The 57671-nt window shown below is 63.0% G+C and carries 47 protein-coding genes and 2 tRNA genes (2 of these 49 running past the window's edge); 30 read left to right on the top strand and 19 right to left on the bottom strand.

Annotated elements, in window-relative coordinates:
* From MKD49_RS24375 to MKD49_RS24440, 14 genes are all read left to right on the top strand, one after another.
* Positions 1–253 carry the end of an amino acid synthesis family protein gene (locus MKD49_RS24375; RefSeq protein WP_121045803.1) on the top strand. 350 nt of this gene lie to the left of the window's left edge, so the window shows 253 of its 603 coding nt (coding positions 351–603); its start codon lies off the left edge, out of view; it ends in the stop codon at positions 251–253.
* Between the two features lie 32 nt (positions 254–285).
* Positions 286–1155, top strand: a complete 870-nt coding sequence (locus MKD49_RS24380; protein ID WP_134134417.1) for an alpha/beta fold hydrolase — start codon at positions 286–288, stop codon at positions 1153–1155.
* Positions 1152–1490: an NIPSNAP family protein gene (locus tag MKD49_RS24385; RefSeq protein ID WP_039784084.1), complete on the top strand. Its 339-nt coding sequence runs from the start codon at positions 1152–1154 to the stop codon at positions 1488–1490. The genes MKD49_RS24380 and MKD49_RS24385 overlap by 4 nt, the downstream gene beginning before the upstream one ends.
* The gene (locus MKD49_RS24390) at positions 1487–3097 is read left to right on the top strand and encodes a bifunctional 3-(3-hydroxy-phenyl)propionate/3-hydroxycinnamic acid hydroxylase (RefSeq protein WP_252697579.1); all 1611 of its coding nucleotides are present in this window, start codon (positions 1487–1489) and stop codon (positions 3095–3097) included. Before MKD49_RS24385 ends, MKD49_RS24390 begins: the two co-directional genes overlap by 4 nt.
* A 75-nt stretch (positions 3098–3172) precedes the next feature.
* Positions 3173–4615 (top strand): NAD-dependent succinate-semialdehyde dehydrogenase, encoded by a 1443-nt coding sequence (locus tag MKD49_RS24395; protein WP_252697580.1) that lies wholly within the window; start codon positions 3173–3175, stop codon positions 4613–4615.
* A gap of 26 nt (positions 4616–4641) precedes the next feature.
* Positions 4642–6249 (top strand): methyl-accepting chemotaxis protein, encoded by a 1608-nt coding sequence (locus MKD49_RS24400; protein ID WP_252697581.1) that lies wholly within the window; start codon positions 4642–4644, stop codon positions 6247–6249.
* The gene (locus MKD49_RS24405; protein ID WP_252697582.1) at positions 6249–6626 is read left to right on the top strand and encodes a hypothetical protein; all 378 of its coding nucleotides are present in this window, start codon (positions 6249–6251) and stop codon (positions 6624–6626) included. The genes MKD49_RS24400 and MKD49_RS24405 overlap by 1 nt, the downstream gene beginning before the upstream one ends.
* A 4-nt stretch (positions 6627–6630) precedes the next feature.
* Positions 6631–8001, top strand: a complete 1371-nt coding sequence (locus MKD49_RS24410) for an aspartate aminotransferase family protein (protein WP_252697583.1) — start codon at positions 6631–6633, stop codon at positions 7999–8001.
* A gap of 91 nt (positions 8002–8092) precedes the next feature.
* Positions 8093–9457 (top strand): DUF1329 domain-containing protein, encoded by a 1365-nt coding sequence (locus MKD49_RS24415; RefSeq protein ID WP_121045810.1) that lies wholly within the window; start codon positions 8093–8095, stop codon positions 9455–9457.
* Between the two features lie 44 nt (positions 9458–9501).
* Complete coding sequence (locus MKD49_RS24420; RefSeq protein WP_252697584.1) at positions 9502–11241, top strand: DUF1302 domain-containing protein; 1740 nt, start codon at positions 9502–9504, stop codon at positions 11239–11241.
* 76 nt (positions 11242–11317) lie between these two features.
* Entirely contained in the window at positions 11318–13687 is a 2370-nt protein-coding gene (locus MKD49_RS24425; protein ID WP_121045812.1) for an RND family transporter, read from the top strand.
* Positions 13688–13706: 19 nt separating this feature from the next.
* A complete protein-coding gene (locus tag MKD49_RS24430) occupies positions 13707–14723 on the top strand; it encodes a WD40/YVTN/BNR-like repeat-containing protein (protein WP_371925512.1) in 1017 nt (338 codons plus the stop codon).
* Between the two features lie 66 nt (positions 14724–14789).
* A complete protein-coding gene (locus MKD49_RS24435) occupies positions 14790–15401 on the top strand; it encodes an FMN-dependent NADH-azoreductase (RefSeq protein ID WP_252697608.1) in 612 nt (203 codons plus the stop codon).
* Positions 15402–15455: 54 nt separating this feature from the next.
* A complete protein-coding gene (locus MKD49_RS24440; protein ID WP_252697585.1) occupies positions 15456–16100 on the top strand; it encodes a cytochrome b in 645 nt (214 codons plus the stop codon).
* A gap of 1 nt (position 16101) precedes the next feature.
* On the opposite strand, the gene MKD49_RS24445 is transcribed toward MKD49_RS24440, so the two are convergent.
* The 4 genes from MKD49_RS24445 to MKD49_RS24460 all read right to left on the bottom strand — a co-directional run bounded on the left by MKD49_RS24445 (position 16102) and on the right by MKD49_RS24460 (position 19626).
* Positions 16102–16398 (bottom strand): hypothetical protein, encoded by a 297-nt coding sequence (locus MKD49_RS24445; RefSeq protein WP_252697586.1) that lies wholly within the window; start codon positions 16396–16398, stop codon positions 16102–16104.
* Positions 16399–16604: 206 nt separating this feature from the next.
* Positions 16605–16681 (bottom strand) — tRNA-Arg (locus MKD49_RS24450).
* Between the two features lie 83 nt (positions 16682–16764).
* Complete coding sequence (locus MKD49_RS24455) at positions 16765–18393, bottom strand: glucan biosynthesis protein (protein WP_252697587.1); 1629 nt, start codon at positions 18391–18393, stop codon at positions 16765–16767.
* A gap of 165 nt (positions 18394–18558) precedes the next feature.
* Positions 18559–19626 (bottom strand): type II asparaginase, encoded by a 1068-nt coding sequence (locus MKD49_RS24460; protein ID WP_034329596.1) that lies wholly within the window; start codon positions 19624–19626, stop codon positions 18559–18561.
* Positions 19627–20195: 569 nt separating this feature from the next.
* On the opposite strand from MKD49_RS24460, the gene MKD49_RS24465 reads away from it, so the two are divergent.
* A complete protein-coding gene (locus tag MKD49_RS24465) occupies positions 20196–21698 on the top strand; it encodes an AMP nucleosidase (protein WP_252697588.1) in 1503 nt (500 codons plus the stop codon).
* An 82-nt stretch (positions 21699–21780) separates the two neighbouring features.
* Here the strand turns inward: MKD49_RS24465 and MKD49_RS24470 are convergent, their stop codons facing one another.
* The gene (locus tag MKD49_RS24470; protein WP_252697589.1) at positions 21781–23001 is read right to left on the bottom strand and encodes an MFS transporter; all 1221 of its coding nucleotides are present in this window, start codon (positions 22999–23001) and stop codon (positions 21781–21783) included.
* Between the two features lie 117 nt (positions 23002–23118).
* On the opposite strand from MKD49_RS24470, the gene MKD49_RS24475 reads away from it, so the two are divergent.
* Entirely contained in the window at positions 23119–23982 is an 864-nt protein-coding gene (locus tag MKD49_RS24475) for a LysR substrate-binding domain-containing protein (protein ID WP_252697590.1), read from the top strand.
* A gap of 365 nt (positions 23983–24347) precedes the next feature.
* Here MKD49_RS24475 and nhaR read toward each other — a convergent pair whose 3' ends face one another.
* Positions 24348–25292, bottom strand: a complete 945-nt coding sequence (gene nhaR, locus MKD49_RS24480) for a transcriptional activator NhaR (RefSeq protein WP_121045820.1) — start codon at positions 25290–25292, stop codon at positions 24348–24350.
* Positions 25293–25468: 176 nt separating this feature from the next.
* Here nhaR and MKD49_RS24485 point away from each other — a divergent pair, with 176 nt between their 5' ends.
* The 6 genes from MKD49_RS24485 (at position 25469) to MKD49_RS24510 (ending at position 36198) form a co-directional block, all read left to right on the top strand.
* A complete protein-coding gene (locus MKD49_RS24485) occupies positions 25469–25786 on the top strand; it encodes a zf-TFIIB domain-containing protein (protein ID WP_121045821.1) in 318 nt (105 codons plus the stop codon).
* Positions 25787–25851: 65 nt separating this feature from the next.
* A complete protein-coding gene (locus tag MKD49_RS24490) occupies positions 25852–26829 on the top strand; it encodes a TerC family protein (protein WP_121045822.1) in 978 nt (325 codons plus the stop codon).
* A gap of 182 nt (positions 26830–27011) precedes the next feature.
* Positions 27012–27743 (top strand): transposase, encoded by a 732-nt coding sequence (locus tag MKD49_RS24495; RefSeq protein WP_121045823.1) that lies wholly within the window; start codon positions 27012–27014, stop codon positions 27741–27743.
* A 185-nt stretch (positions 27744–27928) separates the two neighbouring features.
* Positions 27929–32605, top strand: a complete 4677-nt coding sequence (locus MKD49_RS24500) for a glutamate synthase-related protein (RefSeq protein ID WP_252697591.1) — start codon at positions 27929–27931, stop codon at positions 32603–32605.
* Positions 32606–32713: 108 nt separating this feature from the next.
* Positions 32714–34177 (top strand): glutamate synthase subunit beta, encoded by a 1464-nt coding sequence (locus MKD49_RS24505; protein ID WP_252697592.1) that lies wholly within the window; start codon positions 32714–32716, stop codon positions 34175–34177.
* Positions 34178–34398: 221 nt separating this feature from the next.
* The gene (locus MKD49_RS24510) at positions 34399–36198 is read left to right on the top strand and encodes a M61 family metallopeptidase (RefSeq protein ID WP_252697593.1); all 1800 of its coding nucleotides are present in this window, start codon (positions 34399–34401) and stop codon (positions 36196–36198) included.
* A gap of 93 nt (positions 36199–36291) precedes the next feature.
* Here MKD49_RS24510 and MKD49_RS24515 read toward each other — a convergent pair whose 3' ends face one another.
* The 6 genes from MKD49_RS24515 to MKD49_RS24540 all read right to left on the bottom strand — a co-directional run bounded on the left by MKD49_RS24515 (position 36292) and on the right by MKD49_RS24540 (position 41627).
* Positions 36292–36897, bottom strand: coding sequence for a 50S ribosomal protein L25/general stress protein Ctc (locus tag MKD49_RS24515; protein ID WP_039784118.1), 606 nt, complete (start codon positions 36895–36897; stop codon positions 36292–36294).
* A gap of 137 nt (positions 36898–37034) precedes the next feature.
* Positions 37035–37985: a ribose-phosphate pyrophosphokinase gene (locus tag MKD49_RS24520; RefSeq protein ID WP_008332043.1), complete on the bottom strand. Its 951-nt coding sequence runs from the start codon at positions 37983–37985 to the stop codon at positions 37035–37037.
* Positions 37986–38115: 130 nt separating this feature from the next.
* Positions 38116–38192 (bottom strand) — tRNA-Gln (locus MKD49_RS24525).
* A 79-nt stretch (positions 38193–38271) separates the two neighbouring features.
* On the bottom strand, positions 38272–39141 hold the full coding sequence (ispE, locus tag MKD49_RS24530) for a 4-(cytidine 5'-diphospho)-2-C-methyl-D-erythritol kinase (RefSeq protein WP_121045827.1): 870 nt from the start codon (positions 39139–39141) through the stop codon (positions 38272–38274).
* A 63-nt stretch (positions 39142–39204) separates the two neighbouring features.
* Positions 39205–39828 (bottom strand): lipoprotein insertase outer membrane protein LolB, encoded by a 624-nt coding sequence (gene lolB, locus MKD49_RS24535; protein WP_209584683.1) that lies wholly within the window; start codon positions 39826–39828, stop codon positions 39205–39207.
* Complete coding sequence (locus tag MKD49_RS24540) at positions 39825–41627, bottom strand: tetratricopeptide repeat protein (protein WP_252697594.1); 1803 nt, start codon at positions 41625–41627, stop codon at positions 39825–39827. Before MKD49_RS24540 ends, lolB begins: the two co-directional genes overlap by 4 nt.
* 223 nt (positions 41628–41850) lie before the next feature.
* Here MKD49_RS24540 and mutM point away from each other — a divergent pair, with 223 nt between their 5' ends.
* Both mutM and mutY read left to right on the top strand, forming a co-directional pair.
* Entirely contained in the window at positions 41851–42672 is an 822-nt protein-coding gene (gene mutM / locus MKD49_RS24545; protein WP_209584681.1) for a bifunctional DNA-formamidopyrimidine glycosylase/DNA-(apurinic or apyrimidinic site) lyase, read from the top strand.
* Entirely contained in the window at positions 42669–43811 is a 1143-nt protein-coding gene (gene mutY, locus MKD49_RS24550; RefSeq protein WP_209584680.1) for an A/G-specific adenine glycosylase, read from the top strand. Before mutM ends, mutY begins: the two co-directional genes overlap by 4 nt.
* Positions 43812–43889: 78 nt before the next feature.
* Here mutY and rapZ read toward each other — a convergent pair whose 3' ends face one another.
* The 6 genes from rapZ to ilvA all read right to left on the bottom strand — a co-directional run bounded on the left by rapZ (position 43890) and on the right by ilvA (position 50103).
* Entirely contained in the window at positions 43890–44756 is an 867-nt protein-coding gene (gene rapZ, locus MKD49_RS24555) for an RNase adapter RapZ (RefSeq protein WP_252697595.1), read from the bottom strand.
* 107 nt (positions 44757–44863) lie between these two features.
* Positions 44864–45802, bottom strand: a complete 939-nt coding sequence (gene hprK, locus MKD49_RS24560; protein WP_034330851.1) for an HPr(Ser) kinase/phosphatase — start codon at positions 45800–45802, stop codon at positions 44864–44866.
* A gap of 72 nt (positions 45803–45874) precedes the next feature.
* Positions 45875–46348, bottom strand: a complete 474-nt coding sequence (locus MKD49_RS24565; RefSeq protein WP_034330862.1) for a PTS sugar transporter subunit IIA — start codon at positions 46346–46348, stop codon at positions 45875–45877.
* 325 nt (positions 46349–46673) lie between these two features.
* Complete coding sequence (locus MKD49_RS24570; RefSeq protein ID WP_252697596.1) at positions 46674–47288, bottom strand: hypothetical protein; 615 nt, start codon at positions 47286–47288, stop codon at positions 46674–46676.
* 319 nt (positions 47289–47607) lie between these two features.
* Positions 47608–48483 (bottom strand): NADPH-dependent 7-cyano-7-deazaguanine reductase QueF, encoded by an 876-nt coding sequence (gene queF, locus MKD49_RS24575; RefSeq protein WP_209569212.1) that lies wholly within the window; start codon positions 48481–48483, stop codon positions 47608–47610.
* Positions 48484–48567: 84 nt separating this feature from the next.
* Positions 48568–50103: a threonine ammonia-lyase, biosynthetic gene (gene ilvA, locus MKD49_RS24580; protein WP_256497818.1), complete on the bottom strand. Its 1536-nt coding sequence runs from the start codon at positions 50101–50103 to the stop codon at positions 48568–48570.
* 337 nt (positions 50104–50440) lie between these two features.
* On the opposite strand from ilvA, the gene MKD49_RS24585 reads away from it, so the two are divergent.
* On the top strand, positions 50441–50932 hold the full coding sequence (locus tag MKD49_RS24585; protein ID WP_121045834.1) for a YqaA family protein: 492 nt from the start codon (positions 50441–50443) through the stop codon (positions 50930–50932).
* 69 nt (positions 50933–51001) lie between these two features.
* Here MKD49_RS24585 and MKD49_RS24590 read toward each other — a convergent pair whose 3' ends face one another.
* Complete coding sequence (locus MKD49_RS24590) at positions 51002–51139, bottom strand: hypothetical protein (protein WP_166675521.1); 138 nt, start codon at positions 51137–51139, stop codon at positions 51002–51004.
* 385 nt (positions 51140–51524) lie between these two features.
* Between MKD49_RS24590 and MKD49_RS24595 the strand changes: the two genes are divergently transcribed.
* The 5 genes from MKD49_RS24595 to ubiE form a co-directional block, all read left to right on the top strand.
* The gene (locus MKD49_RS24595) at positions 51525–55526 is read left to right on the top strand and encodes an FAD/FMN-binding oxidoreductase (protein ID WP_252697598.1); all 4002 of its coding nucleotides are present in this window, start codon (positions 51525–51527) and stop codon (positions 55524–55526) included.
* A gap of 3 nt (positions 55527–55529) precedes the next feature.
* Positions 55530–55982: an HIT family protein gene (locus MKD49_RS24600; protein WP_121045837.1), complete on the top strand. Its 453-nt coding sequence runs from the start codon at positions 55530–55532 to the stop codon at positions 55980–55982.
* A gap of 77 nt (positions 55983–56059) precedes the next feature.
* Positions 56060–56485, top strand: a complete 426-nt coding sequence (locus MKD49_RS24605) for a gamma-butyrobetaine hydroxylase-like domain-containing protein (RefSeq protein ID WP_039786816.1) — start codon at positions 56060–56062, stop codon at positions 56483–56485.
* Positions 56463–56990: a GNAT family N-acetyltransferase gene (locus MKD49_RS24610; RefSeq protein ID WP_252697599.1), complete on the top strand. Its 528-nt coding sequence runs from the start codon at positions 56463–56465 to the stop codon at positions 56988–56990. The genes MKD49_RS24605 and MKD49_RS24610 overlap by 23 nt, the downstream gene beginning before the upstream one ends.
* Positions 56991–57076: 86 nt before the next feature.
* Positions 57077–57671, top strand: partial view of a bifunctional demethylmenaquinone methyltransferase/2-methoxy-6-polyprenyl-1,4-benzoquinol methylase UbiE gene (gene ubiE, locus MKD49_RS24615; RefSeq protein ID WP_039786819.1) — the 5' portion only. Its footprint extends 140 nt past the window's final position; only the first 595 of its 735 coding nucleotides appear in the window; the start codon lies at positions 57077–57079; the stop codon falls past the right edge of the window.

Genomic DNA, 57671 nt, shown 5'->3' on the forward strand with positions numbered 1-57671 from the left:
GGGCGGTGCCAAGTCCTGGGTGCCCTCGACCGGCAAGCGCGGCGGTCCCGGCACCATCATCGACATCCCGCTGGCGCACAAGGATGCCTTGTACGTGCGCTCCCACTACGACACCGTCAGCGCCCAGTTCAACGACGGCCCCAACCGCGATGAAGTGGTGGTGATCTGGGCCTTCGCCACGCGCGGCCGTCTGAACGCCCGCCTGGGTGGCCTCAAGGCCTCCGAGGTGAAGGGGCAGGACGGCCTGGTCTGAGGTCGCCACACGCAAGGATCAGGGAGACCATCATGCAGCGCCGAGATTATTCGCTGACCCTCACGGGTTTGCAGTTCCACGTCACCGAATGGGGCGATCCGCAGGACTTTCCCCTGCTGCTCCTGCACGGCATCCGTGGCTATGGCGAGACCTTTGCCGACCTGGTGCAGCGCCTGCCGTCCGGCTACCGCTGCATCGCGCTGGACCAGCGCGGGCGCGGCCAGAGCGATTGGGATCCGGGCTGCAACTACTACACCGATACCTACGTGGCCGACATGGAGGCACTGGTGGCACGCCTGGGCCTGCGCCAGTTCGACCTGCTGGGGCATTCCATGGGCGGCATCAACGCCATCGTGTATGCCGCGCGGCATCCGTCGCAGGTGCGTCGCCTCGTCATCGAGGATGCCGGTCCCGGCGCTTTCGAGAACAGTCCCGGTGCCAGCCGCATCCGCCGCGAACTGGCCACTACACCGAGTCACTTCGGCAGTTGGGAAGACGCCAGCATCTTCATGCGCGCGCTGCGTCCCACCGTGACCGAAGAGGCGCGCCAGCAGCGCCTGGACAACATGCTCAAGCCCACTGCGGACGGCGGCTATACCTGGCGCTATGACCACGTCGGCATCAGCGCCACGCGCCTCATGCCCGACATCACGCGCGTGGTCGACCTGCGTCCGCACCTCATGGCGCTGGCGTGCCCGACGCTGGTGGTGCGCGGTGAACGTTCGGACTACCTGTCGGCCGCAATCGCGGCGGAAATGCGCCAGCTCAACGCGCGCGTCCTCACCTGCACCATCGCCGATGCCGGCCACTACATCCACGACGACCAGCCGGAAGCCTTCGCCAGCGCGGTGCGGGAATTCCTGCAGCAAGAACAACAGGACAAGGGGGAGAAGACATCATGATCCATGAACTGCGCACCTACACCATGGTGCCCGGCGGCGTGCGCGAGTACGTCCGCATCTACAACGAGTGCGGCCGCGCGCACCAGGTCCGCCTGCTGGGTCATCTGGTGGCGATGATGATTCCGGAGAGCGGCGACCTCAACCAGCTGGTCTACCACTGGGCCTTTGACAGCCTGGAAGACCGCGCACGCCGCCGTACGGCACTGCTGGCCGATCCCGATTTCGCCGAATTCCGCAAGCAGGTGCGCGGCCTGCTGGTGCAACAGGAAAGCCGCCTGCTCACCAGCGCGCCCGAACCGGCCGCAGCGGCGGCGCATGCCGGGAGTGCCGCATGAGTACAGCGGTCCAGGCCCAGGTGCTCATCATCGGTGCCGGCCCGGTCGGGGTGACGCTGGCCAATCTGCTGGGTACCTATGGCATCTCCACGCTCATCATCGAGCGCAACCTGGACGTGCTGGATTATCCCCGCGCCGTGGGCATCGATGACGAAGCGCTGCGCACCTTTCAGTCCGCCGGCATGGCCGACGCCATCGTGCGCGACGTGATCCAGAACGTGCCCATGCGCATGTACACCGCCGACCGCCGTTGTTTCGCCGAGATCCAGCCGACCACGCGCGAATTCGGCTGGTATCGCCGCAACCTGTTCTCGCAGCCGCTGGGCGAGGCCACGCTGCGCCAGGGACTGCAGCGCTTCCCGCATGTGGAGCTGCGCTCGGGCGTGGAACTGCTGGACCTGGTGCAGGACGAGCAGGGCGTGCTGGCCACCATCAGCGATGCGCATGGCATGCAGAGCTACCTGGCCGCGCAGTATGCCGTGGGCTGCGATGGCGGCCGCAGTACCGTGCGCGAGAAAATCCTCAAGCTGCCCTACGAGGGCAAGACCCATCCTGCCAAGTGGGTGGTGATCGAGTGCGATGGCGATCCGCTGGATGCTCCCTACACCGCCCTGCATTGCGAACCGCAGCGTCCGTATGTGTGCCTGGCGCTGCCCTATGGCGTGCGGCGCTGGGAGTTCATGCTGTTCCCCGGCGAGGATGGCGAGCAGATGCTGGCCCCGGCCAAGGTGCGCGAGCTGTTGCGCGAACACGTGGCCGATGTCGATGCGCTCAACATCATCCGCGCCCGGGTCTACACCCACAATTCGCGCGTGGCCGGCTCGCTGGTGTGCGGCCGCATCTGCCTGGCCGGCGACGCCGCCCACATCACCCCGCCGTGGATCGGGCAGGGCTTGAATGCCGGCTTGCGCGATGCCTTCAACCTGGCCTGGAAACTGGCCTGGGTGCTGCAGAGCCGGATGAAGCCCGCACTGCTGGCCAGCTATCACGACGAGCGCCATGCCCACGTGAAGGCCATGATCGACCTGGCCGACCTGTTCGGTGCGGTGCTGTCGCAGAAGAACCGCCTGCTGGCCTGGTGCCGCGACAAGTTCTTCCTGGCCATCAAGGACATCCCGCGCGTACGCGACTACGTGCTGCAGATGAAATTCAAGCCCATGCCCAGCTTCCACAGCCAGGCCGTGATGCAGGGTGACCCGCGCAATCGCGATGACCTGGTCGGGCGCATGTTCCTGCAATCGCTGGTGGAAACCGGCGAGGGCGAGGTGATGCGGCTCGATGACCTGTGCGGCAGCCGCTTCACGCTGCTGAGCTGGCGCTGCGACGTGTTGCCTGCAGCGACCGTCGATCCTGATCTGCGCCGCCGCATGCAGGCCTTCGGCTGTGATTACCTGCAGGGCGTGCGCTCGCGCAGCGGTGCGCGCGGCGTGCCGCTGACCGGCTCCGGCACGGTGATCCAGGACCATGAGAACAAGCTCAATGCCTGGTTCAAGGAAAAGGGCGTGGACTGGGTGCTCCTGCGTCCCGACCGTTTCATCGCCGCCGCCGGCCGCGCCGACGATGCGCCTGCGGTGATGCAGCTCTTCCTCGACCGCGTGGCCTGCTGACGCAAGTTGATCCTGTTTCTGCATTGCAGCCGGTATGCCGTGCGCGTACCGGTCTTTTCCTCTTCAAGGTGACCCATGTATCCCGACCTGCAGCTCTACATCAACGGACGTTTCCATGGCCTCGACGGCCGCCGCTATCAGGACGTGCGCGATCCTGCCACGGGCGAGGTGCTGGGGCGCCTGCCCTGGGCCGAGGCCGGCGATATCGAGGAGGCCATCCAGGCTGCCCATGCCGCGTTCCAGCAGTGGCGCAAGGTCTCGCCGCTGGAGCGGTCCGACATCCTGCGCCGCGCCGCCACACTCACGCGTGAACGCGCGCAGGCGATGGCCCCGGCCATCACCATGGACAATGGCAAGCCGCTGGCCGACGCCGTCGCCGAGATCCTCAATGCCGCCGAGCACCTCGACTGGCACGCCGAGGAAGGCCGCCGCCTGTATGGCCGCGTGGTCGGCGCGCGCCATCCCGAGGTGCGGCAACTGGTGGTGCGCGAACCGGTCGGTGTGTGCGCGGCCATCAGCCCATGGAATTTTCCGTTCGGCCAGGCCATGAAAAAGGTGGCAGCGGCCATGGCGGCAGGCTGCACGGTGGTGCTGAAGGGACCTTCGGAATCGCCCGCCGCCATCGTGCTGATGGCACAGCTGTTTCATGATGCGGGCGTGCCGGCGGGCGTCTTCAATATCGTCTGGGGGGTGTCGTCGGAGATCTCGCAGCAGCTGATCGCCTCGCCCCTGGTGCGGTCCATTTCCTTCACTGGCTCCATTCCCGTGGGCAGCCAGCTGGCCGCCCAGGCTGCGCTGCATATGAAGCGCATGAGCATGGAGCTGGGCGGGCACGCGCCGGTCCTGGTGTTTGACGATGCCGAGGTGGACGCGGCCGCGCGGCTGCTGGCGCGACTGAAGATTCGTAACGCCGGCCAGGTCTGCGTATCGCCGTCGCGCTTTTTTGTTCACCAGCGCATTTACGACCGCTTCGTGGTGGCCCTGGCCGATGCCCTGCAGCAGGTGAAGGTCGGTTCCGGTCTTGACGCCGGTGTGCAGATGGGGCCGCTGATCCATGGTCGCCGCTTCGAGGCGGTGCATGGCCTGATCGAAGACGCGGTGAGCCAGGGCGCGCAACTGGTGACAGGTGGCCGGCGCATCGGTGAGCGCGGCCACTTCCATGCGCCCACGCTGCTGGCCGATGTGCCGCCGACGGCCCGCGTGATGCAGGAAGAACCCTTCGGCCCGGTGGCCGCCGTCACGCCCTTCGCCCATACCGCGCAGGCCCTGGCGATGGCCAATGCGCTGCCCCTGGGCCTGGCCTCCTACGTCTTCACGCAGTCGCTGGCCACGGCGCACGAGGTGGCCAGCGGCTTGCAGGCCGGCATGGTCAACATCAACCATTCCGGCATGGCGCATCCCGAGCTGCCCTTCGGCGGCATCGGTGAAAGCGGCTTCGGCAGCGAAGGCGGCACCGAGAGCTTCGACAGCTTCCTGGTCACCAAGATGATCAGCCAGATCAGCCACGTACCCGGCTGAGCCATCCACCATCAAGGGGAGCAACGATGAGGCAGGCGCTCGCTGCATTGAGCATTGCGGCCCGGCTGCGGCTGGCCTTCGTGCTGCTGTTGCTGATGCTGGTCGGCATGGCGCTGTTTTCCTATGGCCGCATGAGCCATATCAACCGGCAGGTCGAGCAGCTCGGCAGCATCAACGTGCCGGCCATGGAATCGGTCTCGGGCATACGCATCGGCATGGCGCAATACCGCATGGGCGTGACGCTGGCCCTGCTGGCCGATGATGGCAGTGGCGGCACGGCGGCCGCCCAGGCGCGGCGCGAGGGCCTGGCCTATGCAGAGAGGTATCTCAAGATCCTGGTCGACTTCGCCAGCAATGATGACGAACGCGCCACCAGCCGCCAACTGAGCGCCAGCTGGCAGGCCTATCGCGCCCTGGCCGAGAAGGCGGTGGCGCTGGCGGCCGCCGGGCAGTCGGCCGAGGCGCTGCTGCTGGCGGCCGACAGTGCCGCGCCTTACGAGCAGATGGCCGGCATCCTCAAGTTCATCAGCGATTCGGTGGCGCAGGAATCGGCGGCCTCGGTAGCCGATGGCCAGCAGGCCTTCGTCTCCGCCCGGCACGCGCTCATCGCAGTCAGTGTGGCCGCGCTGCTCGGCACGCTGGTACTGGCACGCTTGCTCATTGGTGGAATTGCCGGACCGCTGCGGCGTGCGGTACAGGCTGCGCATCGGATTGCCGAAGGTGCGCTGGACCAGGAGATCACGGTCAGCGGGCGCGACGAGATCAGCCAGTTGCTCACGGCCATGCAGCGCATGCAGCTGGCCTTGGTCGGCATCGTGGCCGGGGTGCGGCGCGAAGCCGAACACGTGGCCACGGCCAGCGTGCAGATCGCCGCCGGCAATGCCGATCTCTCCACCCGCACCGAAGCCCAGGCCGCCGCGCTGGAAGAGACGGCAGCCACCATGAATGAACTCAGTGCCACGGTGCAGAAGAATGCCGAGGACGCCCGCCAGGCCAGCGGCACTGCGCGGCAGGCCAGTACCGTGGCGCTGCAGGGAGGAGAGGTGGTGCAGGAAGTGGTGCAGACCATGCGCGGCATCGAGGACAGTTCGCGGCGCATCTCGGAGATTGTCGGCACCATCGATGGCATCGCCTTCCAGACCAATATCCTGGCCTTGAATGCGGCCGTGGAAGCGGCGCGCGCCGGGGAGCAGGGGCGCGGCTTTGCGGTGGTGGCCACCGATGTGCGTTCACTGGCCCAGCGCAGTTCATTGGCTGCGCGCGAAACCAAGGTCCTGATTCATGAATCGGTAGCGCGCATCCAGACCGGCGCGCGCCTGGTGGACCGTGCCGGGCAGACCATGCAGGACATCGTGGCGGCGGTGCGCAGCGTCTCGGCCATCGTGGCCCAGATCAGCGAGGCCAGCGTGACCCAGAGCGCAGACATCGCCGAAGTCGAGGGTGCCATCCGGCAACTGGACGACGCCCTGCAGCAGAACGCCGCCCTGGTCGAACAAAGCGCGGCCGCCAGCGAGAGCTTGCGCCAGCAGGCGGGCAACCTGCTGGGGACGGTGTCGGTGTTCAGGATTGCGGAGGGCGCGCAGTTGCTTCACGCATCGCAGTCGCCTCCGTCGCTGGCCTTGCCGCTGGGGTGATGGTTTCCCGTTCTTTTTTCGGGCGTGTTTTCCGTACTTTTTTCTGCCCGCAATCCGGTACGTCTTTCTGTACATCGTTGTGTGTTCTGGTGCCTGGCAGCACCCTTGATGGCGGCTCCGGCCGCCATTTTTTTTCTCGCTCGTCAGCCGTCCGTCAGCCTCCCGCAAGGCGGGAGCGCGCCTGTGCAAATTATTTCCGTCCCCGCATCACGCTGCGCGATGACTTGCTCATTTGGGCTAATGGCTTGCCCGGTGCAAGGGTTTTAATCGTGTCATGCCGCAAGCTCGCCAGCAAGGCGTTGCGGGCGGCGCTGTTCCCGGTCCTTCGCTTGCCGCTGCGCAGCGAACACTCTCTTGAAAACGGTCTTGAAAGGTAAGTTTATGATTGAAGCAGAACTGGAGTCGCTCAACTTTGCTGACGCTCCCAAGATGGTGTCGTCCACCTATCCCGGCCCCAAGACGGCAGCGGCGCTGGAACTGTCGGCACGCACCGAGTCGATGGCACGTGGCGGCGGCCGCATGCCCATCGCCATGGACCAGGCCTTCGGCGTGACCTTCAAGGACCCGGACGGCAATACCTTCATCGACCTCTCCGCCGGCGTCGGCGTGAGCAGCGTCGGGCGCTGCAATCCGCGCGTGGTCGAAGCGATCCGTGAGCAATCCGGATCGCTGATGCACTCGATGGAAGTCAACAGCTCCAAGCGTACCGAGCTGGCCGCCAAGATCTCGGAGATCATGCCCGAGGGCCTGCGCGGCGACTGCATCACCTTCTTCACCCAGGGTGGCAGCGATGCGCTGGAAGCGGCGGTGAAGTTCGCCAAGCGCGTCACCGGCCGCCACCAGATCATCGCCTTCCACGGCGGCTATCACGGTATCTGGAATGCCTCCAATGCGCTCACCACCGGCACCGCCTACCGCAAGGGCTTCGGTCCCTTCATGGGTGGCGTGATCCACGCACCGTATCCCTACGCCTATCGTTTCCCCTTCGATACGAGCAACAAGAGTGCCGAGCAGATCGCCGGTGAATATGTCGATTACCTGCTCAACACCCCCTACACCGCCGCCGATGACGTGGCGGCCGTGATCGTCGAACCGGTGCAGGGCGAGGGCGGCTATGTGCCGCCGTCGCCGGAGTTCCTGCAGATCCTGCGCAAGGCCTGCGACCGCAGCGGCGCGCTGCTGATCGTCGATGAAGTGCAGGCCGGTGCCGGCCGCACCGGCAAGATGTGGGCAGTGGAACATTCGGGCGTGAAGCCCGACATGCTGACCTTCGGCAAGGGCATCGGCGGCGACATGCCGATGGCCGGCCTGGTGATGCGTTCCGATCTCGCGGCCAAGATCCCTGATGGTTCGCAGCCCAATACCTTCGCCGCCAATTCGATCTCGGCAGCGGTGGCGCTGACCAACATCAGCATCCTCCAAGACCCGCGCCTGGACCTGGTCAACCGCGCCCATGTCCTGGGCCTGGAAGCGCAGGAACGCATCCGCAGTTTCAACAGCCCCTGGATCGGCGAGGTGCGCGGCCGCGGCCTGATGATCGGCATCGAGCTGGTCGAGAACCGCGAGACCCGCGAACCGCTCTCGCGCGAGAAGCTGGGCAAGCTCATGGACTACGTGGTCGGCCATGGCGTGCTGATGATTCCGTGTGGCCGCTACACCAACGTCATGCGCGTGATGCCTTCGCTGACCATTCCGCGTTCGCTGCTGTTCAAGGGACTGGACATCTTCGGCGCCGGCCTGGCCTCCCTCTGAACGGGACAACCCGGTGGCCGGGATGCATCCCGGCCGCCTGCCTGATTCCTCATCAATCGCAACAGGTTTGAGTCAATTGGAGAAAGTGGTCATGAAGAGAACGATCCTCGGTTTGTCCCTGCTGGCAATGGGCGCTACGCTGGCGCACGCGGCCTCGGTGCAAGATCTGGGCACCACCCTGACCCCGCTGGGCGGCGACAAGGCCGCCGGCCAGGGCGTGCCGGAATGGAAGGCGGAAAACGTGGAATTGCCCGGCTGGTCCTACGGCAAGCTGCGCAAGGACTATTTCAAGTACAAGGATGAAAAGCCCACCGAGGTCATCGACGCCTCCAACGTGGACAAGTACGCCGATCACCTCACGCCGGGACAGGTGGCCCTGATCAAGCAGGTCAAGGGCTACAAGATGGATATCTATCCCACCCACCGCTACTGTGCCGCGCCCGACTTCGTGGTCGAGAACACCAGGAAGAATGTGGCCGACGGCAAGATCGGTGCCGACGGCTGGAGCCTGGCCGAAGCCAACGTGCCCGGCATTCCCTTCCCGCTGCCCAAGACCGGCCTGGAGGTGATGTACAACAGCAAGATGCGCTATCGCGGCGTGGGCGTGGACTTCCCCAACACCATCACCGCCGTCTCGCCGCGCAAGGGCAGCAATGAGTGGATCAAGGCCAGCCAGCAACTGACGCTGTTCTATCCCTCCAGCGTCAAGGGCAGCACCAAGCTCTCCACGCTGGGCGGGGTCGAGTTCTACACCTACGTTGCCTATGCCTCGCCGACCGCACTGGCCGGGCAGGCGCTGACGGTGGCGACCTATCTCAATCGTCCGGGCGCGGAGACCTTCTACTACTTCCCCGGCCAGCGCCGCGTGCGCCGCATGCCGTCCTATGCCTACGATGCGCCGCAGATCGGCATGGAAAACCAGTACACCATGGATGAGCCGACCGTCTTCAACGGCACCATGGACCGCTTCGACTGGAAGCTGGTCGGCAAGAAGGAAATCTACGTCGCTTACAACAGCTTCGGGGCCAACAACTTCAAGGCCAATTTCGACGACATCGCCAAGCCTGATTTCGTGGCCGAGAATGCGCGCCGCTACGAGCTGCACCGGGTCTGGGTGGTGGAAGCCACCGTCAAGCCGGGCGTGCGCCACCTGGCCCCCAAGCGGACCTTCTATGTCGATGAAGACAGCTGGAACCTGGTGCTCTCCGACGACTACGACGCCCAGAACAAGCTGTGGAAGCACCGCGAGGGTTACATCATTCCGGTCTATGAAACCGGTGCCTGCGATCTCGCCGGCTTCGCCCAGTACAACCTGGCCGAAGGCCGCTACCTGATGGATTCGCACTCGGCCGGCACCGGCAAGGACATCCGCTGGGAGACCGAGGTCAAGGACAACCCGCGTCTGCGCGACAGTTTCTACAGCGCCGACAATCTGCGTGCCATCAGCGACCGCTGAGCGCTACGCCACTCTGACAAGACTTTGACGGGGAAGGGAAAACCATGAAGAAGCCAATGCGCAAGACGCGGCGTGCAGGTTTGGCGCTGCCACGGATGTTGCCCATCGTCGTACCGCTGATGGGCGCCTGTCTCTACACGGGCAATGCCCAGGCCTTTACCTTCGAGGGGGAATCGGTCTCGGGCAACTTTGACTCCACCGTCACGGTGGGCGTCGGGATCCGCGCCAGCAAGCCGGTCTGTGCCGGCATCATCGGTTCGGTCAACGGCGGCCAGCCGTCGGGGCCGACCGGTGCGGGCGCACCGGATGGCTGTGCCGATTCGCTCTCGCAATACAACGACCAGGGCAACCTGAACTACGAGCGGGGCAGCGCTTTCACCACCTACATCAAAGGCACCCATGAGCTGATGCTCAAGTTGCCTTCGGACGTGAAATTCCTCGGCCGCGTCAGCTGGCTGCGCGACTTTGCAGCCGACAGCGCCACCGGCTACGTGAGCGGGGGCGGCGGCAGTTCCTTCCCCGGCAATGCGGCCAGCCAGGTGCGCAACAAGACGCGCCTGCTCGATCTGTGGGTGAGCAAGGAATTCTCCATCGGCGAGCAGCGCGGCCGCCTGCGTGTCGGTAACCAGGTGGTGAACTGGGGCGAGAGCCTGTTCATCCCCGGGGGCATCAACCAGACCAACGCACTGGACCTGATGCGCCTGTCGCAACCGGGCACGCAGATGAAGGAAGCGGTGCTGCCGGCCCCGATGGTGAACTTTGCCACCGGACTGGGCCATGGCCTGAGCGTCGAGACTTATGTGCAGCAAGGCTGGCAGCGCAACTACTTCCCACCGGTGGGCAGCTACTGGTCCATCGGCACCATCGGCAACGGAGCCACCGAGCTGGGCGTGCCCACCACCAGTACGCCGCGTTCCAGCGGCCAGTACGGCGTGGCGCTGCGCTACAGCCCCAAGGACACCGAGATGAACTTCGGCCTGTACCTGATGAACTACCACGACAAGTCGCCGGTGATGTCGACCTCCACCAGTTCGGTTTCGGGCTTCGGCTACTCCTACCTGCAGGACCGCAAGATGATCGGTGCCAGCATGAACTTCCCGGTCGGCAACTGGGCAGTGGGCACCGAATTGTCTTACCGTCCCAAGGATCCGATCACGCTCAACACCTCCACCGCCGGCAACAGCCCGACCACCAACGGCAGCGGCTGCCTGGCCAACGGCAACTGCTACGTCGAGACAGCCAAGTACCAGCTGGCGGTCACGGGCCTGTTGAGCATGACCCCGAGCGACAATCCCACCATCCTCAAGATGCTGGGCGGGGCCGATACCGCCACCCTGATGGCCGAGGCCGTGGGCATCTACTATCCCAACATGAAGAAGTCCTACCAGGGCATTCCCGTCGCGGCCGGCAACTGGGGCTGGGGTTACGACACCACCGCCAATGCCATTGCCACCGGCGCCGGGTCGCCGCCCAGCGTAGGCACGGCGCTCTCGTATGGCTACAACCTGGACTTCAGCTGGGTGTATGACGGTTCGCTCATACCGGGCTGGCAGGTGGTACCGGAGATCTTCTACTTCCAGGCCTTGCATGGACGCACGCCCAACTTTGCGGGCACCTTCATGCAGGGGGCGAAGTCGGCCAACTTCATCGTCAGCTTCATCCAGAATCCGGCCAAGTGGCAGTTCTCGCTCAACTACGCCATGTTCTGGGGCGGCGACACCATCTTCGACCAGCCGCTGCGCGGCCGCAATTTCGTCGGGGCCACCGCGACCTACAACTTCTGATCCCGGTCGGACTGCGCCCTGGCGGGCGTAGTCCGTTCCGGTCGTACCGTGTCTTGCCTGCTGGATTCAGATCACTATGCGTTTTCTCAACGGCTTTCTCAGCCTGGCGCGCCTGGAGGCGCTGGCCTTTCGAGCGCGCCTGCCCATCCTGCTGGCACTGCTGGGCTTCACGGCGCTGATGGCCGTGTTCTCGCTGCAGCTGCGCATGGATGCAGGCTTCGAGAAGCAGATCCCTTCGGACCACGAATACGTGGCCACGCTGCACCAATACCGCGATGAACTGTTCGGTGCCAATCGCCTCAACATCGTGCTGCGCGCCCGGCACGGCAGCATCTGGACCAGGGACGGTCTCACGCGCCTGAACGCCATGACCCAGGCCGTCATGTTCCTGCCCAACATCAACCGGCTGGGGGTGCAGTCGCTGTGGACGCCCAACACCTTCGTCAATGAAATCACCGAGGAAGGGTTCCGCGCCGACCCGGTCATCGCCGGTACCGTCACGCCTGACAACCTGACGCCGGAGGTGATCGCCGGTATCCGCGACAGCGCCAACAATGGCGGCTTCGTGGGTACGCTGGTCTCGCGCAGCCAAGACAGCGCGATGATCATCGCCGAGATCAACGAGTTCGATGCCAATGGCAAGAAGGTCGACTATCTCGCCTACAACAAGCTGCTCAATGACTTGCGCGCCAAGTACGAGAATGCCGACTTCGAGGTGCAGATCATCGGCTTCGCCAAGCAGATCGGCGATGTTGCCGATGGCGCGCAGGGCGTGCTCAAGTTCTGCGTGATGGCTTTGCTGCTGACTGCACTGGCGGTGTACTGGTATTGCCGCTCGCTGCCGTTCACGCTGCTGCCCATCGTCTGTTCGCTGGTATCGCTGGTGTGGCAGTTCGGGACCTTGCACCTGCTGGGCTACGGACTGGACCCGCTGGCGGTGCTGGTGCCGTTCCTGGTGTTTGCCATCGGCGTCTCGCACGGGGTGCAGCAGATCAACTACATCGTGCGCGGCATCGCGGCCGGCATGGGGTGCGACGAGGCGGCGCGCGCCAGCTTCCGTGGCCTGCTGGTGCCGGGCGTGCTGGCGCTGGTGACGGCCTTCGTCTCCTTCATCACGCTCACGCTCATTCCGATTCCCATGGTCAAGGAGCTGGCCATCACCGCTTCCATCGGCGTGGGCTACAAGATCATCACCAACCTGGTCATGCTGCCGCTGGCGGCCTCCCTGCTCAAGGTCGACAAGGCCTATGCCGATGCCGCCATGCGGGCACAGCAGAAGCGTGCGCGCTGGCTGCAGGTGTTTGCGCGTGCGGCCCATCCGCGCAATGCCAGGGGAATCGTGCTGGTCACGCTGCTGCTCTTTGCGGCCTCGGTGTGGTACAGCAGCGACCGCCTGGTCGGTACCCTGCAGGCCGGGGCCCCCGAGCTGCGGGCCGACTCGCGCTACAACCTGGATGCCAAGGCGATTGCGGAGAACTACGACACGGGACTGGACTGGCTCTCGGTGATCCTGGCCACTCCCGAAAATTCCTGTGACCAGGTCGCCTTCGGACGCTACCAGGACCAGTTCGATGCTGCCATGGCGCAGGTGCCGGGGGTGATGTCGGTGAGCTCCTTCGCGCAGCAGATGAAGATCTATAACGAAGGTTACAACGAGGGCAATCCGGCCATGTATTCGGTGCCGCTGGATCCGGCCAACTATGCCGCACTGGCGGTGGAGATCGGGCGGGTGCGCGGCTTCCTCTCCAAGGATTGCAGCATGCTGGCCACGCATCTCTACCTGACCGATCACAAGGCCTCCACCATCAATGGCGTGATCGCGGCCGTCAAGCAGTATCGCAGCGCGCATCCGCTGCCGGGGCTGAGCATCCGCCTGGCCGCAGGCAATGCCGGGGTGATCGCGGCCGTCAATGAGGAAGTGGAAAAGTCGGAGCTGCCGATGATGCTCTACGTCTATGCCGCCATCGTGGTGCTGGTGTTTGCGGTGTATCGCGACCTGCGTGCCGTGGTGGCGTGCTGCCTGCCGCTGACGGTGGCCACCTTCATCGGCTATGCCTTCATGAAGCAGCTGCAGATTGGCCTGACGGTGGCGACCTTGCCGGTGATGGTGCTGGCCGTGGGCATCGGCGTGGACTATGCCTTCTACATCTACAGCCGCCTGCAGATGCATCTGGCGGCGGGCGAGGCGATTGAGGTGGCGCTGGAGAAATCGATACAGGAAATCGGCGTGGCCACCATCTTCACGGCCATCACGCTGGCCATCGGCGTGGCCACCTGGTCCTTCTCGCAGCTCAAGTTCCAGGCCGATATGGGCAAGCTGCTGGCCTTCATGTTCATCGTCAACCTGATCATGGCCATGACCGCTTTGCCGGCCTTTGCGGTGGTGCTGGAACGGCTGTTCCCGCGCAAGGGCAAGATCAAGGTCAACAGCATGATGAGCCACTGAGGGCGCAGGAGAGAATGCGATGCAAGGGAGAATGGATGTGAGCAAGTCAGTCAAGGGATGGCTGTGCGTGACGCTGCTGGCGTGGTCTGCACTGGCGGCCGGCAGTGGCCACGCGCAAGGCATGGCGCCGGTGCCGCTGCGTGCCGCCGTGGCCGATGCACATGCAGAACGCGCCATGATGCTGGCGGCGACGCTGGCCGGTGAGCGCGTGGTGGCGGTGGGTGCGCGCGGCAATGTGATCCTGTCCGATGATGGGGGGCAGCACTGGCGTCAGGCGCGCCAGGTGCCGGTGGATTTCACGCTGACGGCAGTCAGCTTCGTGGATGACAAGGAGGGCTGGGCGGCCGGCCATGGCGGCGTGGTGATCCACAGCGCCGACGGTGGCGAGACCTGGCAGGTGCAGCGCAGCGCCACCGAGGTCGACCAGCCGCTGTTCACGGTCTACTTCCGTGATCGTCTCCATGGCTGGGCCGCCGGATTGTGGTCGCTGCTGCTGCAGACCGAGGATGGCGGCAAGACCTGGACACCGCTGCATTTGCCGGTGGCTGCGGGCAGCAAGCGCAGCGACCTGAATTTGCTGCACCTCTTCGCAGGGCAGGGCGATGCGCTTTATCTGGCGGCGGAGCAGGGCACGCTGTTCCGGTCACGCGATGGTGGCCAGCACTGGGAATTGCAGAGTACCGGCAGCAAGGCCTCGCTGTGGAGCGGGGCGGTGGCCCTGCCCTCGGGCACGCTGATCGTGGCGGGACTGGGCGGCAAGCTCTTGCGCAGTACCGATGGGGGGGCGACGTGGCAGGCCGTGGCCTTGCCCACCAGCGGATCCATCACGGCGCTGCAGGCAACGCCGGGTGTGCTGACGGCCTCTTCGCTGGAGGGCAAGCTGCTGCAGAGCCGCGATGACGGCCTCAGCTGGCAGGTCGTCGCGACTGCTCCGCAGGCCATCACGACGCTGCTGGTGAACCGGCTGGGGCAGGTCCTGCCGTTCTCCAAGGAAGGCGTCCTCAAGCCGGTGGAGCCCGGTACGGCCAAGCCCTGAGCATCACCGCCCCGTTTTTTTCGTAAATTGAATAAATGATTTATAGAATATGAGGAATCCATGACCATGAAACTCCTGCATCTGGATGCCAGCATCCTGGGTGAACATTCCGTAAGCCGCCAGCTCTCGGCGCAAATCGTGGCGCGCTTGCGCGTGCTGCATCCGGCACTGGAAGTGGTCTATCGCGACCTCGCCGCCGTCGCGCCTGCGCATCTGTCGCCGCAGCACCTGGCGGCCTTCAATGGCGCGGAGGTCAGCGATCCTGCCCTGCAGGCGGACCTGGCATTGGGACAGGCCTGCCTGGATGAACTGCTGCAGGCGGATCTGCTGGTGATCGGCGCGCCGATGTACAACTTCTCGCTGCCGTCATCACTGAAGGCCTGGATCGACAGGGTGGCAGTGGCAGGGACTACCTTCGCCTACGGCGAGGCCGGTCCGGAAGGGCTGCTCAAGGGACGCCGCGCCTATATCGCCTCGGTACGCGGCGGCCAGTATGCGGAGGGCACGCCGGAAGCGGCGCTGGATCACCAGGAACGCTATCTGCAGGATCTGCTGGGCTTCCTTGGCATCGTCGACGTCACCGTGATCCGCGCCGAAGGCGTGGCCATGGGTGAGAGCGAAAAAGCGCAGGCGCTGGCCGATGCGTCGGCACGCATTGCCTTTTTGCGCGTGCAATAGCGTGCAATAGCGTGTAATACACTGACGCACCTTTTTCTTCTGGCAGGAAAATTCATGCTGAAAAATACTGCGGAGCGCTTCGGCGCGGTCGCCAAATGCTTCCACTGGACCATGGCGGTGGCCTTCATCCTGGCCTATATCGTGGTGTATTACGTGATCTGGTTCATCGATCCCGAGACCAGCATCAAGCCTGCGCTGTTCGGTATCGAACCGAATGGTGAACTGGTCATCCCCATTCTCAACATCCACTGGGTGCTGGGCGTGAGCATCGGGGTGCTGGTGATCCCGCGCCTGATCTGGCGCTGGATCAATGTCGAGCCGTCACCGGTGCCGGGCAGTGCGCTGGAGCATCTGCTGGCCAAACTGGCGCACTGGGCGCTGTACCTGTTCATGATCCTGATGCCGCTCACGGGCTACCTGAACACCTATGACCCGACCAATTTCGGTCTCTTCATCATTCCGGCATTCCGCGAGACGGCCTTGTTCCACTGGATCGCCACGACCTGGCAGCTTACGGCCGAGCAGGTGGAGACGCCCATTTTCGCCATCCACAAATTCCTGGGGGACTGGGTGGTGTGGGTGGTGGTGCTCCTGCACATCGCGGCGGCTCTGTTCCATCACCGCGTGCGCAAGGATGCCACGCTGTTGCGCATGCTGCCGGCCTCATGGGGCGGCAAGGACGAGGGCGAGCGGCGCTGAGTCAGGCGCCGACCGGTGGCGCGAAGTCGCCATCCTTGCGCGGCGGGGCATCGACCTGGACGGGCGGCGCGCCGGCGGGCTCATGGTGCTGCGTGCCGTCAGCCACCATGCTGCTTTCCTGGGCGACGGGCTGCATGTCTTCTTCACCGATGATGGCCGGTTGGCCTGAGGCGGTGTCGGCGGGCGCGGTGCCGGCACGGCGGCGGTTGAGATCGTCATAGCGGCGCAGTACCGGTTTGGCAGCGGCCAGCATGGCCAGCGAACCGGCGGCCAGCATGAGGAAGGACATCTTTTTCATTGCGGCTCCTGTGGGCATCGAGGGAAATCGATGGAATCGGATTCGGGGAGCCTTGATTATCCCCAGCCGGGCTGCGGGGGCCTGTCGGACGATGGCGCAACCCTGCGTCGGCCAGCTTTGGATTCTGTGGATGAGCTGCGCCATGCTGGCGGCAGCACAAAACAAAAAAGGGCCCATCTTGCGATGGACCCTTTTTCTACTACATATGGTGCGGCTGGCAGGAATCGAACCCACGACCCCTTGGTTCGTAGCCAAGTACTCTATCCAGCTGAGCTACAGCCGCGAAAGAACGAGATTATAAGGAGCTTTTCAAAAAAGTACAAACATTTTTTCGCAGCCCCTTCAAAAAAACTATTTCACCGCATTTCAATAGACTTCCCGCGCGGCAAACGGATGGTACTGGAACAGCCAGGTCTCGCTCAATGCCTGGCCCTGACGGCGCAGGAACAGGCGCAGCTCGACCGGTTCCTCGCCGCTGGCCGTGAGATCGAACTGCGCGCGCCAGTGGCCGGGCACGCCATTGGGCAGCGCTTCGGTATAGACATAGGAAATGCTGCCGCGCGAAGCCGTGATGACCGCTTCCGGCTTCACGCCGAAGGGCAGCCCCGCCAGCGCTTCTCCCTTGAACTCCACCATGAACTTGCGCACCTGCGGCGGCCTCGGCTGGCCCGGCTGGCCGCCACGTCCCAGGCGCGTGGCCACGCAACGTGCCAGCGGGGAAGGGAAAGGCTCGTCCTGCTGCCAGTAGAGCCGGTAGCGCAGGCGATAGGCGTTGCCCGCGCGCGCCGGGGCCTTGGGCACCCACATGGCGACGATGTTGTCGTGGATCTCGTCATCGGTGCGCAGCTCGATCAATTGCACTTCGCCTTCGCCCCAGTCGCCCACCGGTTCTACCCACAGGCTGGGGCGGCGTTCGTAATGCACGCCGTCGAGGTAATGATCGAAATCGCGGTCGCGCTGCAGCAGGCCAAAGCCGCGCAGGTGCTGGTCGCTGAAGGCCGACGACATGGTGCGCGGCGGATTGTTGAGCGGACGCCAGAGATGTTCGCCTGCGCCGTTCCAGATCGCCAGTCCGTCCGAGTCATGCACCTCCGGCCGCCAGTCCGCGCCGGTGCCCTTCACCGTTTCCGAGAACCAGTACATCGAGGTGGCCGGGGCCAGGCCGAGGCGCGCCACGTCGCGCCGCAGGAACAGCGACTTGTCGATCTCCATGTGGACGCCGCCGCCTTGCTTGCGCTGCATGGCGAAGCGATAGGCACCCGTGATGCTGGGCCCATCGAGCAGGGCATACACCACCACCGTATCGCTGCCCGGGGCGGAGGGTTCGAAGAAGAATTGCGTGAAGTCGGGAAATTCTTCAGGCCGGTCGGCCTGGGCCACATCGATGGCGATGCCGCGCGCCGACAGGCCGTACTGGTACAGGTCGCCGATGGCGCGGAAATAGGAGGCACCGAGGAAGGCCACCCAGTCATTGGTATGCCAGTCCTTCTCCTTCTGGTCGGCCAGGCGGCTCTCCTGGAAGCGGAAACCGGCGAAGCCGCTGCCTGCCGGAAGCTGATGGGCGGGGCTGTCGGCGGGCATGTCGAAATAGTCATCGCGGTAAGACACTTCGCGCGACTGTACCGGTACAGTGCCATCGCCCTGACCAGCAAGGATGAACATCCGTACCGGTACACGGAAGAACTTGCCGAGGTGGAAGAAGGTCACCGGAAACGCGCCGGGCCCCTGGGCGAAGAGCGCATCGGCAGTCTTGAAGCGGATCTTGCCGTGGGCTTCGTAGTCGATCTTGTCCAGAACGTCTGCGGGGACGGCCGGCGGGGCCTGGTAGGGCGTGCGGGCCATGTCGCGGGCGCGCGTTATCAGGCTGTCGAAGGAAAACGGCTGCGCAGTGCCCATGCGCAAGCCCTGGGCCGCCAGCGCACGCGGCGAGAGGCCGAGGGCGGCCAATGCCGAAGCGGTACTGGCGGCGGCGAGGAATTGACGGCGGCTGGGCATGCGGTGTTCTCCTGTGAAGCGGTCCGGGGCAAGACGAACTCTACAGAGTGAGGCCTGCCGTGCTTGGTTCCTGGGTAAAAAAAGCCCGCTGCACGGGCAGCGGGCTTTCGGACTGATGATTGATTGATGCTGGGTCCGGCAGCCAGGGCCGCCGGATCGGCAGGATCAGTATTCCCAGAACATCTTCTGGATTTCCTTGCTGTCGGTGGTCTTGGTCAGGGCCAGCATCAAGAGGATGCGCGCCTTCTGCGGGTTCAGCGTATCGGAGACCACGAAGTCCAGCTTGTCGTCGTCGGCTTCGCCGTTGCGTGCCACGATGCCCTGGCCGACGCGGCTGGAACGCACGATCACGACGCCCTTCTTGCGGGCCTCGGTCAGCGACGGCACCACGGTGTTGTTCAGGCTGCCGTCACCCACGCCGGCGTGGATGATGCCTTGCGCACCAGCGGCCACGAAGGCGTTCAGGGCGATCGGGTTCATGTTGGCGTAGCCGTAGACGATGTCCACTTGCGGCAGCTTGTCCAGGTTCATGATGTCGAACGGGGTGTCGGCCGTGTTCTTGCGGGTGGACTGGCGATAGAAGTAAGGCTTGCTGCCCTGGATGTAGCCCAGGAAGCCCAGTTCCGGAGTCTTGAAGGTGTCCATGGTGGAGGTGTTGGTCTTGGTCACTTCACGGCCAGCATTGATCTGGTCGTTCAGGGTCACCAGCACGCCCTTGCCGACGGCTTCCTTGGAGCCGGCCAGCAGCACGGCGTTGTACAGGTTGATCGGGCCGTCAGCGCTGATGGCGGTGGAGGGACGCATCGCGCCCACGATCACCACCGGCTTCTTGCTCTTGACCACCAGGTCCAGGAAGTAGGCGGTTTCTTCGATGGTATCGGTGCCGTGGGTGATGACGATGCCATCGACGTCACTCTGCGCCAGCAGGGTGTTGACGCGCTTGGCCAGTTTCAGCCAGGCGTCGTTGTTCATGTTCTCGCTGGCGATCTGCATGACCTGCTCGCCGCGCACGTTGGCGACCTTCTTGAGTTCGGGAACGGCGGCAATCAGCGCATCCACGCCGACCTTGGCAGCGGTGTAGCCGACGGTGGTGGTGCTGGTGGCACCGGTACCGGCGATGGTGCCGCCGGTGGCCAGGATGACCACGTTGGGCAGGTTTTGTGCTTGTGCGGCTGCGGCCGCGGCCAGGCAGAGCAGGACCAGCATCTGCTGGAAGATTTTTCTGATGAACATGTTTGCCTCTGAACGAGTGGTTGAATGGATTTTCTTAGTTTTATTGGTAGCCTTGCGAAGATGTCTCACGTCTTGCCGCGCGATCTCATCCCGCCAAAAGCGCCGACACGATAGCACCGGCTCGCCTGGCAATCAAAGGTTTTTTTATCGGGTGAGAAAGCCGCATGGGACGGGCCTTTGCGACGGGGGTGCACGCACGTTTGGTGCGTTTTGGCCCGGCAGGAGTGATCGAAAAGGGCAAAATGACGCGCAACTGACAGCGCGCTGACGCAGGTGGCCGGGGTGCGCCGGCGCAGGGCTGGCGGGCAGGGAAGGCGCGCTTGAAAAAATAAGTAAATCGCGCCGAAGAACTCGGAAGATATCACCGAATCAGAGTGCAGCAAAGCCTGACAAGCGCGGCATTGTCCTGCTTGATCGCGGCATGGCGCAGCTGCGTGGAAAGCAGCGCTCTCAGGTAAGATGGTGCCGCGCACAAGTTCTTTCGATGAATGACCGGTCCAACCGGCCGCGCCGCCCCAGCGCATTGGCTTTTACACCGGTGCGGCGCGCGGCAATGATGGAGAACCACGATGTTTGCCACAGAAAAATTCACCAACCCCGAAGCCGCCTATGCGCGCGTGCTGGAGATCTACGAACACAACACGGCCATCCTGCGCGATGCCTTCCGCCAGTTCTCCAGCGGCCAGGGGATGCCGCAGCGGGTGCGTGCCTGCTATCCCTTCGTGCGCATCACCACCGAAAAATCCACCCACACCGATACCCGCCAGTCCTTCGGTTTCGTGGCTGGTCCCGGCTGCTACGAGACCACGCTCACGCGTCCCAAGCTGTTCCATCAATACCTGCTGGCGCAATTCAAGCTTGTGCTGCAGAACCATGAGGTGCCGCTGGAAGTGGGCGTGAGCGAGCTGCCGATCCCGGTGCACTTCGCCTTCCCCGAAGGCATACACGTGGAAGGCAGCCTGGACCCGGAACACCTGCGCACGCTGCCCGATTTCTTCGACCTGCCCGACCTGGCGACCATGGATGACCGCATCGCCAACGGCACCTATGAAGTGGACAACGGTGCCTGGCGCGAAGGGCCGCATCCGCTGGCGCTGTTCACCGGGCCGCGCATCGATTACTCGCTGCATCGCCTGCGCCATTACACGGCGACCTCGCCGGACCAGTTCCAGCGCTACGTGCTCTTCACCAACTACGCTTTCTACGTCGATGAATTCGTGCGCCTGGGCAGGCGCCTGATGGAGCCGACCGATGATCCGGATGTACTGGCCTATCGCCGCCAGTACACTGCCTTCGTCGAGCCCGGTAATGTCACCACCTGGAGTGCCAACCAGACCGGTACAGAGACCAGGCCAGTTTCCGGTGTGGCACCAGCACGGCAGCCGCAGATGCCGGCCTATCACCTGCAGCGCGCCGATGGTAGCGGCATCACCCTGGTCAATATCGGCGTGGGTCCGTCCAATGCGAAGACGGTGACCGATCACGTGGCCGTCTTGCGTCCGCACGGCTGGCTGATGCTGGGCCACTGCGCCGGCTTGTCTGCCTCGCAGCGCATGGGCGATTACGTGCTGGCGCACGCCTATGTGCGGGACGATCACGTGCTCGATGATGACCTGCCGCTGTGGGTGCCGATCCCGGCGCTGGCTGAAGTGCAGCTGGCCTTGCAGGATGCGGTGGCCAGCATCACCCAGCTCGATGGCTATGAGTTGAAGCGCATCATGCGTACCGGCACCGTGGCCTCGGTCGATGACCGCAACTGGGAACTGCGCGACCATCGCATGCCGCTGCTGCGCTTCTCGCAGAGCCGCGCCATCGCGCTGGATATGGAAAGCGCGACGGTGGCGGCCAACGGTTTCCGCTTCCGGGTGCCCTACGGCACGCTGCTGTGTGTCTCGGACAAGCCGCTGCACGGGGAGATCAAGCTGCCCGGCATGGCCAATACCTTCTACGAGCAGCGCGTGGCGCAGCACTTGCAGATCGGCATTCGCGCGCTGGAGCTGTTGCGCAACAATGGCATCGAGCAGGTGCACAGCCGCAAGCTGCGCAGCTTCGCGGAGCCGGCCTTCCGCTGATCTACATTGCTGGTGGCTGCAAGGACGAACGCCCGCGACAGTCGATGTCGCGGGCGTTTTTCATGATGCGTCGAAGAGCGGATCAGCGCGGCAGGCGATGCGTGATCGTGAGTCGATAGTAGAGCCCCGCACCGATGAGCAGCGTCACCGCCGCCACGCACAGCGAGGGCGTGAAAGAGCCGCTGCCGTGCACCAGGGCGGTGGCCAGCGGCGGGCCGGCGATCTGGCCGATGCCGTAGGCGGCGGTCATCAGGGCCATCAGGCTGCTGGCCTGTTCGCGCCGCAGGCGGCGTGCTTCGCGCATGCCGAACAGGGTAATGGCGGTGAAGGGCAGACCGAGCAGCAGACAGCTCAACGCAAAGCCGGGTGCAGTGGGGAACAGGATCGACACCAGCACTCCCGCCGCCTGCATCAGGTAAGCCCCGGTCAGCAGCAGGCGCTGGTCGCCCTGCACCGACAGCCGCGTGGCGCTGAAGGCCCCGGCCGCCACCGACAAGCCGAAGATGGGCCAGAAGTAATCCGGCCACACCGAGCCCGGCAGCGCCTGGCGCGCGATCACCGGCAGGAAGGTGGCGGTGATGATGTATCCGAATCCGGCGATGCCGTAGGCAATCACCTGGATCATCACTTCCCGCTTCCGGCTCGCCGATTCCGGGACCGGAGCCTGTGCTGCATTGCTGTCATGCGGATGCACGTTGAGACCGCGCCCGGCATCGAAACTGAACGACTTCCACACCAGCGCCGTAAGCCCGAGCGCGATGACACCGAAGAGGATCCAGCCACCGGCGGCCAGCCAGCCGGCCGCAATCATGGGGCCCGAGAGCAGGCCGGTCAACGCGATGCCCAGGCCGGGACCACAGAAGATCACGCCGCCCAGTTCCGGACGGCCCAGCTGCGTCAGTTGCTGCAGGCACCAGCCGGCGGTATAGACGAACACATAGGCGCTGGCCACGCCCGAGAGAAAACGCATCCACAGCCAGATCCAGTCCTGATGCAGCACGCCCATGCCCAGCGTGAGCAGGATGGTCACCACCAGCCCGGCGCGCAGCATGGCCACGCCGCGCTTGCTGCGATGGAAGGCGCACAGCATGGCACCGGCGAAGTAGCCCAGGTAATTGGCAGTGGCCAGCCAGCCGCCCATCTGCAGCGAGAGGCTGCCTTCGTGCAGCATCATCGGCAGCAAAGGCGTGAAGGCGAAACGGCCGATGCCCATCGCCACCGACAGGGCCACCATGCCGGACAGGCAGACTTTCCAGGCCAGCGCGTGAAGGGAGGCGCTGGGGTGTGAGGCGGGCTGGGTCATGGGCAAGCGCAAAGGCGTGAGGTGAACAGGGGTCTATGCTATCGTCTTTCAGTCATTCCAAAAAATGAATAATCGGGATGACTTCATCTTGATTCGAGAACATCCACTGGAGCAGCCATGGAACTGGCCGAACTGGAAATCTTCCGCACCGTCGTCGCCGAAGGCGGCGTGACCCGCGCCGCCGAGCGGCTCAACCGGGTGCAGTCCAATGTCACCACGCGCATCAAGCAGCTGGAGGAGTCCATCGGCGTGCCGCTGTTCGTGCGCGACCGCAAGCGGCTGGTGCTGACCGCCTCGGGCGAAGCCCTGCTGGATTACGCTGAACGCATCCTCGACCTGGTGCAGGAGGCGCGCGAGGTGGTTTCGCCGCAGAATCCGCGTGGCCGCCTGCGCATCGGCTCCATGGAAAGCGCCGCCGCCAGCCGCTTGCCGGCCCCCTTGGCCGAATTCCACCAGCGCTGGCCCGAAGTGCGGCTGGAACTGTCGACCGGCCCGACCGACGTACTGATCGCCGGGGTGCGCGCCGGCAAGCTGGATGCGGCGCTGGTGGCCGGGCCCATCGAGGATGGCGCCCTGTCCGCGACACCGCTGTACAAGGAAGAACTGCTGCTGGTGACGCCGCGCAGCCATCGCCGGGTGCGCTCTCCCGAGGATGTGATGCTGGATACCCTGATCGTCTTCGAGCAGGGCTGCGCCTACCGCCGCCATGCAGAAAGCTGGTTCGCCGGCCAAGGCAAGGGCGGGATGCCGGTACGCACGCTGGAGCTGGCTTCCTATCACGCCATCCTGGCCTGCGTGGCCGCTGGTGCCGGGGTGGCGGTGGTGCCGCGTTCGGTGATCGCGATGCAGATGGAACCGCACGGATTTGCCACCCACTCGCTGGGCCGCGATGGCCGCGTGACCACCTTCCTGATCAGCCGGCGGGAACGCAGCTCGGCCTCTTTGCTGGCCCTGCGTTCTTTACTTGTGGCAAGTCTTTGATATATTGGATTCATACCGGATTGTTTTGATATGAACCTCCACGCCACAAATATGTTTGCGGTTGCAGCATATGAAGAGGGTGTAACCATTTGTAAAAACGGCTGCGACAGCTCGGCTATTTCCCTATATTGAAGTTCCCCCTCCATTCTCCCCCCCGAGAATGGGATTTACCCCACGACTCGCAAGGGCCGTGGGGTTTTTCTTTTGTACCGCGTTTTTTCATCCCATTTTCAGCCCTGCATTTCCCGTCATTTACGATTGCACTGGTATGACGAGGCAGTTTGCCACATGTGTGCAAGGGATATGTACCAAGGTGCATATATTTTCGTTTTTTTCTGCATCCTGCATGCTTGTGCCCGCCGGTCTCATTGCCGGGTCCCGGTCTTGCCGTCGGGCCGGGGTGGCGTGCTCCCCACGATGAGATTGCCGCGCGCCGCGGTCTGGATCGCCAGCACGGCCGGATGGCTCAGCCTGCGCTCGACCGAGATCGCATAGAACTGCTCGCGGATGGCGTCGGTCTTGCCGATCTCCACCAGTCCATATTGCTTGCGGATCTGCCCGGCAATCGCCGTGGGGGCCGCAAAGATGCCCGCGCCGGCGTCGCCGAAGGCCAGCAGCAGGGCTCCATCGTCGAATTCCCCCGTGATCTGCGGGCGGATGCCTTCCTTCTCGAACCAGCGCAGCAGGCGCGGACGCACCGCCGCATCTTCCCCCGGCATCAGGAAGGGCGCGGCATCGAGGCTCTGCGGAAAGCCCTTGCGATAGCGCCTGGCCAGTTCGGGCGTGGCAAAGAAGCTGGTATCGCATTCGCCCAGCAAGTGGTGGTAGCCGCGCACGTCCACATTGGGCGGCATCGGGCTGTCGGCGATGATGATGTCCAGCTTGTGGATGGCCAGGTCGGCCAGCAGTACGTCCAGCTTGCCTTCGCGGCAGATGATGCGGATCGGGTCCTGCATCGCCAGTGCGCTTTCCAGCAGCAGGTAGGCAATCGCCTTGGGCACGGCATCGGCCACGCCCACGCGCAGTTGCAGCGTGCGTCCGCCGGGGCGCAGGCGCAGGGCTTCTTCCAGCTCCTCGCCGAGGCTGAAGATGCGTTCGGCGTAATCGAACACCATGCGGCCTTCATCATTGAGTTCCAACCGCCGGCCCACGCGCTTGAAGAGCTTGTAGCCCAGGGATTCCTCGAACAGGCTGATCTGGCCACTGATGGTCTGCGCGGTCAGGTGCAGCCGCTCGCTGGCGCGCGCCACGCCGCCGGTCTTGGCGACCGTCCAGAAATAGTGGAGATGCTTGTAGTTGAGGCTGGCCATGGGCTGCTTCCTGGTTGCGGGGCGATTGCAATACTTCGGTTTTTCCGAAGTATTATCTCAAAATATTCGAATTTTCATTCAGTCTGGTTTGGCCTACAGTAGCGCCTTGTCAGGTGCGGTGGGGAGTTGTCGCCGTGCCGGGTATCGTTGCCAACGCTGAATGAAGGAGAAGCCTGATGAAATGTCCCGTTTGCACAGTGCATAACCTGCTGATCTCGGAACGTCAGGGCATCGAGATCGATTATTGCCCCCAATGTCGGGGTGTGTGGCTGGATCGCGGCGAGCTGGACAAGCTCATCGAACGCTCGGCCGCCAGCCAGGTGAGCGCCCCTGCTCCGGTACAGGCAGCGCGGACGCACATGCCGCCTGCGCCGCACACGCCTCCGATGCCCCCGCAGGGCGGGTACGATGCCCGCTATGGTCGCAGTGGCCATGGATATGAATACAAGCGCAAGAAAAAAGGCTTCCTGGGTGAAATCTTCGACTTCGATTAAAGATTTTTTCCCAAAACCGATGACCGAGCCCGCCGCCGGCGGGTGAACAAGAAGAGAGGTATGACGTGAACGGTGTAGAGAGTTTCGCAAGCCTGCCCATGTGGATAGGTTTCATCGTCTTCGTGCTGGGGATGCTGGCCGTGGACATGTTTGCCCTGGGTGGCCGCAACGCCCACCGGGTGTCGCCCAGGGAGGCGTTGAGCTGGTCGGTGGTATGGGTGTCGCTGGCCTTCCTGTTCGCCGGCCTGATGTGGTGGTACCTCGATGCCAACGTCGGCCGCGAGTTCGCCAACCAGAAGGGCGCCGAGTTCCTCTCCGGTTACCTGATCGAGAAGGCGCTGTCGGTCGACAACATCTTCGTGTTCCTGATGATCTTCAGCTACTTCGCCGTGCCGGCTGAAATGCAGCGCCGCGTGCTGCTGTACGGCGTCATCGGTGCCATCGTCATGCGGGCCGTGATGATTTTGCTGGGTGCCTGGATGATCGCGCAGTTCAGCTGGATCCTGTACGTGTTCGGCGCCTTCCTGGTGTTCACTGGCATCAAGATGCTGATCTTTGCCGACAAGGAAGCTGATCTGGGTGACAACCCGCTGCTGCGCTGGCTGCGCGGCCATATGAAGATCAGTGACAACTATGACGGCGAAAACTTCACCACCCGCATCAATGGCGTGCGCTATTTCACCCCGCTGATGCTGGTGCTGCTGCTGATCGAGATTTCCGACGTGATTTTCGCGGTGGACAGCATCCCGGCGATCTTCGCCATCACCAAGGATCCGTTCATCGTCTTCACCTCGAACATGTTCGCCATCATGGGTCTGCGTGCGCTGTACTTCCTGCTGGCTGATTCGGCAGAGCGCTTCCACCTGCTCAAGTATGGCCTGGCGCTGGTGCTGCTGTTCGTGGGCGGCAAGATGCTGGCGTCCTACTGGTTCCACGTGCCGGTGCTGGTCTCGCTGTCCATCGTCGGTGCCATCCTGGTGATCTCCATCATCGCCAGCCTGGTCCTGACCAAGGGCAAGGACAAGGAAACCACGGCGGTATAAGCGGCTTTGATGGAGATGTGAACAATTCAACGTGGGGCTTGACCGGCTGGAGCGATCTGGCCGGTTTTTTTATGCGCGAGTGAACGAATTGGATAAAACGATGCAAATTCGGCATCGCACGTTTATTGGGGACGGAGTGCATTAGAATGTCTGCTCCACTCAACCGGTTTGCAGCGTCTGCCATGGCCCGCCTTCCCCGACTCGTCGTTCCGCACCAGCCGCACCACATCATCCAGCGTGGCCATGACGGCCTGTCCATCTTCCGTGATGCTGATGACCATCTGGCCTTCCTCGGCTGGCTCAAGGAGGCTGCAAGGCAATTCAAGGTGGCCGTCCATGCCTATGTGCTCATGCCGGATCACCTGCACCTGCTGGCTACTCCGGCCGACGATCAAGGCCTGGCACGGATGATGCAATGGATCGGACGTCACTACGTCCCGTATTTCAACCAGAAGCATGGACGCAGCGGCACGCTGTGGCAGGGGCGTTACCGCGCTACCGTCATCGACCCCGAGCTCTACCTGCTGGCCATCTGCCGCTACATCGAGCTCAACCCGGTGCGCAATGGCCTGGCGGCCAGCCCGGGGGATTATCCGTGGTCCAGCTACATGCATCACATCGGGGCCAAGCAGGATGGGCTGATCACCGACCATCCTCAATATTGGTCGATTGGCAACACTCCCTTCGATCGTGAGATCGCTTATCGCCAGCTCACCGAAGAAGGACTGGCGCGCGCCGAAGTGGAGCGCATCACCGATGCCACGCTCAAGGGTTGGGCGCTGGGTTCGGAAGATTTCAAGCAGGGGCTGGAGCGCCAGACCCACCGGCGCGTCAGTCCGGCCAAGCGTGGCCGTCCCGCCATCGTTCGCATCGCGGGCGAGGCGGATGAAGTATCCGTCCGGCAAGAATCGTAAGCTTTCAAAAATAAGTCTTTGTAATCAGGGACTTGAATCTGCATTGCTTCACTATGTCCCCATTAAAAAAATCCTGAAAATCTTGGGGATTTTAATTGCACTCAGACCCTAATTATTTTCATTGAACTATTGGGTGCAGTGCACTATTCTTCAAATCCTTACTGTCAATGTGGTGGAGTACCGTTATGCACGCGCAAGGCCTTTACGACCCAGCAAATGAACATGACGCCTGTGGCGTCGGTTTCATCGCCCACATCAAGGGCAAGAAAACCCATTCCATCGTTGACCAGGGTTTGCTCATCCTGAAGAACCTGGATCACCGGGGTGCTGTCGGTGCCGACCCGTTGATGGGTGACGGTGCCGGTATCCTGATCCAGATCCCCGACCAGTATTACCGTGAAGAGATGGCCAAGCAGGGCGTGGACCTGCCGCCGCCCGGTGAATATGGCGTGGGCATGATCTTCCTGCCCAAGGAAAACGCTTCCCGCATTGCCTGTGAACAGGAAATCGAACGCGCGGTGCTGGCCGAAGGCCAGATCGTGCTGGGCTGGCGCGATGTCCCGGTGGACCGCGACATGCCGATGTCCCCGACCGTGCGTGAAAAAGAGCCGGTGATCCGCCAGATCTTCATCGGCCGCGGCCCCGACGTGATGGTCACCGACGCGCTGGAACGCAAGCTGTACGTGATCCGCAAGTCCTCCGGCCACGCCATCCAGGCCCTGAACCTGCTGCACGGCAAGGAATTCTTCGTGCCCTCGATGTCGGCCCGCACCGTGGTCTACAAGGGCCTGCTGCTGGCCGACCAGGTCGGCGTGTACTACAAGGACCTGCAGGACGAGCGCTGTGTCTCCGCGCTGGCCCTGGTGCACCAGCGCTTCTCCACCAACACTTTCCCGGAATGGCCGCTGGCCCACCCGTACCGCCTGATCGCCCACAACGGTGAAATCAACACCGTCAAGGGCAACTTCAACTGGATGCGCGCCCGCGAAGGCGTGATGCAGTCGGCCGTGCTGGGTTCGGACCTCAAGAAGCTGTTCCCGCTGATCTATGAAGGCCAGTCCGATACCGCCAGCTTCGACAACGCGCTGGAACTGCTGGTCATGGCCGGCTATCCGCTGCCGCAGGCGATGATGATGATGGTCCCCGAAGCCTGGGAAAACCACACCTCGATGGACGACAACCGCCGCGCCTTCTACGAATACCACGCCGCCATGATGGAACCGTGGGACGGCCCCGCTGCGCTGGCCTTCACCGACGGCCGCCACATCGGCGGCACGCTGGACCGCAACGGCCTGCGTCCGGCGCGCTACATCGTCACCGATGACGACCTGGTGGTGATGGCTTCCGAATCCGGCGTGCTGCCCATTCCCGAGTCCAAGATCATCCAGAAGTGGCGCCTGCAGCCGGGCAAGATGTTCCTGATCGACCTGGATGCCGGCCGCATCATCGACGACAAGGAACTGAAGGACACCTACGCCAACGCCAAGCCCTACAAGCAGTGGATCAACTCGGTACGCGTCAAGCTGGACGAGTTGAAGGAAGAGCCGCGCCAGCCGTCCTCGTCCCTGAAGCTCTTGGACCTGCAGCAGGTCTTCGGCTACACCCAGGAAGACGTCAAGTTCCTGATGGCCCCCATGGCCAGCGGTGGCGAGGAAGCCATCGGCTCCATGGGCAATGACTCGCCGCTGGCGGTCATGTCCAACAAGAACAAGCCGCTGTACAACTACTTCCGTCAGTTGTTCGCGCAGGTGACCAACCCGCCGATCGACCCGATCCGCGAAGCGCTGGTCATGTCGCTGGTGTCCTTCATCGGCCCCAAGCCCAACCTGCTGGACACCAACAACATCAACCCGCCGATGCGCCTGGAAGTGTCGCAGCCGGTGCTGGACTATGACGACATCGCCAAGCTGCGCAACATCAGCGCGCACAGCGGCGGCAAGTTCAAGTCCTACGAACTGAACATCTGCTACCCCGTCGCCTGGGGCAAGGAAGGCATCGAAGCGCGCCTGGCTTCGCTGTGCGCCAAGGCCGTGGATGCGGTCAAGTCGGGCCACAACATCCTGATCATCTCGGACCGCAAGGTCGATGCCGACCAGCTGCCGATCCCGGCACTGCTGGCCACCTCGGCCATCCACCAGCACCTGGTCAGCAAGGGCTTGCGCACCTCCACCGGCCTGGTGGTGGAAACCGGTTCGGCCCGCGAAACGCACCACTTCGCCCTGCTGGCAGGCTATGGCGCCGAAGCGATCCACCCGTACCTGGCCATGGACACGCTGGCCGATCTGGCCAAGGGTCTGCCGGGCGACTTGTCGCCTGAGAAGGCCATCTACAACTTCCAGAAGGCGGTCGGCAAGGGCCTGCTGAAGGTCATGTCCAAGATGGGCATCTCGACCTACATGTCCTACTGCGGCGCGCAGATCTTCGAAGCCATCGGCCTGTCGAAGGCACTGGTGGACAAGTACTTCAAGGGCACCGCATCCAACGTCGAAGGCATCGGCGTGTTCGAAGTGGCCGAAGAAGCGCTGCGCCTGCACACCGCCGCCTTCAGCGCTGACCCGGTGCTGGCCAACGCACTGGACGCCGGTGGCGAATACGCCTTCCGCATCCGTGGCGAAGAGCACATGTGGACGCCGGACGCGATCGCCAAGCTGCAGCACTCGACCCGTTCGAACAGCTACAACACCTACAAGGAATACGCCCAGATCATCAACGACCAGTCCAAGCGCCACATGACGCTGCGCGGCCTGTTCGAGTTCAAGATCGACCCCTCCAAGGCGATCTCGATCGATGAAGTGGAACCGGCCAAGGAAATCGTCAAGCGCTTCGCCACCGGTGCCATGTCGCTGGGCTCGATCTCGACCGAAGCCCACGCCACGCTGGCCATCGCCATGAACCGCATCGGCGGCAAGTCCAACACCGGTGAAGGTGGCGAGGACGTCAACCGTTATCGCAACGAGCTGAAGGGCATCCCCATCAAGCAAGGTGCGACCCTGGCGTCCGAAATCGGCAAGGAACACATCGAAGTCGACATTCCCCTGCTGGAAGGCGACTCGCTGCGCTCGCGCATCAAGCAGGTGGCATCGGGCCGTTTCGGCGTCTCCGCCGAATACCTGATCTCGGCTGACCAGATCCAGATCAAGATGGCCCAGGGCGCCAAGCCTGGCGAAGGCGGCCAGCTGCCCGGCCACAAGGTCTCGGAATACATCGCCAAGCTGCGTGTGTCGGTGCCGGGCGTGGGCCTGATCTCGCCGCCCCCGCACCATGACATCTACTCCATCGAGGATCTGGCCCAGCTGATCCACGACCTGAAGAACGTCAACCCGCGCGCTTCCATCTCGGTCAAGCTGGTCTCCGAAGTGGGTGTCGGTACCGTTGCTGCCGGCGTGGCCAAGGCCAAGTCGGATCACGTGGTCATCGCCGGTCACGATGGCGGTACCGGTGCTTCGCCGCTGTCCTCGATCAAGCATGCCGGTTCCCCGTGGGAACTGGGCCTGGCGGAAACCCAGCAGACCCTGGTCCTGAACGGCCTGCGCAACCGCATCCGCGTGCAGGCTGACGGCCAGATGAAGACTGGCCGTGACGTGGTCATCGGTGCCATGCTGGGCGCGGACGAATTCGGTTTCGCCACCGCACCGCTGGTGGTCGAAGGCTGCATCATGATGCGCAAGTGCCACCTGAACACCTGCCCGGTGGGCGTGGCTACGCAAGATCCGGTGCTGCGCGCCAAGTTCTCCGGCAAGCCGGAACACGTGGTCAACTTCTTCTTCTTCATCGCTGAAGAAGCGCGGCAGATCATGGCCCAGCTGGGCATCCGCAAGTTCGACGAACTGATCGGCCGCGCTGACCTGCTGGACCGTTCCAAGGCCATCGCGCACTGGAAGGCCAAGGGCCTGGACTTCAGCCGCATCTTCCACCAGCCCGAGTCGAACCTGCCGGTGTACCACACCGACGAGCAAGACCACGGCCTGGACAAGGCACTGGACCACAAGCTGATCGCGCAAGCCAAGATCGCGCTGGAGAAGGGCGAGAAGGTTTCCTTCATCTCCCCGATCAAGAACCTCAACCGTACCGTCGGCGCCATGCTCTCGGGTGAAGTGGCCAAGCGTTACGGCGATGAAGGCCTGCCGGACGACACCATCCACATCCAGCTGCAAGGTACCGCAGGCCAGTCCGCTGGCGCCTTCCTGGCCAAGGGCGTGACCCTGGACCTGGTCGGCGAAGGCAACGACTACGTCGGCAAGGGCTTGTCGGGTGGCCGCATCATCGTGCGTCCCAACACCGAGTTCCGTGGCCGTGCGGTGGACAACATGATCTCCGGCAATACCGTCCTGTACGGTGCCATCAGCGGTGAAGCCTTCATCAACGGCGTGGCCGGCGAGCGTTTCGCCGTGCGCAACTCCGGTGCCACTGCAGTGGTGGAAGGCACCGGCGACCACGGTTGCGAATACATGACCGGCGGCACCGTGGTGGTGCTGGGCAATACCGGCCGCAACTTCGCAGCGGGCATGTCGGGTGGTATCGCTTATGTGTATGACCCGGAAGGCGATTTCGCCGGCAAGTGCAATACCTCGATGGTCAGCCTGGAGAAGGTCCTGTCCGACACCGAGCAGGAGCAGACCCTGGGCCGTGACATCTGGCACAGCCTGCTGCGCGGTGGCGAGCGCCAGACCGACGAAGCCATCCTGCGCGGCTTGATTGAACGCCACTTCAAGTACACCGGCAGCACGCGTGCGCGCTACCTGCTGGATAACTGGGCGGCGTCGCGCGCCAAGTTCGTCAAGGTGTTCCCGACCGAGTACAAGCGTGCGCTGGCCGAACTGGCTGCCGCTGCCGAAACGAAGAAGGAAAAGGTCGCTGCCTGATTTTCAGCCAGGCATCAATCGGACTAATCAATCAAGCACGCCGGCGGGCGTGGCGCGAAAAGTGAAGAGCGCCGCCCGCCGCATCCTTAGCGAGAATGTGAGAGGAAAATGGGAAAAGCAACCGGTTTCATGGAGTACCAGCGCCTGAAAGAGGCCAGCGAGGCACCTGCCGCGCGTACCAAGCATTACAAGGAATTCGTCCTGCACCTGAGCGACGCTGACGCCAAGATCCAGGGCGCACGTTGCATGGACTGCGGCATCCCCTTCTGCAACAACGGCTGCCCGGTCAACAACATCATTCCCGACTGGAATGACCTGGTCTATCGCGGCAACTACAAGGAAGCCCTGGACACCCTGCACCAGACCAACAACTTCCCCGAGTTCACCGGCCGCATCTGCCCGGCACCCTGCGAAGCCGCCTGCACCCTGGGCATCAACAATGACGCCGTGGGCATCAAGTCGATCGAGCACTTCATCATCGACAAGGGCTGGGAAAACGGCTGGGTCGTGCCGCAACCTGCTGCGATCAAGACCGGCAAGAAGGTCGCCGTGGTCGGCTCCGGTCCTGCCGGCCTGGCCGCTGCCCAGCAGCTGGCGCGCGCCGGTCACGACGTGACCGTCTTTGAAAAGAATGATCGCGTCGGCGGCCTGCTGCGTTATGGCATCCCCGACTTCAAGATGGAAAAGTCGCACATCGACCTGCGCGTCGAACAGATGAAGGCCGAAGGCGTGAGCTTCCGTACCGGCGTGTTCGTCGGCAAGGAATTCCCCGAGACCGTCAACAACTGGTCCAAGGAAAGCGTCACCCCGGAAGAGCTGAAGAAGGAATTCGACGCCGTCGTGATCGCTGGTGGTGCGGAATCTCCGCGTGACCTGCCGGTGCCGGGCCGCGAACTGAAGGGCGTGCATTTCGCCATGGACTTCCTGCCGTTGCAGAACAAGGTCAATGCCGGCGACAAGCTCAAGAGCCAGATCATGGCCACCGGCAAGAACGTGGTCGTCATCGGCGGTGGCGACACCGGCTCCGACTGCGTCGGTACCTCCAACCGTCACGGTGCGGCTTCGGTGACCCAGTTCGAACTGATGCCGCAACCGCCGGAATCCGAAAACAAGCCGCTGGTCTGGCCCTACTGGCCGATCAAGCTGCGTACCTCTTCCTCGCACGAAGAAGGTTGCGCACGTGATTTCGCGGTGACCACCAAGCGCCTGGAAGGCAAGGGCGGCAAGGTCGAGAAGCTGATCGCGGCGCGCGTCGAGTTCAAGGACGGCAAGATGGTCGAAGTGCCCGATTCGGAATTCGAGATCAAGGCTGACCTGGTGCTGCTGGCCATGGGCTTCGTCTCGCCGGTGCAGCAGGTGCTCGATGCCTTCGGTGTCGAGAAGGATGCACGCGGCAATGCCAAGGCCACGACCGATGGCGAAGGCTGCTACAAGACGTCGGTGGACAAGGTCTTTGCTGCAGGTGACATGCGCCGTGGCCAGTCGCTGGTGGTGTGGGCGATTCGCGAAGGCCGCCAGTGCGCACGTGCGGTGGATGAATTCCTGATGGGTTCTTCGCTGCTGCCGCGCTGATCGCTCGCCTCGTATTGAACGCTGAATGATTTATATGATTTAAAAAGTATCAAGCAGTACGCAGTTTTCGTTTGACCCTGGGCCCGGATCGGCGCAAGCCGGTCCGGTTTTTTTTCGTCATGTGTTTCTTGCCATGCCTGCGCCCGAAGCCCCATGCCCTTTGGCCGCGCGTGTAAAATGGCCCATCGCCGCCTGCCGGCACCATCCCTACGCACATCGCAATGGCAACCCCGATCCGCTACCGCATCACTTCCCTCGATCCTGCCTCCCATCTCTACGACGTCAGCGTCACCGTGGATAGCCCGGCCGCTGACGGCCAGGTCTTCTCGCTGCCTGCCTGGATTCCGGGGAGCTACATGATTCGTGAATTCGGCAAGAACATCGTGCAGCTGCGTGGCGAATCCAATGGCCGCAAGGTGGCAGTGAAGAAACTGGACAAGCACACCTGGCAAGCCGCCCCCTGCAAGGGTGCGCTCACGCTGCACTATCAGGTGTATGCCTGGGACCTGTCGGTGCGCACGGCCCACCTGGACCGCACGCATGGCTTCTTCAATGGCACCAGCGTCTTCCTGGCCGCGCATGGTTTCGAGGAGGGCGAGCACGTGGTGGACATCGCCCGTCCGGAAGGGGATGACTTCAAGCGCTGGCGCGTGGCCACGGCCATGCCGGAACTCAAGGCCAAGCGCTATGGTTTCGGGACTTACATTGCACCGAACTACGATGCGCTGATTGATCATCCGGTAGAGATCGGCGACTTTGCCCTGGCCACTTTCCAGGCGCATGGCGTGCCACACGATGTGGTCATCACGGGCCGCGTGCCCAATCTCGACCTGGCACGCCTGTGCGATGACTTGAAGAAGATCTGCGAGGCGCAGATCGCCTTCTTCGAGCCGCGCAGCAAGCGTGCCCCCATGGATCGCTATGTCTTCATGACGCTGGCCGTGGGTGACGGCTACGGTGGTCTGGAGCACCGTGCATCGACTGCGTTGATCTGCTCGCGGGCCGACCTGCCGGTCAAGGGCAAGCCGGAACAGACCGATGGCTACCGCACTTACTTGGGCCTATGCAGCCATGAGTACTTCCACACCTGGAACGTCAAGCGCATCAAGCCGGCGGTGTTCGCGCCCTACGATTTGCGTCAGGAAAATTACACCTCGCTGCTGTGGCTCTTCGAGGGCTTTACCAGTTATTACGATGACCTGTTCCTGGTCCGTACCGGGGTCATCGATCTGGACAATTACCTCAAGCTGGTCGGCAAGACGGTCACGGGCGTCCTGCGCGGCACCGGCCGCAAGAAGCAGAGCGTGGCCGAGTCCAGCTTCGATGCCTGGGTGAAGTATTACCGTCAGGATGAAAACGCCAGCAATGCCATCGTCAGCTACTACACCAAGGGCTCGCTGGTGGCGCTGGGGCTGGACCTGACCATCCGCACCCAGACCCGTGGCCGCCGTTCGCTGGATGACGTGATGCGCGGGCTGTGGACACGCTATGGCCGCGACTTCTATGACGGCAAGCAGCAGGGCGTGCCGGAAGACGAGATCCTGGCCATCATGGAAGAGTTGAGCGGCGCTGATCTCAAGCGTTTCCATGACCGTCACATCCGTGGTACCGAGGACGTGCCGCTGGACGATCTGCTGCCCGCCTTCGGTGTGGCTTATGAAGCCAGCGTACCGGCCGACGCCAAGCCATGGCTCGGTGCGCGCATCGGCAAGGAAGGCGGCGATGCCAAGCTGGCCGCCGTCTATGAGGGCGGCCCGGCGATGCAGGCGGGTCTCTCGGCCGGCGACAAACTGGTCGCCATCGATGGCCTGCGCGTACCGGCTGCGGGCCCCGATGGTCTGCTGGCGCGCTATCGTTTCAATGACACCGTGCGCATCCACGCTTTCCGCCGTGATGAGCTCATGGAGTTCAGTCTCAGGCTCAAGTCCGATACCGCACCGCAGGTCACGCTCAAGGCGCTGGCCAAGCCGGTGGCAGTGCTGCGTCAGCGCCAGGCATGGCTCACCCTGAAGGGCCGCTGATTTGATGCGACGATGCCTGTCGCCATCACGCCAGACAAAAAAAAACCCGCCAACGCAAATTGGCGGGTTTTTTCTTGCAGCGGAAAAAGCGAATTACTTGGCTTCTTCAGCGCCGCCAGCAGCTTCACCTTCAGCGGCCACTTGACCAGCCGGCACGGTGGCGGTGGCGATGGTCAGGTTTTCCTGGGTCACGGCGGTCACGCCGTTGGGCAGCTTCAGGTCAGCCAGGTGGATCGATTGACCGACGTCCAGCTTGGCCAGGTCGACTTCGATGAACTCAGGCAGGTTCTTCGGCAGGCAGGTCACGTCCAGTTCAGCAGCCACGTGGCTGATGATGCCGGCGTGCAGCTTGACGGCCGGCGAGATCTCGGCGTTCACGAAGTGCAGGGGCACCTTGGTGTGCAGCTTCTGGGAAGCATCCACGCGTTGGAAGTCAACGTGCAGGACCAGTTGCTTGAACGCGTGGACTTGGAAGTCACGCAGCAGCACTTGCTCGACCTTGCCGTCGATTTCCAGGTCCAGGATGGACGAGTGGAAGGTTTCCTTCTTCAGGGCGTGGTACAGCGCGTTGTGGTCAACAGCGATGTTCAGCGGGGCAGCGGTGCCACCGTAGACGATACCCGGGGTTTGACCCGCGCGACGCAGGCGGCGGCTCGCTCCGGTGCCCTGTTCATTACGCGGAAAGGCGATGACTTTCATGTGATAACTCCAATGTTGGCGGGGCTCGTCGTGGAATCATTCCATGGACGGTTGCCCCGTGAGATAAATATTCCCCGCGACCAGGGAATACGAAAAAACCTCGCTGCGAAAAACCGCAGCGAGGCGAATGCAAAATCTTATTCAGCAAACAGCGACATCACCGAGTCACCCTTGGTGATGCGCTTGAAGGTCTCGGCCAGCAGGTCCGCGCAGGTCAGCTGACGTACCTTCGGGCAGCCGCGTGCAGCGGGCGACAGCGGAATGGTGTCGGTGACGACCAGTTCATCCAGCGGCGAATTGGCGATGCGATCGATGGCCGGACCCGACAGCACCGGGTGCGTACAGTAAGCCACGACCTTCTTGGCACCACGTTCCTTCAACACTTCAGCGGCCTTGGTCAGGGTGCCGGCGGTATCGACCATGTCATCCATGATGACGCAGTTGCGGCCTTCGACCTCACCGATGATGTTCATCACTTCGGAGACGTTGGCCTTCGGACGGCGCTTGTCGATGATGGCGAGGTCGCAGTTCAAGCGCTTGGCCAGCGCACGGGCGCGCACCACGCCGCCGACGTCGGGCGACACGACCAGCAGGTCGTCGTAGTTCTTGTTGACCAGGTCGCCCAGCAGGATCGGCGAGGCGTAGATGTTGTCCACCGGGATATCGAAGAAGCCCTGAATCTGGTCTGCGTGCAGATCCATGATCAGGACGCGCTCGACGCCGGCTTCCTGCAGCATGTTGGCCACGACCTTGGCCGAGATGGCCACACGCGCCGAACGCGGGCGGCGGTCCTGGCGGGCATAGCCGAAATAGGGGATGGCGGCGGTGATGCGACCAGCCGATGCGCGCTTCAGGGCATCGACCATGATCATGATTTCCATCAGGTTGTCATTGGTCGGTGCGCAGGTGGACTGCAGCACGAAGACGTCCTTGCCGCGAACGTTTTCATTGATCTCGACCATCACTTCGCCGTCGGAGAACTTGGAAACGTTGGCCTTGCCCAGCGGGATACCGAGTTTCTCAGCGACGCCGCGCGCCAGTTCGGGGTTGGCGTTGCCCGTAAAAACCATCAGGTTCTCAAGTGCCATGTGGGTATCCCTGAATGCAATCGTTAAAAAGTCGAAAAGCCGACAATGCTTGACTTGTTCGGTCTCACATTGACGGCTTATTTTTCTGACTGGACCCGGGCCTGATCAAACAAGGCCTGTCCGAATTAAATGGCAGGGGAACAAGGATTCGAACCTTGGAATGCCGGAATCAAAATCCGGTGCCTTAACCAGCTTGGCGATTCCCCTACGCAACTTGCTGTTTGCCGTGCCGGCGCGCTCATCATCAGGCGCTGCGTCTTCGTCAAACCAATTCTCTAATTCTCTATTACGACTGCACTAAATGGGCGAGAGGATGTTCCTGCATCGCTTTGGCTTTCCAGCCGATCCAGCGCGAAGGCAATTGCTTGAGCACTTCGTCTGCCTGATGTTCGTGTTCGAATGCACTAAACACACAAGCGCCAGATCCGGTCATCCTCGCACTCCCGAATTTGCCCAGCCACTCGATTGCTGCTGCCACTTCGGGGAAATGTGCGGTTGCCACCATTTCCAGATCGTTTTTCCCGAAGCTGGAAGCAACTTGTTTCGTCGCATCAGGAAAGTCCGTTATTCTGATTGGTTTCGTATCCCTTGTCAACAACTTTGATGAAAAAATTATTGAAGTTGGAACCGATACGCCCGGTTCGATCACCACATACCAGCAATCCGCGGTACGCAGTGCCGACAATTCTTCACCCACACCTTCGGCGAATGCATTGCGGCCGAACAGGAAGAAGGGAACATCAGCACCCAGCTTCAGGCCCATCTCCATCAGAGAGGCGCGATTGTATCCGCATTTCCATAAATGATTCAAGACCAATAATGTCGTTGCTGCATCGGAGGAGCCGCCACCGACCCCGCCACCCATCGGCAGCACCTTGTGCACGGTGATGTCGGCCCCTGGTTGCGGCCGGCCGCTGGCCTCGCGCAGCAGGTGCGCGGCGCGGATCACCAGGTCCGATGCCTCAGGCACGCCGGGGACCTCATTGGTACGGCGGATCTGCCCGTCCTCGCGCAGGCTGAAATCGAGCGTGTCGCAGCGGTCAATCAACTGGAAGGCCGATTGCAGCAGGTGATAGCCATCCGGGCGGCGGCCGGTCACGTGCAGGAACAGGTTGAGCTTGGCCGGCGCCGGGCAGGCGGTGAGGGTGGTGGTCATGCGCAGTACGAATTCTTCAGTTGTGGATCAAACGCGGTGCAGGTTCTGCCATCAGGCATTCCATCAAGGCTTCTTCCAGCCATCGATGGCGATGCGGATCGCCACCTTGCCGGCCTGCGTCGTGCTGCGGGTGAGGTCGATGCGTTTGGGGCGCGTCTGGCCGCTGGCGGCATCGCTCTCCCAGTTGGCATAGGTCACGCGCCACCCATCGCGGGTGGTGAAGCTGGCATCGTTCTCGCCAGCCTTGGCCACGAAGGGCTTGCCGCTGGCATCGATGCCGCTGCCCTGCAGCCACTGGCGCATGCCCGAGACCGGCAGCGGCCAGCCCAGCGATTGCGCGGCCAGGGCATCCACATCGGCGGCCACCTGCGGTGCGCGGCCTGACTGCACCAGCGTGGCGATGCCGGGCTTGACGTTGATGGTGGCCACGGTCTGGCCCAAGGGCGAGAACATCTCCAGGTTCAGCTCCTGCGGGGTCTGCTTCCAGAAGAAGCTGCCATGCAGCGATTGCGGACGATCGTCCTGCTCGTACTGCACCGAGATGCGGCCATCGATCTCGATGCTGGACTGGTAAGCCGGCGCGGTAGTGTCCGGTGCTACGGCATCCTGCGACACCGTGGCGCAACCGCCGAGCAGAGCGGCCAGGCAGAGGGCAGCAGCCCCCGGGAAAGCGCGTGTTTTGCTCATAACTTCACATTGAGACGCGACAGCGTGCTTTTCAGGACTTCATTGTTGGGTTCCTTGAGGCTCACTTCGCGCCAGACCTTGCGGGCTTCGTCCTGCTTGCCATTGGTCCACAGGACTTCGCCCAGGTGCACGCCGATCTCCACATCGGGGCGCAGGCCATAGGCGCGGCGCATCTGGGTTTCGGCCTGTTCGGCGCGGCCCATGCGGAACAGCACCCAGCCCAGGCTGTCGGCAATGAAAGGATCTTCCGGGGCCAGGTCGGCCGCCTTCTGGATCAGTTCCAGCGCTTCCGGCAGGCGGATGTTGCGATCGGCCAGTGAATAGCCCAGCGCGTTGTACGCGTGCTGGTTGCCCGGTGCCAGCTGCATCACGCGGCGCAGCGACTTTTCCATCTCGTCGAACTTGCCCAGCTTTTCCAGGACCATGGAGTAGTCGTAGAGCAGGTCGGTATTGTTGGGGAAGCGCTGCAGGCCGCCCTTGAGCACGTCGGCCGCTTCCTGGTTGCGGTTGGCATCGCGCAGCAGGCTCGATTCGGCCAGCAGCAATTGCAGCTGCTCGCCATCGTTGGTCGATTCGGCTTGTGCATCTTCCAGCGCCTTGCGCGCGCCTTCGACGTCGTTCTTGCGGGCCAGCAATTGGGCGCGGCGGACCTGGATGTTCAGATAGCCTTCGGTACCGGGTTCTGCCTGGTCCAGATAGCGCAGGGCCGAATCCAGATCGCGGCGCTCCTCGGCGATGCGCGAGAGCAGCAGGAGGGCCTGGCTGGGATCGCGGTCTTCCTCGGGCTGGGCCGAGAGCACCTGCAGGTAGCGCTGCAGATAGTATTCGGCATCCTTCAACTGGTCGGTCTGGGCCGAGAGCACGCCCAGCGCGAAGAGAGTGGTGGCGTCTTCGCCGTCTTCCTTCAACAGGGTCTCGAACTGGGTGCGGGCCAGCTTGAAGTCCTTCTGCTCGACCAGGCTGCGGGCATAGGCCACGCGCACTTCACGCGCATCCGGATACTTGCGCAGGAAATCGGTCACCAGCTTGGTCGCGTCCTTGTTGTTGGAGGCGACCTGGGCGGCGGTGAGCACGGCCAGTTCCGAATCGGGCTTGATCTTCATGGCCGCGGCGGCTTCGCGCTGGGCGGTGGCACCATCGCCCATGCCGAAGGCACCCTGGGCCAGGGCCAGATGGGTTTCCATCAGGTCGCCATAAGGCTTGCTGATGTTTTGCAGGATGGTATAGCTGGCCTGCTTGTCCTTGGCCCGCGCCAGCAGACGCTGGATCTGCAGCAGCATCGGTCCGCGCGCCTGCGGGGCGGCATCGGCCAGGCGCTGGGTGAGCAGCGGTTCGATTTCGTCGACGCTGTCCGAGAGCATGATCAGGCCCAGATAATTCTGCAGGGCTTCATCCGAATGCGGCGCCAGTTCGGTCCACAGGCGCACCGCCACCAGCGCTTCGCCGGCCTGGCGCGCGGCCACGGCCATCTCGGCGGCGCGCTTGGCCAGGCGCGGATCGCGCGTCTGCTGGGCCGCAGCCAGCATGGTCACGTAGGCCGATTGCCATTGGCCGCGCTGGAAGGCGATCTCGGCTGTCAGCACTTTGTAAAGGATGTCCTCGCTCAGCTCCATGGCCGGCAGCGCGTCTTCCTGCTGCTGGACCTTGGCCTTGGGGGCCTTCTTGCGGTTGCCTGGCTTGGAGGAAGCCGTCTTCTGGTCAGTGGCCGCCTGGGCGTTCGCCTTGTCGCCGGGCTGCTGGAAGCTCGCGCAGGCAGTCAGCAGCAGGGAACTGGTGAGGAGGGCGATGGTTTTTTTCAAGATGTCATCCTGACGATTCGGAGAGGTTCGATTTTACGCGCAACAACCGTGGCGTTGCTGACGGCATTGAGACTGACGATGCTACGGATAACGCAGTGTAATCCATCTTTGACAAGCTTCTGTCCCGAGGTTGCACACGCGGCTTCAGGTCTTGATTTCAGCAAGTGCATTATCATATGCAGCTTCCCGCTCGTCCTCCCGGATCACCGCGATCCGCAAGCCCATGCCTGAATTACCAGAAGTCGAAGTCACCCGCCGCGGGGTCGCGCCCCATTTGGAAGGGCGCACCGTCAGCGGCGTCGTGCTGCGTCATACCGGCCTGCGCTGGCCTTTCCCCGAGGGCTTGCATGCGCTCCTGGCCGGGCGCGTGATCCGCAGCACCGGGCGACGCGGCAAATATCTGCTGATCCATTTCGACCATGGCACGCTCATCGTGCACCTGGGCATGTCCGGCCACCTGCGCATCCTGCCGCCGGGCATCACGCCACAGAAGCACGACCACTTCGACCTCGAAGTCGGCGGCCAGGTCATGCGCATGACCGACCCGCGCCGCTTCGGTGCCATCCTGTGGCATGACCTCAGCGACGGCGACATCGAAGAGCACCTGCTGTTGCGCAGCCTGGGGCTGGAGCCGCTGGAAGACAAGTTCAGCGCGCGCGAGCTGTTCAACCAGACGCGCGGCCGCAGCGCGCCCATCAAGCAGGTGCTGCTGGCGGGCGACATCGTGGTCGGGGTCGGCAACATCTATGCGTCGGAAAGCCTGTTCAAGGCCCGCATCAATCCCAAGACTCCGGCGTACAAGATCAGTCTGGCGCGCTATGAGCGCCTGGCCGAAGCCATCCGCGAGACGCTGGCCGCCGCCATCGAGCAGGGTGGCAGCACGCTGCGCGACTTCATTGCAGTCAACGGTCAGTCGGGTTACTTCCAGCAGAATTATTTCGTCTACAACCGTACCGGCGAGCCCTGCCGCATCTGCGCGGCACCGATCCGCCAGATCAAGCAGGGCCAGCGCTCCACCTTCTACTGCGTGAGTTGCCAGAAATGAAGGGACTTGTCGAATCGCGCCGCAAGAAGGCGTCCACCGCCGAGAACGCGGGCGCACAGTATGAAGATCCCTCCTTTTCGGCGGAGGTCATCGCCTGGCAGAAGCAGCATGGCCGTCACAAGCTGCCTTGGCAGAACACGCGCGATGCCTATCGCGTGTGGCTCTCCGAGATCATGCTGCAGCAGACGCAGGTTGCTGCCGTGATTCCGTATTACCAGCGCTTCCTGGAGCGCTGTCCGGATGTCTTCGCGCTGGCCGCCGCCCCCTCTGAGGACGTGATGGCGCTGTGGAGCGGCCTGGGTTACTACACGCGCGCGCGCAACCTGCACAAGTGTGCGCAGCGGGTGGTGGCTGAATACGGTGGCCGCTTCCCGGATGATCCGGCGCTGCTGGCCGACCTGCCCGGTATCGGGCGCTCGACTGCAGCCGCCATCGCCGCCTTTTCCTATGGACGCCGCGCGGCCATCCTCGACGGCAACGTCAAGCGCGTCTTTGCGCGCGTGTTCGGAGTGGATGGCTATCCCGGTGCCAAGCCGGTCGAAGACCAGCTGTGGCTGCGTGCGGTGGCCCTGCTGCCGGAAGAGGATATCGAGTCCTACACCCAGGGCCTGATGGACCTGGGCGCGACGCTGTGCGTGCGCGGCAAGCCGGCTTGCACGCGCTGTCCGCTGGCCGGACGCTGCGTGGCGCTGGCCGAGGATCGCGTGGCCGAACTGCCGGTGAGCAAACCGAAGAAAGCCGTGCCGGAAAAGGAAACGGTGATGCTGGTCATCACCCAGGGCGAGGATGTGCTGCTGGAGCAGCGCCCCGACAGCGGCATCTGGGGCGGCCTGCTGTCGCTGCCGGAAATCGGCGTCGGCAATGCCGAACACTTCGACACGGCCGTGCGCACCCTGGTGGCGTCCTATGGCGAACTGGATGGCTGCCGCAAGCTGCAGCCGTTCTCGCACGTCTTCACGCACTTCAAGCTGCATGTGGCACCGTTCCAGGTAGCCCTGAAGAGCCGTAGCCATCGCATCGCCGAAGGCGGTCTGGTGTGGTATCCGGCGCGCAAGCTGGCCGATGCGCCCTTGCCGGCACCGGTCAAGAAACTCTTGCTGGGGGTATTGCGGGCGGACGATCTGCTGGCCAGTGCCTGAACAGTTCACCTGACAGTTGCGGGTCTCACACCTGACACTTCAAGTCCCCGCACCTGACACTTCGGAAGCGCGCACCTGTCAGTTCAGTTGGCGATGCCTGCACACCACCTGTTCAGTGGCGCGGAAATGACTGGCCAGTTGTTCAGCCAGATAGACCGAACGATGCTGGCCACCGGTGCAGCCGATGGCCACGGTGAGATAGCTGCGGTTGTCGTTCTTGAAGGAGGGCAGCCACTTTTCGACGAAGCCGCGGATGTCGTTGTACATCTCGGCCACTTCCGGATAGGCCACCAGGAACTCGATCACCGGCGCATCGCGTCCGGTCAGCGGGCGCAGTTCGGCGTCATAGTGCGGATTGGGCAGCATGCGCACGTCGAACACCAGGTCGGCATCCAGCGGCAGGCCGTGCTTGAAGCCGAAGGATTCGATGAGCAGGGTCAGCGGCGAGCGTTCCAGATCCACCAGGTCCTTGATCCAGCGGCGCAGCTTGTTGGAGCTGAGCTGCGAGGTATCCATGACCAGGCCGATGTCCTGCAGGTCGCCCAGCATGTCCTTTTCCAGCGCGATGCACTCGGTCAGGGTCAGGCGGTCCGATGAGGTCGGGCGGCCCGGCAGCAGGCGGTGCGACAGCGGATGGCTGCGGCGCGTCTCGGAGAAGCGGGTGATGAGGGTTTCGTCGGAGGCGGTCAGGAAGAACACCTTGACGTCATGGCCATCGGCGCGCAACTGCTCGATGTCAGTGCGCAGCGTGGCCAGTGAATCGGCACTGCGGGCATCGGTGGCCACGGCCAGCATGCTTGCACCTTCCTTGATGCGGGTCTGCACCAGGTCGCACAGCAGGGAGGGCGGGAGATTGTCGACGCAGAAATAGCCGGCGTCTTCCAGCACGTGAAGTGCTACCGATTTGCCGGAGCCGGAAATGCCGGTGATCAGAACGATTCGCATGGCGGAATCATAACGCATCACCCGCGCCTGCGTGGCGGCACGGGTAGGCCAATGCGCCACCGAAAGTTTTCCCGACGAGCGGGAAAATTGCGTCCGGCTTGTCCGGCTTATTCGCCGTTCATGGCGCGCCGCTGGCGTTCGATGAATTCCTTGAGGGTATCGATGCCGCGCAGTTGCAGGATGGTGTTGCGCACGGCGGCTTCCAGCAGCACCGCGATGTTGCGGCCGGCCGCCACGGGAATGACCACCTTGCGGATCGGCAGGCCCAGCACTTCTTCGTATTGCGCATCCAGCGGCAGGCGTTCGTAGTTTTCTTCCAGCGTGCTGCGGCGGACCAGGTGGACGATGAGCTTCAGGCGCATCTTGCGGCGCACGGCGGTCTCGCCAAAGATGGCCTTGATGTCCAGCAGACCCAGGCCGCGCACTTCCAGCAGGTTGGCCAACAGCGGCGGGCAGCGGCCCTCGATCATGTTGGGCGCGATGCGCGCGAACTCCACCGCGTCATCGGCCACCAGGCCGTGGCTGCGCGAGATCAGTTCAAGACCCAGTTCGCTCTTGCCCAGTCCCGATTCACCGGTGATCAACACGCCCACGCCCAGCACGTCCATGAACACGCCGTGCATGGTGATCTGCTGCGCCAGTTTCTTGGAGAGATACACGCGCAGATAATCGATCACCTGCGCGGCCGGCAACGGCGTGGAAAACAGCGGGATGTTCTTTTCATCGCACACGGCCAGGATATCGGGCGGGGTCGACAGGCCTTGCGCGATGATGAAGGCGGGCGGCTCGCCGGCCACCAGCTCGGCGGTCTGGTAGGCGCGCGAAGTGTTGGAGAGGCGGTTGTAGTACTCGATTTCCTGATGGCCGAAGACCTGCAGGCGGCCAGGGTGGATCAGGTTCAGGTGGCCGACCTGATCGGAGGCCGAGACGGCATCGCCCGAGATCAGGCGCTCGCCGCCGGGGAAGCCGGCGAACCAGCCCAGTTGCAGGGATTCACGGTTTTCTTCGTACAACTGCTGAATCGACAACGCGGAATAATTGGGCATGGAGATCCGGATCTGCTCACAGGATAGGGTGCGGAATTGCCGCCGGCTTGGTGCAGCCTGATTGTGCCGGCCTCAGCCGGCTTTTTCCATCGAGGTCTGCCAGGTCACGATGCGGGCATGCACCACGGCAGGGTCGGACTCGACGGTGAGTTCATTGCGGAAGGCATCATCGGAAAACATCTCGGCGATTTCCGAGAGGATTTCCAGATGCTGCTGCGTCACGTTGTCGGGAATGAGCAGGAACACCAGCAGCTTGACCGGCTGGCCGTCAGGCGACTCAAAGGGAATCGGTGCGGCCAGGCGCATGAACAGCGCCAGCGGCGCCTTCAAGCCCTTGATGCGGCCGTGCGGCACGGCCACGCCATGCCCCAGTCCGGTCGAACCCAGACGCTCTCGTGCGAACAGGTTTTCGGAAACGGTGGAGCGCGCGATGCCGCTGTTGTTTTCGAAGGTCAGGCCGGCTTGTTCGAAAGCTCTTTTTTTGCTGGACACTTCCAGATCCAGAACCACGTTTTCTGGAGACAGGATTTTTGCGAGATTAGTCATGACGCTCAAGGAATTGCTACGGACTGAAGCTTTGAGCAGGATTATAGGCTTCTTTGCCGATGCCGGAAGGCTTTGAAAGCGCTGAACAGGAGGGGATTTCGGGCAGAAAACCCCGAATTGCCACGAGTTGCATACGAAAGATCGATGATCGTTGGCAACAAGTTGCCGCAAGGGATATCACGCCGTGATGGTTGGCGATGATGTGTGACGATGTGTGGAAAAAAAGCGCGGCAGGAAAGGGCGGCTCATCTGTTGCCCGGTCGCATCGGCCGGGACGAATGCCGCAAAGCAGACCCGCCGGCATGCACCGGCGGGCTGAAGTGCATTACATCTCGATGCGGCCGAAGATCAGCAGCACGTCGCCATTGTTCTTGTTGGCCGACAGGCGCGGCACGTAGGCGAAAATGATCTTGGCCTTCTGCGTACCGATGGAGGCCAGCGGCAGCGGCACCGGGAAGGGGATGCTGTGGAAGTAATCCTGACGGCTCATCAGCATGGCGGTGCCGCCCAGGCCCAGTTCCAGCCCGGTCTTGGCGATCGGGAATACCCATTCATAGGCATAGCCGGCCATGTACTGCGGATGGCGGTGCGAATCCTTGATCACGAAGCCGTACAGGGATTCATCATTGCCCTGCTCGTTGCGCAGGGTCTTGCCGTAACCGGCGCCCCAGGCATGCTCGTTGAGTTCATTGAGTTTGTCGCGGCTGTAGGTGCTGCGGCCGTGGTGCGCCACGCCGGACAGGTAGATGGCGTCATCGCCCTGGTTCCAGATCCTGGAGGCGTGGTCCTTGGTTTGTTGCCAGAGGCTGTACTGGTTGTCTTCGGCGTGGACGGCGGGGGCCAGGGCCAAGGCGGCGGCAGAGACGAGGGCGGCTTTGCGCAACATCGCGCCAAAAGTGAAGGTTTCGGCCTGGCACCGGAGCTGGGTGGTGGTTTTCATGGTTGTTATTGAAGGGAAAAGCAAAAAAACGCGACGGCAAGTGGGTAAGCGAGGGGATGTGCAGGCGGCCCGGTGACCGCGAAACAGGCAAAAGGCGAGTCGCCGGCCAGCTCATCCACAGCTTGTGTGGACTGCCATCGTGGCAAAAATATCCCGCTAGGTGGATCTTGCTGAAGCGCAAGATGTTACCAAATCATGGCGGCCATGGCTGTCCCCACGGGACAACGACACCGTTGGGTGCAAGATTTTGTAACAATTTGCTGACACTCCGTGGTGTTGGCACCACGGAGAACAGCCTGCAGGGATGAATTGTTGACGCTTACTGGCGCGCGTTGCGCAGTTGCGAAGGCGGCTTGGCGCTGGAGAAATTGCTGCGCCAGGGATTGATGTCCAGTCCGCCGCGCCGGGTGTAGCGGGCATAGACCGCCAGCTTCTGCGGTTTGCAGTGGCGCAGGATGTCAGTGAAGATGCGTTCCACGCATTGCTCGTGGAATTCATTGTGTTCGCGGAACCCGATGATGTACTTCAGCAGCCGCTCCTGGTCGATGGGCGCGCCCACGTACTGGATCTGCACGCTGCCCCAGTCGGGCTGGCTGGTCACCGGGCAGTTGGACTTGAGCAGGTGCGACACCAGGGTTTCTTCCACCGTGGCTTCGTCGGTATGGGCGCGCAGCAGGCTGCCATCGGGATGGGCCGCGCCGGTGGCCGGTTCGATTTCCACATCGAGCCGGTCCAGCAGCAGGCCCGAGAGTTCACCAAACTGCATCTGTCCGAACTGCGAGGATTCGGTCAGCGTCACCTGCACGCTGGCGCCGGCGGCGGCCGACAGGTCGGTGCGCATCTTGGTGATCAGTTCGTCGGCGCTTTCCAGACGTTCCTGGTTGAAGGAGTTCAGATATAGCTTGAATGACTTCGACTCGATGATGTTGGGCGAATCGGCCGGCACCATGAAGGTGGCGATGGCGATCTGGGGTTTGCCGCGCAGGTTCAGCCAGGAGATTTCATAAGCCGTCCACAGGTCCACGCCGAAGAAGGGCAGGGTGCCGCTGATCTGCAATTCGGCGCGCTTGGGCGCGCGCGGAATCGGGAACAGCAGGCTGGGATCGTAATGGGTCGGATATTCCGAACTCTTGCCCAGGGGTGAACTTTCCGGCGAATGGCCGACGGTGGATGCGGACGGGTTGGTGTGGTCCATGTGAATACTCCTGCGGTGCTGCGGGTGACGTTCTGTGATGTTGCCGCCGCGCGCAGTTGAAATGGCGCGCGGCGTTGGCCTTGATCAGCCGAGGAAGAGCTTGTACAGCGGGTTCTTGGTTTCGTCCCAGTGGCGATAGCCCAGCTGGGCCAGGAAGGCGCGGAATTCCTTCATTTCCTTCTTTGGCACCTGCAGGCCGATCAGGATGCGGCCGACATCGCTGCCTTGGTTGCGGTAGTGGAACAGGCTGATGTTCCAGCCCGGATTCATGCTGGAAAGGAACTTCATCAGCGCGCCCGGACGCTCCGGGAATTCAAAGCGATACAGCAGTTCATCGCCTGCCAGGTCACTCTTGCCGCCCACCAGGTGACGGATGTGGACCTTGGCCAGTTCATCATGGGTCAGGTCCAGCACGCCAAAGCCTGCCTTCTCGAAATTGCGCGCGATCTTGCCTGCTTCATCCGCTGCCGATACCTGGATACCGACGAACACATGTGCAGCCTTGGCATCGCTGATGCGGTAGTTGAATTCGGTGACGTTGCGCGGCCCCACGGTTTCGCAGAAGCGGCGGAAGCTGCCGCGTTCTTCGGGAATGGTGACGGCGAAGACCGCTTCACGGGCCTCGCCGTTGTCCGCCATTTCGGCCACGAAGCGCAGGCGGTCGAAGTTCATGTTGGCGCCGCAGGCGATGGTGATCAGGGACTCGCCCTTGATCGGCTTCTTGCTGGCCTTGGCACGCTCCACGTACGCCTTGGCACCGGCCACGGCCAGTGCGCCGGCGGGTTCGACGATGCTGCGCGTGTCCTGGAAGATGTCCTTGATGGCGGTGCAGACGGCATCGGTGTCGACGATGATGATTTCATCGACCAGTTCCTTGGCGATGCGGAAGGTTTCTTCACCTACCAGCTTGACCGCCGTGCCGTCCGAGAACAGGCCCACGTCCGGCAGCGCCACGCGGCGGCCGGCTTTCAGGCTGCGCGCCATGGCGTCGGAGTCGGTGGTCTGTACGCCGATGATCTTGATGTCCGGCCGCACTGCCTTGACGTAGGAGGCCACGCCCGCGATCAGCCCGCCACCGCCGATGGCCACGAAGATGGCGTGGATCGGCTCCGGGTGCTGGCGCAGGATTTCCATCCCCACCGTGCCCTGGCCGGCGATCACGTAGGGATCGTCGAAGGGGTGGACGAAGGTCAGCTTCTGCTTCTTTTCCAGCGTCAAGGCGTGTTCGTAGGCATCGGTGAAGGAGTCGCCGAAGAGCACCACTTCACCGCCGCGCGCCTTGACGGCATCGATCTTCACCTGCGGGGTGGTGGTGGGCATGACGATCACGGCGCGGCAGCCCAGGCGTGCTGCGGAGAGCGCCACGCCCTGGGCGTGGTTGCCGGCCGAGGCGCAGATGACGCCGCGCTTCAGTTGCGCCGGCGTCAGGTGGGCCATCTTGTTGTAGGCGCCGCGCAGCTTGAAGCTGAACACGCTCTGCATGTCTTCACGCTTGAAGTAAATTCGATTATCAATCCTTTGCGACAGCGTATTCGCCAGTTCCAGCGGGGTTTCTTGGGCGACGTCGTAGACGCGGGCGGTCAGGATCTTTTTCAGATAATCGTTACTCATGTTGGTCATCAATGAAGTGAAGTCAGGCGAGCAGCAGCGGGTTCAGGCGCGGTCATATCGCATTCAGGGTAAAAGGAATCAAGGCTGGGTAAGCCGCTGGGGATTTCCTCCTGGGCCGGGCCGGCAGGTCACCGGTCCGGGCCAGGGGAACTGGACATTATAAGGGAGCCGCGCAAGGCCACGGCAAGCTTGGCGTGTCTGATGCCGGAGATGAATCTTTCTTCACTTCTTGAATTCAGGCCCGGCGGCACCAGCTAGAATGCACGCTGCGCCACCCGACCGGCTTGACGGGTGGCAAGTTTTCCTCCTGGCTGCGGCCAGCCGATTTCATCTACCTGCCTCCTGCATGATCGAATCCGCCGTCCTCTGGCTGCTCAATATCCTCGCCATTCCTACCGTCGGCCTGACCTCGGTGTTCCTGATCAGCTTCATTTCGGCCACCCTGCTGCCGCTGGGTTCTGAACCGGCGGTGTTTGCCGTCATCAAGGCCAGTCCGGAGATGTTCTGGCCGGTGATCCTGGTGGCCACCTTCGGCAACACCCTGGGCGGTATCGTCGACTATTGGATGGGCTATGGGGCCAAGCAGGCCTTTGCCAAGGAGCGCTCCTCGCGCTGGTTCCACTGGCTGGAGCGTTTCGGTGCCAAGACCATGCTGCTGGCCTGGCTGCCCGGCATCGGCGATCCCATCTGCACCCTGGCCGGCTGGCTGCGGCTGCCGTTCTGGCCTTCGGTGTTCTATATGGCCATCGGCAAGTTCATCCGCTACGTGCTCATGACCTGGCTGCTGCTGAACGTGCCGGATGGCTTCTGGCACAAGCTGGGCAGCTGGCTGGCGTAAATTCCTGAAAAGATGAAGCAAAACGGCGCCGCAAGGGCGCCGTGGCAGGGTTTCCGGGAGGCAGGTGAATCATCCTGCCAAAGTCGGCACCAGATTCTCGATCAGGCGGATTGCCAGGAAGGTCGCCGTCACACCCAGCACGGCCAGGTGGCGGGTCTTGAGCTTCATGGTCAGGCCGGTGTCTTCATTGAGGATGGCGGTATGCATGGTGATCTCCTTGTAGCGTCGTCGCGGGCCGCTCAGGCCTTGCATTGGGCGTAGTCGGCCAGGGTAATGGCCAGGTTTTCCAGGAATTCGGTCATCAGGGTTTGCAACATGGGGCCTCCTTGGCGGGATGGGTCAGGGCATGTCCCTGATGGCTGAGTAGTTGAGATGGATTATAGATTTTGGCAATCGATTTTTTGAAATTGATTGTTATTATGAATCCAATTGGTAGAGGCTATTGCCGCGCTGCTCGCTGCAAACGTCGCCGATCCGCCGCACAAGGTCTCTCAAAGCTCATGCAAGCGCGCCCAAAACCCGGGTCGGGCCATCGCGAGTTTTGCCAATAGGCTAAAATGCACCTCCGGCAGCAGATTTACCTCATACATCAATGAACGCCCCCGCACAGATCCAGGCTTTGCTTACAGACGCGCCGCATGGCGCAGCGACACCGCGCTTGCGCGAAATCCCTTACAACTACACTTCCTTCTCCGATCGCGAGATCGTGATCCGGTTGTTGGGCGAAGCTTCCTGGTCCCTGCTCGACGAGCTGCGCGGCAAGCGCCAGACCGGCCGTTCGGCGCGCATGCTGTATGAAGTATTGGGCGATATCTGGGTGGTCCGCCGCAATCCCTACCTGCAGGACGACCTGCTGGACAACCCCAAGCGCCGCGCCGCCCTGATCGAGGCGCTGAACCATCGCCTGAGCGAGGTCGACAAGCGCCGCCTGGCCACCGACCTGGCCGAATCCGGCGACGCCGAGGCCCAGCGCCGCAGCGCCAGCGTGGAAGCCTTGCTGAAGGCGGCCCGCAAGGCCATCGGCGATTTCGCCGAAGAGTTCCGCCAGACCTATGACCTGCGCAAGCGCGCCACCAAGGTACTGGGCCGCTATACCGCCAAGGACAACATCAAGTTCGATGGCCTTTCGCGCGTCTCCCACGTGACCGACGCCACCGACTGGCGCGTCGAGTACCCCTTCGTGGTGCTGACTCCGGACAGCGAAGATGAGATGGCCGGCCTGGTCAAGGCCTGTATCGAACTGGGCCTGACCATCATCCCGCGCGGCGGCGGCACCGGCTACACCGGCGGTGCGATTCCGCTGACGCCCATGTCGGCCGTCATCAATACCGAAAAACTGGAACAGCTGGGCGCGGTCGAGATGGAAATCCTGCCCGGCCTGGACAAGCCCTACGCCACCATCTACTCGGGTGCCGGCGTGGTCACCAAGCGCGTCTCGGATGCGGCTGAGAAGGCCGGCTTCGTCTTCGCGGTGGACCCGACCTCGGCTGAAGCCTCCTGCATCGGCGGCAACGTCGCCATGAACGCCGGCGGCAAGAAGGCCGTGCTGTGGGGCACCGCCCTGGACAACCTGGCCAGCTGGCGCATGGTCGATCCGCAGGGTGACTGGCTGGAAGTGACCCGCCTGGACCACAACCTGGGCAAGATCCACGATGTCGAAGTGGCACGCTTCAAGCTGGAGTGGTCGCATCCCGGCGAAAAGGGCCAGAAGACCGAAGTCTTCAAGACCGAGATGCTGGAAATCTCCGGCAAGAAATTCCGCAAGGAAGGCCTGGGCAAGGACGTCACCGACAAGTTCCTCTCGGGCCTGCCCGGCGTGCAGAAGGAAGGCTGTGACGGCCTGATCACTTCGGCCCGCTGGATCCTGCACAAGATGCCCAAGCAGACCCGCACGGTCTGCCTGGAATTCTTCGGCCAGGCGCGCGATGCGATTCCCTCGATCGTCGAAATCAAGGATTACCTCGACGCCGAGACCAAGAAGGGCGGTGCCATCCTGGCCGGCCTGGAACACCTGGACGAGCGCTACCTGCGCGCGGTCGGCTATGCCACCAAGTCCAAGCGCGGCGTGTTGCCCAAGATGGTGCTGATCGGCGACATCGTCGGCGATGACGAGAATGCCGTCGCCGCTGCCGCTTCGGAAGTCATCCGCATGGCCAACAACCGCGTGGGTGAAGGCTTCGTGGCCGTGAGCCCGGAAGCGCGCAAGAAATTCTGGCTGGACCGCTCGCGCACGGCGGCCATCGCCAAGCACACCAACGCCTTCAAGATCAACGAAGACGTGGTGATCCCGCTGAACCGCATGGGCGAATACACCGACGGCATCGAGCGCATCAACATCGAGCTGTCGATCAAGAACAAGCTGCAACTGCTAGCCGAACTGGACAGCTTCTTCGTCAAGGGCAACCTGCCGCTGGGCAAGAGCGACGACGCCGAGGGTGACGACATCCCCGCCGCCGAAATGCTGGAAGACCGCGTCCACCAGGCCGAGAGCCTGCTGGAACAGACCCACGCACGCTGGTCCTACCTGCTGGCCAACCTGGACAAGCCGCTGGATGAAGCCAAGGGAGAACTGGCCGCACTGGGCCTGGAAAAGATGCTGCCGGTGTTTGAGCAGCGCCTGATCGACCAGCCCGAAGCCGCCGTCTTCCACGTGGTGCAGGACCGCACCGTGCGCATCTCCTGGAAGCAGGAAGTGCGGGCGCAACTGCGCCAGATCTTCTCGGGCGCGGCCTTCAAGCTGATCCTGGAAGAATGCCAGGCCATTCACAAGCGCGTGCTGCGCGGCCGCGTCTTCGTGGCCCTGCACATGCACGCGGGTGATGGCAACGTGCACACCAACATCCCGGTCAATTCCGACCACTACGAAATGCTGCAGGATGCCCACGTCGCCGTGGCGCGCATCATGAAGCTGGCCCGTTCGCTCAATGGCGTCATCTCGGGCGAACACGGCATCGGCATCACCAAGCTGGAATTCCTGACCGAAGACGAGATCGGCGAATTCCGCGAATACAAGAAGCGCGTGGACCCGGAAGGCCGCTTCAACAAGGGCAAGCTCCTGAACCTGCCCGGCATGGAAGCCGACCTGTCCAATGCCTACACGCCATCGTTCGGTCTGATGGGCCACGAATCGCTCATCATGCAGCAGAGCGACATCGGTGCCATTGCCAGCAGCGTCAAGGACTGCCTGCGCTGCGGCAAGTGCAAGCCGGTCTGCTCGACCCACGTGCCGCGCGCCAACCTGCTGTACTCGCCGCGCAACAAGATCCTGGCGACCTCGCTGCTGGTGGAAGCCTTCCTCTATGAAGAGCAGACCCGCCGTGGCGTCTCCATCAAGCATTGGGAAGAGTTCGAGGACGTGGCCGACCACTGCACGGTGTGCCACAAGTGCGTCACGCCTTGCCCGGTCGATATCGACTTCGGCGATGTCTCGATGAACATGCGCAACCTGCTGCGCAAGATGGGCAAGAAGTCCTTCAATGCCGGCACCAATGCGGCCATGTTCTTCTTGAACGCCACCGACCCGGCCACCATCAACGCCACCCGCAAGGTGATGACGCAGTGGGGCTTCAAGGCGCAGCGCCTGGGCAACGACCTGATGAAGAAGTTTGCCAAGAAGCAGACCCAGAAACCGCCCGCCACCGTCGGCAAGCCGCCGGTCAAGGAGCAGGTGATTCACTTCATCAACAAGAAGATGCCGGGCAACCTGCCCAAGAAGACCGCGCGCGCGCTGCTGGATATCGAGGACGACAAGATCGTCCCCATCATCCGCAACCCCAAGACCACCACGGCCGATACGGAAGCGGTGTTCTATTTCCCGGGCTGCGGATCGGAGCGCCTGTTCTCGCAGGTCGGCCTGGCCACGCAAGCGATGCTGTGGAACGTGGGCGTGCAGACCGTGCTGCCGCCGGGCTACCTGTGCTGCGGTTATCCGCAACGTGGTACCGGCGACTTCGAAAAGGGCGAGAAGATCATCACCGACAACCGCGTGCTGTTCCATCGCATGGCCAATACGCTGAACTACCTCGACATCAAGACCGTCGTGGTGTCCTGCGGTACCTGCTACGACCAGCTGCAGGGGTATGAATTCGAGAAGATCTTCCCCGGCTGCCGCATCATCGACATCCACGAATACCTGCTGGAGAAGGGCGTCAAGCTCGAAGGCGTGACCGGTACCCGCTACATGTACCACGATCCCTGCCACAGCCCGATGAAGCAGCAGGATCCGCTGAAGACCGTCAACTCGCTCATCACCACGGTGGACGCGCAGAAGATCGAGAAGAATGATCGCTGCTGCGGCGAGTCGGGTACCTTCGGTGTGTCGCGTCCGGATGTCTCGACCCAGGTCCGCTTCCGCAAGGAAGAGGAAATGAAGAAGGGCAGCGACAAGGTCCGCGCCGATGGCTTCACCGGCGACGTCAAGATTCTGACCTCCTGCCCGTCCTGCTTCCAGGGCCTGTCGCGCTACAACGAGGATGCCGGCACCACCGCCGACTACATCGTGGTGGAAATGGCGCGTCACCTGCTGGGCGAAAACTGGATGCCGGAATACGTCGAGCGCGCCAACAATGGCGGCATCGAACGTATCCTGGTGTAAGCCATGAGTGCCTCCGTGGTTCCCGCTTGCGAGCTGTGTGCCGGCGATGGTGGCGAGGTGCTGTGGCAGCATCCCGCGTTTCGCGTGGTGCTGGTCGATGAGGCCGATTATCCGGGCTTCTGCCGGGTCATCTGCCATGCGCACGTGAAGGAAATGACCGACCTTGCCCCGGCGCAGCGCACCCTGCTGGCCAATGCGGTGTGGGCGGTCGAGGCCGCCCAGCGCGAGGTGATGCAGCCCGAGAAGGTCAACCTGGCCACGCTGGGCAACATGACCCCGCACGTGCACTGGCATGTGATCCCGCGCTTTACCGATGATCGCCATTTCCCCAGCCCGGTCTGGGCCGAGCCGCGCCGTGCGGCCGATGAGGGCTCGCTGGCCGCACGCCGTGCACTGCTGCCGCAGTTGCGCGAAGCCGTGCGCCGGCATCTCGATGCGGCAGGCCTGACGGCCTGATGCTGGCAGCAGCCCGGCGTGCGGTGACGCCGCCGGGCGCGATGTTTCTTCTCACCAATTTCAACAAGGGAGAGCCCATGAGCGCCCCGTCTTCGCCGGTTCCGGTGTCCTTCAAGGTACGCAAGCTCTCGCGCGTGGTCGAAGTCGAGTTCGATGACGGCGTGATGTTTTCCCTGCCCTTTGAACTGATGCGCGTTCTGTCGCCCTCGGCCGAAGTACGCGGGCACGGACCGGGGCAGGAAGTGCTGCAGACCGGCAAGCGCGACGTCGAGATCCACGGCATCGAACCGGTCGGCAACTATGGCGTCAAACCGCTGTTCTCGGACGGCCACGCCAGCGGCATCTTCACCTGGGATTACCTCTACCAGCTCGGCCGTGACCAGGCTGCCCTGTGGGAAGCCTATCTGCAGAAGCTGGAAGCGGCCGGCTTCACCCGTGAAAGCGGGCGCGATCACCAGCCCGTCGAAGGAGGCAACGCCCATGCCTGCGGCCATCATCACTGAGCAACCCGGCTGGCTCATCCGTGCCGCGCGTCCTGAGGATGCCGAGGGCGTCACGACCTTGGTGAACCTGCCGGGTTTCCGTTTTGGCACCCTGCGCCTGCCTTATCAGACACTGGAGCAGACGCGCCATTGGCTGACTACCGGCGTCAATGGCGTCAACGGTGGCCTGCATCTGCTGGGCTTGCTGGATGACCAGGTAATCGGCCAGGCCAGCCTGCATCGTTCGGCCGGCAGGCGCGCGCACGCGGCCGGTATCGGCATGGGCGTGCACGATGCGTATTGCGGGCAGGGTGTGGGCAAGGCGCTGCTGGCCGAGTTGGTGCAGGCAGCCGATCAGTGGCTGGACATTCGCCGGCTGGAACTGACCGTATTCGCCGACAATGCGGCCGCCATCGCGCTGTACAGCAAGCTCGGCTTCGAGGTGGAAGGAACCTTCCGTGAATATGCCTTCCGTGAGGGCCGCTACGTGGATGCCTTGTCGATGGCCCGGCTGCGCGAGCGCTGATACGCATCAAGACCTGCCACGGCAGCAAGCAAGCCCAAGCCGGATGCTCCCCTTATAATGTCGTCTTCATCGTTACAGGCCCAGCCATGACCAACACCACCCACTTCGGTTACGAAACCGTCAAAGAAGAAGAAAAGGTCCGCAAGGTCGCGGAAGTGTTCCACTCCGTCGCAGCCAAGTACGACGTGATGAACGACTTCATGTCGGCGGGCCTGCATCGCATCTGGAAAGCCTTCACCATCGCCCAGGCCGGCGTGCGTCCGGGCTTCAAGGTGCTCGACATCGCCGGCGGTACCGGTGACCTCTCCAAGGTCTTCGCCAAGCAGGCCGGTCCGAGCGGCGAAGTCTGGCTCACCGACATCAACGAATCCATGCTGCGCGTGGGCCGCGACCGTCTGCTCAACAAGGGCATCGTCACCCCGACCATGCTGTGCGATGCCGAGAAACTGCCCTTCCCGGACAATTATTTCGACCGCGTCTCGGTAGCCTTCGGCCTGCGCAACATGACCCACAAGGATGCCGCCCTGGCCGAAATGCGCCGCGTGCTCAAGCCCGGTGGCAAGCTGCTGGTGCTGGAATTCTCCAAGGTCTGGGAACCGCTGAAGAAGCCCTATGACGTCTATTCCTTCTCGGTCCTGCCGTGGCTGGGCAAGAAGGTCGCCAACGATGCCGACAGCTATC

This window comes from Herbaspirillum sp. WGmk3, assembly GCF_023952535.1.
Lineage (GTDB): Bacteria > Pseudomonadota > Gammaproteobacteria > Burkholderiales > Burkholderiaceae_D > Herbaspirillum > Herbaspirillum huttiense.

Bases quoted from the DNA above. Each gene is read 5' to 3' on its own strand.
- MKD49_RS24380 (WP_134134417.1), top strand. From the start codon at position 286: ATGCAGCGCCGAGATTATTCGCTGACCCTCACGGGTTTGCAGTTCCAC.
- MKD49_RS24385 (WP_039784084.1), top strand. From the start codon at position 1,152: ATGATCCATGAACTGCGCACCTACACCATGGTGCCCGGCGGCGTGCGC.
- MKD49_RS24390 (WP_252697579.1), top strand. From the start codon at position 1,487: ATGAGTACAGCGGTCCAGGCCCAGGTGCTCATCATCGGTGCCGGCCCG.
- MKD49_RS24395 (WP_252697580.1), top strand. From the start codon at position 3,173: ATGTATCCCGACCTGCAGCTCTACATCAACGGACGTTTCCATGGCCTC.
- MKD49_RS24400 (WP_252697581.1), top strand. From the start codon at position 4,642: ATGAGGCAGGCGCTCGCTGCATTGAGCATTGCGGCCCGGCTGCGGCTG.
- MKD49_RS24405 (WP_252697582.1), top strand. From the start codon at position 6,249: ATGGTTTCCCGTTCTTTTTTCGGGCGTGTTTTCCGTACTTTTTTCTGC.
- MKD49_RS24410 (WP_252697583.1), top strand. From the start codon at position 6,631: ATGATTGAAGCAGAACTGGAGTCGCTCAACTTTGCTGACGCTCCCAAG.
- MKD49_RS24415 (WP_121045810.1), top strand. From the start codon at position 8,093: ATGAAGAGAACGATCCTCGGTTTGTCCCTGCTGGCAATGGGCGCTACG.
- MKD49_RS24420 (WP_252697584.1), top strand. From the start codon at position 9,502: ATGAAGAAGCCAATGCGCAAGACGCGGCGTGCAGGTTTGGCGCTGCCA.
- MKD49_RS24425 (WP_121045812.1), top strand. From the start codon at position 11,318: ATGCGTTTTCTCAACGGCTTTCTCAGCCTGGCGCGCCTGGAGGCGCTG.
- MKD49_RS24430 (WP_371925512.1), top strand. From the start codon at position 13,707: ATGCAAGGGAGAATGGATGTGAGCAAGTCAGTCAAGGGATGGCTGTGC.
- MKD49_RS24435 (WP_252697608.1), top strand. From the start codon at position 14,790: ATGAAACTCCTGCATCTGGATGCCAGCATCCTGGGTGAACATTCCGTA.
- MKD49_RS24440 (WP_252697585.1), top strand. From the start codon at position 15,456: ATGCTGAAAAATACTGCGGAGCGCTTCGGCGCGGTCGCCAAATGCTTC.
- MKD49_RS24445 (WP_252697586.1), bottom strand. From the start codon at position 16,398: ATGAAAAAGATGTCCTTCCTCATGCTGGCCGCCGGTTCGCTGGCCATG.
- MKD49_RS24455 (WP_252697587.1), bottom strand. From the start codon at position 18,393: ATGCCCAGCCGCCGTCAATTCCTCGCCGCCGCCAGTACCGCTTCGGCA.
- MKD49_RS24460 (WP_034329596.1), bottom strand. From the start codon at position 19,626: ATGTTCATCAGAAAAATCTTCCAGCAGATGCTGGTCCTGCTCTGCCTG.
- MKD49_RS24465 (WP_252697588.1), top strand. From the start codon at position 20,196: ATGTTTGCCACAGAAAAATTCACCAACCCCGAAGCCGCCTATGCGCGC.
- MKD49_RS24470 (WP_252697589.1), bottom strand. From the start codon at position 23,001: ATGACCCAGCCCGCCTCACACCCCAGCGCCTCCCTTCACGCGCTGGCC.
- MKD49_RS24475 (WP_252697590.1), top strand. From the start codon at position 23,119: ATGGAACTGGCCGAACTGGAAATCTTCCGCACCGTCGTCGCCGAAGGC.
- nhaR (WP_121045820.1), bottom strand. From the start codon at position 25,292: ATGGCCAGCCTCAACTACAAGCATCTCCACTATTTCTGGACGGTCGCC.
- MKD49_RS24485 (WP_121045821.1), top strand. From the start codon at position 25,469: ATGAAATGTCCCGTTTGCACAGTGCATAACCTGCTGATCTCGGAACGT.
- MKD49_RS24495 (WP_121045823.1), top strand. From the start codon at position 27,012: ATGGCCCGCCTTCCCCGACTCGTCGTTCCGCACCAGCCGCACCACATC.
- MKD49_RS24500 (WP_252697591.1), top strand. From the start codon at position 27,929: ATGCACGCGCAAGGCCTTTACGACCCAGCAAATGAACATGACGCCTGT.
- MKD49_RS24505 (WP_252697592.1), top strand. From the start codon at position 32,714: ATGGGAAAAGCAACCGGTTTCATGGAGTACCAGCGCCTGAAAGAGGCC.
- MKD49_RS24510 (WP_252697593.1), top strand. From the start codon at position 34,399: ATGGCAACCCCGATCCGCTACCGCATCACTTCCCTCGATCCTGCCTCC.
- MKD49_RS24515 (WP_039784118.1), bottom strand. From the start codon at position 36,897: ATGAAAGTCATCGCCTTTCCGCGTAATGAACAGGGCACCGGAGCGAGC.
- MKD49_RS24520 (WP_008332043.1), bottom strand. From the start codon at position 37,985: ATGGCACTTGAGAACCTGATGGTTTTTACGGGCAACGCCAACCCCGAA.
- ispE (WP_121045827.1), bottom strand. From the start codon at position 39,141: ATGACCACCACCCTCACCGCCTGCCCGGCGCCGGCCAAGCTCAACCTG.
- lolB (WP_209584683.1), bottom strand. From the start codon at position 39,828: ATGAGCAAAACACGCGCTTTCCCGGGGGCTGCTGCCCTCTGCCTGGCC.
- mutM (WP_209584681.1), top strand. From the start codon at position 41,851: ATGCCTGAATTACCAGAAGTCGAAGTCACCCGCCGCGGGGTCGCGCCC.
- mutY (WP_209584680.1), top strand. From the start codon at position 42,669: ATGAAGGGACTTGTCGAATCGCGCCGCAAGAAGGCGTCCACCGCCGAG.
- rapZ (WP_252697595.1), bottom strand. From the start codon at position 44,756: ATGCGAATCGTTCTGATCACCGGCATTTCCGGCTCCGGCAAATCGGTA.
- hprK (WP_034330851.1), bottom strand. From the start codon at position 45,802: ATGCCCAATTATTCCGCGTTGTCGATTCAGCAGTTGTACGAAGAAAAC.
- MKD49_RS24565 (WP_034330862.1), bottom strand. From the start codon at position 46,348: ATGACTAATCTCGCAAAAATCCTGTCTCCAGAAAACGTGGTTCTGGAT.
- MKD49_RS24570 (WP_252697596.1), bottom strand. From the start codon at position 47,288: ATGAAAACCACCACCCAGCTCCGGTGCCAGGCCGAAACCTTCACTTTT.
- queF (WP_209569212.1), bottom strand. From the start codon at position 48,483: ATGGACCACACCAACCCGTCCGCATCCACCGTCGGCCATTCGCCGGAA.
- ilvA (WP_256497818.1), bottom strand. From the start codon at position 50,103: ATGACCAACATGAGTAACGATTATCTGAAAAAGATCCTGACCGCCCGC.
- MKD49_RS24585 (WP_121045834.1), top strand. From the start codon at position 50,441: ATGATCGAATCCGCCGTCCTCTGGCTGCTCAATATCCTCGCCATTCCT.
- MKD49_RS24590 (WP_166675521.1), bottom strand. From the start codon at position 51,139: ATGCATACCGCCATCCTCAATGAAGACACCGGCCTGACCATGAAGCTC.
- MKD49_RS24595 (WP_252697598.1), top strand. From the start codon at position 51,525: ATGAACGCCCCCGCACAGATCCAGGCTTTGCTTACAGACGCGCCGCAT.
- MKD49_RS24600 (WP_121045837.1), top strand. From the start codon at position 55,530: ATGAGTGCCTCCGTGGTTCCCGCTTGCGAGCTGTGTGCCGGCGATGGT.
- MKD49_RS24605 (WP_039786816.1), top strand. From the start codon at position 56,060: ATGAGCGCCCCGTCTTCGCCGGTTCCGGTGTCCTTCAAGGTACGCAAG.
- MKD49_RS24610 (WP_252697599.1), top strand. From the start codon at position 56,463: ATGCCTGCGGCCATCATCACTGAGCAACCCGGCTGGCTCATCCGTGCC.